The following is a 57,671-nucleotide window of genomic DNA, read 5'->3' as shown; positions in this document are numbered from 1 at the left end:
ATCTCGGCACTCCTGTTCAACCGCTGGCCGACAGTTCTGCGGCTTCTGGTGCCGGGTGGTCTCGCCGTGTTGATCGGGCTGGCCATCCATGACGCCCTGCCTGCCCAGCGCCTGAAGTGGCTCATCGGCCCCAAGCTCGCGCAGCATGCCCTGGCCCGGCGTATCGAACTAGGTGACTCGCATGGCGATGGACAGTGGGCCTATGGTGTCTTGCAGATCGACACCGCTTTCCAAGCCACCTTACTTGAGGCCCAAGGCTTCGAGACGTTCAAGCCGCCTTTTGACGACTATGTCGTCTCAGGCAGTCCCGAAGAGAAGGCTCTTGCCACGAACCGCGACACGTTCTTTAAGAGCAAGCGTCTGGAACTGCGGATGAGCGAGGACGGCAAATGGTGTTTCTTCCACTACAGCGAATTCGTCCCCCGGGTGGCGTCTCCAGCCGAGCGCTGAGGATTTCCTGCTCGCCAACCATCTTCTGGTCTTTGGCGTCGAACGAGGGCCATGCTGAAAACCTCAAACCTGCCACGTTGACGCGAAGGTGGGCGACTTTTAAGTGATGGCCCGCTTCAACAGATTCGCCGTGATGCGCTGCACGCGCTCGTCCGTGCCATGCGGACGTGAGTAGTGACTCCACACCGGCATGTGACCGGGCGGCTTGCTCAGGCCCTGCGCCCACCAGATGGTGGAGGCGTTGAAGATGAAGTTTCCCTTCGGACCATCGAAGATGACCGCCTGCCACTGCTGCGGATTCTGCCCCCCCTGCCAGCACGTGCCTCCGCCCAGAATCTCAAGCCCCGGCAGATCCTTGGGTGCATCGCCGTGATACTCCCAACCGATCATGCCGGGGATGATGTCACCTTTTTTCATGCCGGTGCCTGCAAAGACCCAGTGTTCGGGTTTCGTGCAAATCCAATCACCGCCGCCGTTCACGGGATCGATGTTGCGCACGCCCATGAGATAGCCTTCATCCGGGCCCCGATGCGGATACGGGCCGTGCTCTTTCTCGCGATCCACGGCATACGTGTAGTCACCGCCATACGGACCGCCGCGGAAGATGCGGCGGTTCGGCACGCCATCCGCGTTTTGAGAGAACGGTGTCACCCAGCACACGGAATTGCCGGAAAGGAAGAGCAGATTGACGCCTGCATCTCGCATCTTTGCCACGCTGTCGTGCTGACGGATGTCCCAATACTCGTCGTGGCCGATGCTGATGAAGGCCTTGCACTTCAAACCGTGATCTGGCGTGATCATGTCGGCGTTCGAGCAGTAGGTGACGTCGTAGCCCTCCTTCTCCAGCCAGTAGGCGGCGGGAAACTCGAAGCACAGCCACTCGCCACTGCCCACGGACTGCGGGTTCGTGTAGATCTGCGCATAGTTGGCGTAGGGCCGGTCGAAGCTGACATCCGACCACGGCCCCTGATTGCCCTTCGGATCGGTGTAGAGCGAGTAGTTGTCCGGCCACCTGTTGTAAGCCTGCCAGGTGTTGTCGCTGCACTGGAAGAGAATGTCCGCCTTCCGATCATCTGTGACGATGAAAACGATGTAGCTCTGCCAATACGGCTCGTCCTTCGAGGCGGGCAAAGTCGTCAGCCGTCCGAGATACACGCCGCTCAACCAATCGCCCGGGATCGTGAGCGAGGTCGATTTCTCCCAGCGGCATTCGCGCAGGCGTTTCTCGCCGATGTCCGGCACTGGCTGCTCTTTTCCACCGAAGGGGCCGAGCTCGGTCATCAAGCGAGCGCCTTTGCCGCCGTAGTAACCCGTGCGGAAGATCTCGATCTTGAAACGGGATGAAGGCTTCGTGCTGACGAAGATGTCGAGCGTCTCACCAGCTTTCACGGACTGCCGCGAGCAGTAGCCTTCGATCAGCGGCGAGCGAAAGCCGCTGCCATCGAGGCGTAGGCGAGTGAGCTGCCAGTCGTTCAAGCCAGGCTTGGCGTTTTCTTCGGTGATCAGGGACATGCGCAGAATACGCGCACGTTGGCTGAAACTGATCAGTAGGTCGCTCTGCCGCCGGACAAATCGAACACCGCACCCGTGGTGAACGAGCAGTCCTCAGAGCTGAGCCACGCAACGAGTGCGGCAGCTTCTTCCTTCTTGCCAAAGCGGTTCATCGGGATCTTCGACAGCATGTAGTCGATGTGCTGCTGAGTGAGCTGCTTCAGGATGTCCGTCTCGATGACGGCAGGCGTCACCGCGTTCACGATGATGTTGCTGGTGGCGAGTTCCTTGCCGAGCGACTTGGTCAACGCGACCACACCTGCCTTCGAGGCGCTGTAGTGCGCGGCGTTCGGATTGCCTTCCTTGCCGGCGATGGAGGCGATGTTGACGATCCGGCCGTAGCCGTTCTTCAGCATCTGCGGCACCACTGCGCGGCAGCAGTGGAAGGGGCCGTTCAAATTGATCGCCATCACACGCTGCCACTCGGCGGGATCAGTTTCCCACGTCTTCGCGTTCGTGCCGGCGATGCCTGCGTTGTTGACGAGGATGTCGATTTTTCCAAAGGCACCGAGTGTCGTCGCCACGGCAGAGTCCACGGATGCAGGATTGGTGACATCGACCGTCGCCGTGTGTACTTTCCCAACGATCGAAAGCCCGACCTTCGCGGTCTCCAGAGCCGCTGCGTCGAGATCCCACAGGCAAACACTGGCACCAGAGGCCAGCAGTCGTTCAGCGATGGCGTGTCCGATGCCGCGTGCGCCACCGGTGACGATGGCAACTCTGTCTTTGAGATCGATTTGATTCATGGGCCGGAACAATCGCGCCTAGTCCTCCCAGACTTTCAGCAACTCCACCTCAAAGATGAGGGTTTCGTTCGGTCCGATGTCGATTCCAGAGCCGCGTTTGCCGTAGGCGAGTTCTGACGGGATGAAGAAGCGGAACTTCGCGCCCTCCTTCATGAGTTGGACGCCTTCCTGCCAGCCTTTGATCACGCGCTTGAGCGGAAACTCCGCCGGTTCGCGGCCGGCGAGGTAGGAACTGTCGAATTCAACGCCATTGAGCAAGGTGCCGCGATAGTTCACGACCACGGTGTCCTTCAGCTTGGGGCTTGGACCGGCGCCTTCGCGAAGCACCTCATACTGCAGGCCGCTGGCCGTTGTGGTGATGCCAGGTTTGCTGGCGTTTTCTTGCAGGAAGGCTTTGCCGGTTTCGAGGGCGGTTTTGGACATGGCGGGAAGTTTTTGGGCGGCTGTTTTCAGCGCAGGATCTGTCAGACGCAACCGCAATTCACGCATTGGTTTCAGCGAAATCCAAGGCATGTTCCAGACGTAGTAACCGCACCCCCAAACTCCACTTTTCATGCTCCGCCGCCTAACCTTCGCGTGCATCGCCCTGCCCTGCCTGCTTTCCGCCGCCGAACGCGGCCAGGACGCCTATCATCAGCGCATCCTGCCGCTGCTGCAAAAATTCTGCTACGACTGCCACGGCGACGGCACGGACAAGGGGGACTTCGCCCTGGACGAGTATGCGGAGTACTCCAAAATGATCGCGGACAAGGTCATGTGGGACCATGTCCGGCAACAGATGGTCACCCACGTGATGCCGCCGCAGAAGAAGGACCAGCCCAGCCTGCCGGAACGTGATGAGATGGTCGCCTGGATCGACAACACGGTGTTCTGGTTTGATCCGGCCAAGGTCGATCCCGGCCACGTGACCTATCGCCGCCTGAATCGCACGGAGTATAACAACTCGATCCGCGACCTGCTGATGGTCGATCTGCGTCCGGCGAGCCAGTTCCCGCCCGACGACACCGGCTATGGCTACGACAACATCGGTGACGTGCTCAGCGTCTCCCCGCTGCTGATGGAGAAGTACATCCGGGCGGCCAAAACCGTGGCCGAGAAAGCCATGGACACCTCCACCATCGACCGCCTCGATCTGGAGCTGGGAGCGAAGAAGTTCTGGAACCAGAAGGGCGAGACCAAGGAATGGGAGGGCATCCGGTGGTTTCACAGCAACGCAGACGCGGCGACCAAGTTCACCGCACCGGCCGAAGGTACTTATGAACTGAAGTTTCGAGTCTCCGCCACCCAGGCAGGCCCCGATGCCGCCAAAGTGGCCATCCGTGTGGACGAAACGGAGTTGGGAACCTTTGACGTCACCGCCCGCTATCACGGCGACAAAGGCCCCTGGCAGACGATCCGGCAGCAAATCCCTCTCAAAGGTGGTGAACACAAGATCGTGGTGCGCTTCCTCAATGATTTCAGCGATCCCCAAAATCCTGATCCCGAGAAGCGCGACCGCAATCTGGCGCTGGACAAGATCGAGATCGACGGCCCGAACGGCCTACTGCCGCCACGCGGCACCCGTCTGGTGCAGTGGCTCCTGGATGGCAAGCCCGCCGGACTTCCCGCCATGAAGCTCAGCGGCGAGGACTTTGAAAACGGCGAAGGCACCGCCAGTCGCGACACCGGCACGATCGAACTGGCCACCAGCGGGTACGTGAAGCATGCGGTCGAGCTGGAGAAGCCGGGCAAGTATCGCTTCATCGTCAAAGCGGGCGCCCAGCAGGCAGGCGCAGAGCCGGCCAAGTTCGACGTGCGCATCGGTGGCAAAAACGCCGGATCGTTCGCCATCACCGCCAAGAATCAGACGCCGCAGTGGTTCAAGGCCGAGGCAGACCTGCCTGCGGGCAAACACGAGCTGCAAGTCTGGTTTCTGAACGACTTCTACGACGAAAAAACCCGTCAGGACCGCAATTTCTGGCTGCACCAGTTCACCGTCGAAGGTCCCCTCGACCAACCCGCCGGCATCGATAACGCGGCACTCCCTGCACTCGTGGAGAAACTCGGCACACGACTTTTCCGTCGTCCCATGACCGGCGGCGAGAAAAGCAAATGGACCGGCGTGGCCAGTCTCGGCATCAAGGAGGGCCTTCAGCCGCTCGACACGCTTAGCTACGTGCTGCGTGGCATGCTGGTGTCGCCCGCGTTCCTCTTCCGCAGCGCTCCACAGCCCGTGGGTGAGGTGAGGTCAGGCATCGCCTTGATCGACGAGCACAGCCTCGCCTCACGCCTGTCTTACTTCCTCTGGGCAGCTCCGCCGGATGACCGGCTGCTGCAACTGGCCGCCAAAGGCGAGTTGCGGAAGAACCTCGCAGCCGAATTCAAGCGCATGATCGGCGACTGGCGCTCCTACAGCCTCACCGAGGACTTCGCCGGCCAGTGGCTGCAGCTTCGCGACATGGACATCGTGGGGCCCGACACACGCCGGTTCCCGGATTGGAAGGGCGGCATCGCATCGCTGATGAAAAAGGAGTCGCAGACCTTCTTTGGACACATTTTGAACGACAACCTCAGTGTCATCGAGTTCCTCAACGCCGACTACACCTACCTCAACGACAAGCTGGCCCGCTTCTATGACATCAAGGGCGTGAAGGGGGACAAGTTCCAGAAAGTGTCCCTGCAAGGCACCCCACGCGGCGGCATCCTCACGCACGGCAGCATTCTCACGCTCACCTCGACGCCGACGCGCACTTCCCCGGTGAAACGCGGCAAGTATCTGCTGGAAAACATCCTCGGCACACCGCCACCACCCGCGCCAGGAGGTGTCGCTCCGCTGGACGAAAAGAAAGCCGCCTTTGGCAAGCTCACGCTGCGTCAGCAGCTCGAAGAGCACCGCAGCAATGCGTCTTGCGCCGGTTGCCATGCCTTCCTCGACCCAATGGGGCTCGCGTTTGAAAACTACGACGCCATCGGCCGCTGGCGTGATCAGGACAAGAAACTGCCCATCGACGCTTCTGGCAGTCTCGTCCGCGGCCAGGCCTTCCAGAACCTGGTCGAGCTGCGTGCCCTGCTCGTGCGCGAGATGAGCGATCAGTTCGTGAAAAACCTCGCGGAGAACCTCCTCATCTACGCCTTGGGCCGTGGTTTGGAATACTCGGACAAACCGACCGTCGATGAGATCGTCCGCCGCGCCAAGGCCTCCGGCAATCGCTTCCAGGACATCATCTTCGCTGTCTGCGAGAGTGTGCCGTTTCAAAAGATGCGTGTGACGCAGGCCCAGGCCTCGGAGTGATGTCCGGTTTTGGTTATTTGAGCAGACCAGCGTTTTGACCTTTGAAGCGCTGAAGCCTCCGCGTTTACTCGGCCCACATGCATTCCATTCTGATCATTGGCTGCGGCAGCATCGGCGAACGCCACCTGCGCTGCTTCCAAAAAACCGGCCGCTGCGAAGTCAGCGTGTGTGATGCCAATGCGACGCTGCTGGCGGATGTCGCCGCCCGCTACGCCGTCCGCTCCTTCGCCAGCCTGCGTGAGGCGCTCGACGCTCAAAAGTTCGACGCGCTTGTCATCTGCACGCCCGCCCACACGCATCTCGCCATCGCTCGGGAAGGTGCGGCGCACGGCGCTGCCCTGCTTATCGAGAAACCCCTGTCGGTGACACTCGATGGCATTGAGGAAACACGGGCGGCGATCACCCAAAGCGGCCGTTTCGCCGCTGTGGCCTACGTTTATCACTGCTTCCCCTGGGTTGCGGCCGCACGGGAGTTTTTGCAGGCCGGAACGCTGGGCCATCCGCTGCATGCAAGCGTCGTCGCGGGCCAGCACTTCCCCACTTTTCGTCCAGCTTACCGCGAGATCTATTACACGCGCCACGAAACCGGCGGCGGAGCCATTCAGGATGCTCTGACGCATCTGGTAAACGCCATGGAGTGGATGATCGGCCCGATGACACGCGTGTTTTGCGATGCCGCGCACCAGCATCTGGAAGGCGTGACCGTGGAGGACACCGTGAACGTCACCGCGCGTCATGGGCAGGCCATGGTCAGCTACGCCATGACGCAGTTTCAGGCCTCGAATGAAGCCGTCCTCCAGATCCACTGCGAAAACGGCAGCGTGAAGATCGAATCGCACCTCCAGCGCTGGGGACACATCAACCGTGGGGACAAGGACTGGACCTGGCACACCACGCCGCCGCTGGAACGTGATGACCTCTTCATCGCCCAGGCAAATGCGTTTCTCGACGGCATGGAAAGCAATGCCTGCCCTCTGAGCACCTTTGACGAGGCCGTGCAGACGCTGCGTTTCAACCGGGCCGCGCTTCAATCCGCCGCCACAGGCCTCCCCATCGACCTTCCATGAGCACGACTGCCAAAGAGCTGCGTCTGGCGATGCTCGGCATGATCGAGGGGAACGGGCATCCGTATTCCTGGTCGGCCATCGTCAATGGCTTCAATCCTGCAGCCATGGCGGCTTGCCCGTATCCGGCCATTCTCGATTATCTCGGCAAACAGCCCGTCGAAAACGTCCGTGTGCCAGGCGCACGCGTGACACACCTCTGGACTGACGATCCCGCCGATGCGCCCAAAGTGGCCGCCGCCAGCCTGATCGAGAACATCGTCGCCCAGCCCGAAGATGTGATCGGTCATGTCGATGCCGCCATCATTTCGACCGACGATGGTGACGACCACATCCGCCGGGTGAAGCCTTTCATCGAGGCCGGACTCCCGGTCTTCGTGGACAAACCGATGGCCACGAACGTTCCTGATCTGCGCCGGTTTGTGCAGTGGCACAAGGCAGGTGCCATCATCCTTTCCACCAGCGGCATGCGCTACGCGCCGGAGATGCGTTTGAGCGACGAACAGCGCACCCAGCTCGGCGATCTGCGCTGGGTCACCAGTTTCACCTGCAAAACGTGGGAACGTTACGGCATTCACGCCCTCGAAGCCGTCGAACCGCTGCTTGGCACCGGGTTTGTCACCGTCCAGGCTCACAGCGACGCCGGTGGCGACGTCATGCACCTCACCCATCGCAGCGGCGTGCGCGTCACCATCGGGGCGATTCACGACGCCTACGGCAGCTTTGGCGCTGTCCATCTCTACGGCACCAAAGGCCAGCTCCCGCTCCGCCTCACCGACACCTACAATGCCTTCCGCGGCCAGCTTGTCGCCTTCATCGACATGCTCAAGACGGGCACACGTCCCCTGCCCTTCGACGAGACCGTCGAGCTCATGGCCGTGATCATCGCCGGACGCCGCAGCCGTGAACAAAACGGCGCCATCATCCACATCGCTGACATCCTTTCCGAAGCCAACTCATGAAACTCCGCCCCTCCCGCATCCTCCGTGAACTCCGCGCCGGTCAAAACAGCACCGTCTTGAAGCTGAACATGAATGACCCGCGCATCGTCGAGCTGGCGGGCCTTTCAGGAGCCAGCGCGGTCTGGCTTTGCAACGAGCATGTGCCGAATGACTGGACCAACGTCGAGCATCAGGTCCGTGCGGCCAAGCTTTACGACATGGACACCATCGTCCGCGTCAACAAAGGCGGCTACAGCGACTACATCAAACCCTTCGAGTGCGACGCAACCGGCATCATGGTGCCACACGTCACCAGCGCCGATGAGGCACGCAACGTCGTGGACATGGTTCGCTGCCGTCCGCTCGGCAGCAAGGCGCTCGACGCCGGCAACATGGACGGCCTCTTCTGCCAGGTGCCGCTGGCAGACTACGCCCATCACTGCAACACCGAGAAGTTCGTCATCCTCCAGATCGAAAGCCCTGAAGCGCTCGAAGTCGTCGAAGAGATCGCCGCCGTGCCGGGATTCGACATGCTGCTCTTCGGCGCGGGCGATTTCAGTCACCGCATCGGCAAGCTCGGCCAGGCCACGCATCCTGAAGTCGTCGCCGCACGCAAGAGAGTCGCCGCCGCCGCCGTCAAACACGGCAAATATCCCGCAGTCGCCTCGCTGTTTGGTCAAAAAGACCAACTCATGGAGGAAGGCACCCGCGTCTTCACACTCGGTGCCGATGTGCTCGAACTCGGCAGTGCCTTCAAAAGGCTCATCAGCGACTTCGGCGGCGCTTCCTCCGCGAGTTCGAGCGATTCCATCTACAAATCCAAGTAAGCCGTCATGTCCGCCGATCTCTTCTCCCTCAAAGGCAAAACCATCCTCCTCACTGGTGGCGCTGGGTTGTATGGCCGTGGTTTGGCCGCCATGCTGGCACAAACCGGCGCGAATTTGATCCTCGCTGCCCGCGATGTGGGCAAGCTTCAGATCGTCGCCGATGAAGAGCAGGCGAAGGGACATCGGGTGACCGCGGAATCACTCGATCAAGGTGACGAAGCTTCAGTCCTCGCGCTCGCAGAACGTGTGCATGCGCGTTTCGGTGCTCTCGACGGCCTCGTGAACAACGCCGTGCTCCGGCCGATGAAGGGCGCGAATGGCGCTGCGGAGCAGTTCGCCGAATCCATGCGCGTGAACGCCACGGGCGTCATGCTCATGCACCGTCACTTTGGCCAGAAGATGGCCGGAGCAGGCCGCGGCAGCATCGTGAACATCGGCAGCATCCAGGGCATGATCGGCCCCAGCTACGAGCTCTACACCGGCACGAACATGGGTGACATGCCGCCCGACTACTTCTTCCACAAAGGTGGCATGGAGAACCTCACGCGCTTCTACGCCGCGCTCTACGGCCCGAAGAATGTCCGCGTGAACAACCTTGCTCCGGGCGGCTTCTTCAACCACCAGCCGGAGCCCTTCCTGCAACGCTACTGCGACCACACCATGCTCGGCCGCATGGCCGACGACACCGATCTCGGCGGCGCAGTCATTTTCCTGCTGAGTGATGCTTCCAGATACATCACCGGCGTGAACCTGCCGGTCGATGGCGGTTACACGGCCAAGTGATCACTTCAAAAGCTCCGCCACGGGGATGCGGAAGAACTTGTCCGTGCGCGACTGCTTCTTGTCCTCGCCACCGAGGCAATAGACAAAGCCGTCGAGCTTCACCAAGGCCACCATCGCCGCATAGGGCAGTGGCTTCGCCGGCTTGTAGCTGTCCCTTCTCACATCGTAGATGAACGCATCCGTCGTGAATTCCTCCGCGAATCCGCCCGCGATGTAAATCAGGCTCTCATCAAGCGCCACAGCAGCCATGCCACGTCGTGCGACCGCCAACGGCTTGAGTTTCCGCCAAACGTTTTTCGCAGGCGAGAAAGCATACGACTCGATCGTGTTCATGATCTGCTGCGCAGCATGGTCATAGTTCATGCCGCCAAAGACAAACAATTCATCTCCAACAACGGCGGACGCAGCCACGGCGAAAGGTTTTCCAGGATAATCGGCCACCTTGCTCACCTCCCAGTTTCCCGACACCCACTCGACCATGTGCGTCGCACTCTGCACGCCAGCTACGTTCAAGGCATCGTCAGTGCCGCCCGCAATGACATACCGGCTTCCCACCGCTCCTCCTGCCGTCAAAACCGTCGAAGCGGGCAGTTCCGACAACCGGATGGTTGAAAGCTCTTTCACAGGCTGCTTGCCATCACTTCCTCCGAGATAAACGAAGCCATCGCCGATTTGCATCCCTGCTCCATAGGCCACCGGATTCTCCAGTTCCGTCACCTTCGTCCAAGCCTTCGTTGCAAGATCATAGGCATGAATTGCCTTGAGCCAGTTCTTCTTCCCACCTTCCCAATTTGTGCCGCCAACAACCACAATCTTGCCGTTGGAGACCCCGCACATAAAACCACCGTTCGGCTCCGGCATGGATGGCAGCGCCTCCCACTCGGCGTGAGCCGTGGAAAGCATCACGCAGCTAAGAAACAGCCGTTTTGTCATCAGGATCAGTCGCTCGTTCATAGTGGTCAGTGTGGTCAGAGTTCCAATCGGGGCGCAATCGCACATCGCCTCTACCGCTCAACGCAGCCGGAGCACTGGCCGGCGTGGCATCGCTCTTGCGGCGCATTTCCCACCAGCACTGACCGCAGTGGTTGTGCTCGTGATCAATGACGAACCCCGCCGTCTTCATCAACGGACCGATCCATCCCATGCAGTGGTCACAGTAGTCACGATATTGCTCCAGACCGTTGTGGATGAGAAAACCCTTCGAGGGGCACTCGTGCATGTCGATGCGGAAGACATCCTCCGTCACTGTGCGCTCATAGACTGCACCTTCATCAGCCAATGTCGGCCCCCAGTATTCTTTCATGCCCTCGATCCCCTTCCCCATGATCAAATAGACCGCATGGGTCTGCGAATCGCGATGGATCGCCTCGTCCCAGTAGGCTTTGACCAAATCATGACCGCCGAGCTGGCGCAGCCACTCAAACGTCCACTCGTAGTGCCCGCAGAAGTCGTAGCAGCCGATCATGACGCCGTGGCGATGTCCTCCAGGTTTTGCGGCGGCACTTCCGCCGTTTGCTTGATGAAGCGTTGAGTGCAGCTGCCATTGCCACCGCACACGCGCACCGTCATGCCCGCAGGTTCCGCGATGGCTTCGTTCACAAAGTAACAGTGCTGGCAGAACTCCGGCACGATCTCACGTCCATGTTCGCGCAGATGCCGGATCGCCGGACAAGTCCTGACTTGAAGTCGCACTTCATCCTCGGATTCGGTCACTTCCACCTCCGCGCCCGGCTCCGCTTTGAAGAAAGTCCGCCAATACTCCGCCACTCCAGCCATCCCACGTTCCCGCCAGCGCCCGGAGACCGGGTTGTAATAGCTGCTGCCGATGTCCCGCCAGTACTTCCGCAGCGTCTCCTCGCCGTGATGCCGAAGAATGAAGCGGAATGTCGCGTTCACCGCCATGTAGAAATCCGCGTGTCCCACCGGCTTCGTGTCGGTGTATGGCATGGCGGAAGGGATGGACACGGTGTCTGGCATGGCCTCGGATCACTCAGGAAGTCGGACTCAATACGCGCCAACTTTCCATCGTCGCGCGGGATTGACTGGCATGCTAAACAAACCAGGAAACACATCGCCCACCGTCCGTTAACACGCCTTCGCAACATGTCCGCAACCTTCTCCTGGCTCGATTACACGATCTTCGGCGTTTACCTCGCCGCCTCGGTCAGCGTCGGCCTGCTCTCCGCCCGTGGCTCGAAATCGCTGGGCGACTACTTTCTCGCGGGTCGCGGGATGAGCAGCATCCTCGTGGCGATGTCGATCCTCGCGGCGCTGTTCTCCGGCATCAGCTACCTCGCGGGTCCGGCAGATGTGTACAAGAATGGTTTCGCGTTCGCCTACATCGTGCTGGCGTTTTTCATCGCCACGCCCTTCACGACGCTCTGGATGCTGCCGAAGTTTTATCAATCACGCTACTTCACGGCCTATCAGTTCCTCGAAGAGCGCTTCTCACTGTCCACGCGACTGCTCGCGTCCGGTCTATTCATCTTCCGCGTGGCTTTGTGGCTCGCGGCGGCCACTTACGCGCCCGCTTTGGCACTGGAAAAGGTCACCGGCCTGCCGCTGTGGCTCACCATCCTAGCTTCCGGCACGCTCACCACGCTCTACACCGCGCTCGGCGGCATGCGGGCCGTCATCTGGACGGATGTGATGCAGCTCATCGTGCTCTTTGGCGGCCAGCTCATGATTGTCGTCGTGGCATTGGGAAAAATCCCCGGCGGCCTCGGTGGCATGTGGGACACGGTGGTGGCTGATGGCCGCATGAATTTGAGTCTCTCCTTCAATCCCGCCGAACGCGTGAACCTCGGCGCGATCCTCATCGCCGGCGCCTTCCTGCACCTCGTGCAAATGGCCACCGATCAGGTCAGCGTGCAGCGCTACCTCAGCGCCGGCAGCTTGAAGGAATCGCAGCGCTCGCTGTGGATCAAACTGTGGTTCGTGCTGCCGGTGCTGGTGCTCTTTTACGGCACCGGGCTCGTGCTCTACGCGTTCTACAAAACGCACGGCGATCCTCTCGCGGCCGGGTTGATTCAAAAGGAAGATCAGATCCTGCCTTACTTTGTCGTCACGCAATTGCCCGCCGGTCTTCCCGGCCTGCTCATCGCGGCGATCTATGCCGCCAGCATGTCCACCATCAGCGCCGGCTTGAACTCGCTTGCCTCCGCCACGGTGATCGACTTCCAACAGCGCATCTCCGGTGTCGCCGATGGCGCGGCTTCAACAAAGGTAAGCAACGCCCGCTGGATCACCGTCGGCTACGGCGTGCTCGTCATGGCGCTCGCCTTTGCCGTGTCGGCGATGCCGGGCAATCTCGTCGAGTCCGTGAACACCGTCATCGGTCTCGTCGGCGGGCCACTGCTCGGATTGTTCTTCCTCGGCATGTTCACAAAACGTGTCACCGCACGCGGCGCCCTTACAGGCTGTTTCACAGGATTTGCCGTCCTGCTCGGGGTCTTTCTATATCAAAATGGATGGTTCACGGCGGAAAAACCTGTGCAGCTCGTCTCTTTCGTCTGGTTTAGCCTGCTTGGTTGCCTCACGGCATGCGGTGTAGGCCTGGCCGCCTCACGTCGCTAAGTGAGATGTTGGATTGAGCGACTGCGCCTGTGCAATTGTGGTCCTGTTCAGATCACAAATGGCTCATCTCCGGAGATTGAAGCTGGTTCGTTTCCTGCTACTGGCTCGCCTGCCATTTTTCATGAGACTCTCCATATCCCTTCGTTCGTTGCTTGGTTTTGTTGTTTCAATTCTGATGCCAGTGACTGGATGGGCGACTGACCCGACTCTGGACCCGGCTTTCACGACGACGATCAGCCCGGGGATCACTCCGGATTCGTATCCATCCTTCAGCGGAGGCACAGGCGCGGTGAATGCGGTCGCGCTGCAGTCGGATGGCAAAATCATCGTGGGCGGGAATGTCTCGCGTTATCAGGCTCCGCCGGCGGGTTCGGCGATGACTTCGCTGAAGCGGTTGAATGCGGACGGCACGTTTGATTCGGGTTTCAATGCGTTCGCCTCGACGCTGGCGGACACGCAGGGCCAGACGGAGGTGAACAAGATCCTCGTGGTCGCTGGCGACAAAATGTACGTCGGCGGCGTGTTCCAAAGCTACCAGAGCACCTCGCGCAGCGGCATCATGCGGCTGAATGCGGATGGATCGCTCGACTCGGGCTTCGATTTCGGCGGCGTGTCGAACAGCGTCGCCTTTGGCGTGCGATACGTGCTGGCGATCGCGGAGCAGGCGGACGGCAAAGTGCTTGTCGGCGGTGCTTTCAATCGAATGACCTCCGGCAGCGTCTTCGCGGCGGCGAATCTCGTGCGCGTTGACAGCCTCGGGGCGCGGGACACGACCTTCTGCAACAACGTGAACGTGTCGCTGGCAAATAGCAACGCGGTGCAGGATCTCGCGGTGCTGCCGGATGGCAAAATCCTCGTGGCGGGGGCGCTGACCAAGCCGGGTGGTGGTGGAACGCCGTTGTTGGTGCGTCTGAACGCGGACGGCACGCTCGATCAGTCCTTCACCGCAAACTGGGCGCTGGAGTTTGGCGACATCGACGAGCTGCTGGTGCTGCCGGACGGCCGCATTTTGATCGGCGGTGATTTCACCTTTCCCGGGACGACGGCGAACCTGAATTTCGCGTGCTTGAACGCGAGCGGCAGCGTGAACACGGCCTTCATGGCGAATGTGGGCAGCGGGCCAAATGGCTGGACCGGTGGCGAGCTCGCGCTGCAGCCGGACGGCACGATTTTGGTCGGTGGTATCTTCAATCGCTGGAACAACCAGCCGCGGGCCTCGATCGCGCGGCTGAATGCGGATGGCACGTTGGACGCGGCGCTGGCGGTGCCGCCCTACACGCTGGTGCAGGGTCAGTATCTCACGCACACCTATTCCTTCGCGGTGCAGCCGGATGGCAAGCTCGTGATCGGCGGCTGGTTTGACCACATCATCGACACGGCGGTGGAAAGCTACAATCTGGCGCGCATCACGAATGAATACGCGCCGGGACAGCCGGGCACGTTGCGCATGGTTTCCGCGACACGATTGACGGCGGAGAATGCGGGCACCGTGGAGCTCTCGGTTTCGCGTTTCACCGGGCTGACGGGCGCAGTGGGCGTTTCTTATTCGATCACCGCGGGCTCCGCGGTGGAAGGCACGGACTACACGGCGGTGAGCGGCACGCTGAATTGGGCGGATGGCGATGGCAGCCTGAAAACGATCACGGTGCCGATTTTGCAGGACGCGGCGCAGGATGGCGCGCGCACGTTCACCGTGACGCTGAGTTCGCCGACGGGCGGTGCCTTCCTGCCGGGTGCGGGCACGTCCACGCTGGTCACGATCCTCGATGACGATGCCTTGCCATTCATCACGCTGAATCCGCAGGCGGTCAGTTTGGAGCAAGGGGCCAGCTTCACGCTGAGCACGGCCTTTGACAGCGTGCTGAGCGCCACGGTGAAGTGGCAGATCGACACCGGCTCCGGCTTCACGGACATCCCCGGGGCCACGAGCACCACTTACACCGTCACCAATGCCAGCGCGGCGACGCATGCGGGCACCTACCGCGCGGTGGTGACGAATGCGAACGGCTTCACGAACAGCGGCACCGCGGTGGTGTCGATCTCGATCCCCGCAGGCTCCATCGTGAATGCGTTCGCGCCGGGCTCGGGCACACCCATCGTGACCACTGCGCATGGCGTGAGCATCGACAGTGCCGGGCGCTACTTGATGCTCTCCACAACGGCGCTGCGTCGCCTGGGCACGGATGGTGTTTTGGAGCCCACCACGAGCTTCGGCATCAATGTCAGCGGCGGCACGTCGGTGCTGGCCATGCCGGACGGACGGGCGATCGTCGCGGGCAATCTTTCCATCCCCTACACACACCTGCCGAGCAACACGACGTCGAATCTCAGCACCCGAATTTTCCGCGTCAACAATGACGCCACCGGCACCATCGACTCCACGTGGTCGGTGTTTGTGAACGGGCCGGTCACCGCGCTGGCGCTCGGTAACTCGGCTAAATTCTACGTTGGCACCTCCGCCGCGGCGACCTCCACGAACGGCATCCAGCGTTTCAACGCCGATGGCACGACCGACGCGACCTGGGTGCCCACGGTGAACACGATCGCCGCAGGCACGGGAGCCACGGTGGTGCTCATTCGCGAGCTCGCGGATGGAAAGGTGCTCATCAGTCATCGCCACGGCAGCACTTCCAGCGGAACCTACCGACTGACGCGCTTGAACTCCAACGGGACCATCGACACGACGTTTGGCACGAATGGCAGCATCGACTTTGGCACCAGCAACTGGGTGAACGGCCTCGATGTGCTGCCGGATGGCCGCCTCGCGGTCTCGGCGCGGTTTAACACGGACTTCTTCACGCCGGGGCAGCGTTACCTGGCCATCCTGAATGCGGACGGCACCCGCGACACCACGTTTCAATTCGCCACGGGCGTGCTGAATGGGAATCCGAACGGCGTGATCTATCGCGATGGCCGTTTGTTTGTGTTTGGTGCTTTCACCACGGTGAATGGCAACACGCAGGCCGGGGTGATGCGTGTGAATCTCGATGGCTCCATCGACAGCAGCTTCTCCGCTGGCACAGGCATCGCTGGTGGCGCGGTTTCGGTGAATGCAGCGCGTTACACCACCACGGGCGAGATTTTCATCGCGGGCGGATTCACCTCTTATAAAGGCGTGGCGCGGAATTCCGCCGCGCTGATCGTGGGGAACCCGCAAATCGGCACGCTGGGCTTTGCGCCGCCGCGTGTGACCACGCTGGAAGAGGCTGCGACGCTCACGCTGACGCTGAAACGCTACGGCGACAGCACGCAGGCCGCATCCATCGACTGGGCGACGGTGGATGGCACCGCGACCGCCGGTGTGGACTATGTTGCCGCGAATGGCACCGCCACCTGGGCCGCGGGCGACGCCGCTGACAAAACGATCACCATCACGAAGCTCAACAATGCCTCCATTCACGCGAATCGTGTCTTCACCATCGCGCTGAGCAATCCAAGCGGCCCTGCGGGCGCTGGAGCACCGGCGACGGTCACTTTGATCGACGACGACACGCCCGTGACGATCAACACGCAGCCTGTGGCCTCCACCGCGCTGTATGAATCGCAGGCGCTAACGCTTAGCGTGGCCGCCACGAGTCCCTCCGCGCTGTCTTATCAATGGTATCTCAATGGCGTGGCCATCAGCGGAGCCACTTCGGCGACTTACAGCGTGCCTGCGGCTCTGTTGGCGAATGGCGGCGTGTATCATGTGCGCGTGACGAATGCCTCCGGCACGTATTTGAGCACGCCGTCGCTCGTCTCGGTGCGTCCGCAGCCCGGCAGGCCCGCGGCAGGGCAGGCGACGCTCGGACGTCCGGCCTTCGGTTCCGCGCCAACTGGCATCGTCGTCGGAAATGATGGTCACGCCTACATCGGTGGTTCATTCACCGCGAATGCGGTCGCGAATGTGCCGCAGTCCTACCTCATCCGCGTGAAACCGGACGGTAGCACGGACACCAGCTACACCTACGCGCCCGGCGCGAACATCACCGCGATGGCGAAGCAGTCCGATGGCAAAATTTTGATCGCAGGTTCCTTCACCGGCCGCGTGCGCCGTCTGAATGCCGACGGCACCGTCGATACCGCCTTCACCACGGCGCTTGGCAGCTCCATCCCGGCTGTGGTGATCAATGATTTCGCCTTCGACTCGCTCGGACGCATTTATTTGGGCGGAGCGTCCTATATCGCACGCCTGAGCTCCACTGGAGCGATCGATTCCGGCTACGCACCGGCCGTGAACAACACGGTGCTCGCCCTCGCCGTGCAGCCGGATGACAAACTCATCGTCGCCGGCTTTTTCAGCTCGCTGGCTGGCTCGGCTGCCTCGCGCCTCGGCCGCTTGAACACGGATGGCACGCGTGATGCCGCCTACACCGGCTCGCTTGGCGGCACCACGACGCCGAATGACCTGCTCGTGCTCGCGGATGGACGTGTGCTGCTCGCCATGGGCGGCACCACCACGCTCATCGAGCTCTCCAACACCGGCTCGCAGATCTCCAACATCGCGGGCACCGATCAGGTCTTCCAGATCGCGCAGGCGCCCGGCGGCAAAATTCTCGCCACACGCACCGGCACCTCGGGCACGGGCCGTGTCTTCCGTTTGCTCGGCACGAATCCGTTCCCGACTCCCGGCTCCAGCGATGGTGACAGCACCTTCTCCATCGGCACCGGGCCGGATGCGGATGCGCGTGTGCTCACGGTGGCACCCGATGGATCGGTTTGGATCGCGGGGCTGTTTTCCTCCTTCAACAGCGTCGCCACCTCCGGTGTAGTGCGTCTGAATGGAGATCCACTCACGCCGGGCATCGTCACGCAACCCGCCACCACCGGCGTCGCGCCTGGAGACACGGCGTATCTCGGTGTCGGCACCTTTGGCAGCGGCTTGACCTTCCAGTGGTTCAAAAACGGATCGCTGCTGAGCGATGGCGGAAACGTCTCCGGAGCCACCACGGCCGTTTTGACGCTCAGCAACGCCACCACGGCCGATGACGCCGACTACACCGTGCAAGTCACCGGCGCGACCACGCTCACCTCCGCCGTGGCGCATGTTTACGTGCTCGGAGCGCCCGTGGTGCATGCGCCGCCGGTCGCGACGACGATCTACGCGGGCCAAAACACCTCGCTCAGCGCTCAAGTGTATGCGCAGGCACCCGCGACGTATGTTTGGAGGCGCGATGGCGTCATCGTGACCGATGGCGGCCGCATCAGCGGTGCCACGACGGCCACGCTGACCTTCACCGGTGCTCTCGCGACCGATACTGGCAGCTACACGCTCACCGTGACGAACGGACTCGGCACTGCGACGACCACGCCGGTCTTCCTCCTCGTCAAACCGGTGCCGTATGAACGCGTGCCCGCTCTCGCCAGCATCACCGCGAGCAGTTTTGTTACCGCGCTCTACTCGCTGCCGGACGGACGCGTGCTCGTCGGCGGGTCCAGTGTGATGAATTTCACTGGCGGCGCAGGCAGCACGAGCAACAACAACACCTCGCTGGCCCTCGTGAGGCCGGATGGAGCCTACGACACGAATCCGAACGTGAACGCCAATAGTGCCATCAACGCCATCGCGCGGCAAAACGACGGCAAGTGGCTCATCGGCGGCCAGTTCACCACCGTGAATGGATTCACGCGCAACCGTCTCGCCCGCCTGAACGCCGATTTCACGCTCGACACGACTTTTGACCCAGGAACCGGCCCTGGCGGCCAGGTCACGTCGTTTGGGATCGACAGTGCCACCGGCAAAATTTACGTCGGAGGTGCCTTCACCAACTGGAACGGCCTCACCGGCGCTGGAAGGCAGTATCTCACCCGCGTGAACAGCGATGGCACGCTCGACACCGCCTTCACTCTTTCCATGACAAGCACTGTCTTCCGCATCCAGCCGCTCGCGGGAGGAGATTTCCTCATCTCCGGCAGCAACTTCAGCGTCCAGCGCATCACGGCGGCCGGAACAGCGGCGGCGGGCTTCTCCGGGCCGTTTGGCATCGGGAATGATCTCGCGCTCACGCCGGATGGCAGCCAGTTTTACATGGGCTGGCAGGGCTCGCCCTACCTGCGCCGCTACTCCACCGCCACCGGCACAGAGGACACCAGCTTCACACCTTCGCTGAATGGCGCGGTGAACAAGGTCAATGTGCAGGCTGATGGCAAACTGGTGCTCAACGGCACCTTTACGCTGCCCACGGCTTCCCCTGGACGCCTGCTGCTAAACGGCACGGCAGACCTTACGTTCAGCGCGTCGGCAGCGCTCGGCAGCACCGTCACCGCCTGCCTGGTGCAGCCCTCCGGCCGCATCTGGCTCGGCGGCAGCTTCAGCCAGACCTATGGCAGCAGCACCGCCAGCCGGCTGCTCATTCTGAATGGCGATCTTCCTGCGCTGGCGTTTGAAAGCCATCCCGTCACCGCGCAGGTCGAAGGCGGCCAGACTGCCACCTTCACCGCGAGTGTCGCAGCTTCCTCGCCTGTGACGTGGCAGTGGTTCAAAGGCACCACACCGTTGAGCAATGTCGGACGCGTCAGCGGAGCCACCTCACCTACGCTGAGCATCGCCAACGTCATCCCCGGCGATGAAGGCCTGTATCATGTCGAGGCCACGAGCACCGTCTCCGGCACGATTGTCTCGGTGGATGCCGAACTGATCTACCTCGGTGCTCCCGAGGTGCTCACCGCGCCTCTCGGCGGCGTTTCCGAGGCCGGATTCAGCCGCACACTCACCGTGCAGGCCCGTGGCGCAGCGACTTTGACGTATCAGTGGTTCAAAGGTACTGCCAGCAGCCCCATCGCCGACATCCCCGGAGCCACCGGCCCCAGCCTCACGCTATCCACGCCCACGCTCGCCGATACGGCCTACTACGGCGTGCGCATCACGAACGGCCTCGGCATGGTCACGACCACGCCGGTGCTTGTGACCTTCGCCGCTTACGCCGCCAGTCCCGCCGGCCTCACGCTGCCGTCATTTAACAACAACCAGGTCCTGGATGTGATCCCGCTTGCAGACGGCGGCTTCATCACGGTGGGCAGCTTCACCAGTCTCATACCCGTGGGCAGCACATCCGTGACGCGGCGTGGTCTGGCGCGTTTCAATAGCGCCGGCGCCTTGGACACCAATTTCCCGCACAGCACCGCCTCGGTGACCATCACCGACATCGTGCGCGACTCACAGGGCCGTTTTATCTTCGTCGGGAACTATGTGCAGCTCGCCACCACCGGAGGCAACGTCTCGCGCTTTAGCATCGCCCGCATCGACTCCAGTGGAGTGCTGGATACCGGCTTCAACAGCCAGCTCAGCGCGGCGCTGACCAATCTGAGCGTGGTCACCGTCGATGCCTCCGACAACGTGCTCGTCGGCGGTGGCTTCACCAATTTCGCAGGCGCGACCGGGGCCAACTACCTCGTGCGCCTGAACGCGGCCGATGGCACCCGCGACACGGGCTTCACCGCCGCCGTCACCAGCAGTGTGAACTGTGTGCAGGTGCTAACCGATGGGAAATTGCTCGTCGGCACTAGCATTGGCCTCGTGCGCCTGAATGCGAACGGCACCGCAGACGGCACCTTCACCTACAGCGGCGGCCTCGCGGTGACCGCCATCGCCGCGGTGCCTTCCTCGACCGATCTGATCCTCACCGGCAGCAGCGGCGCGGTGCAGCGCATCACGGCGAACGGCACGCTCGTCACGCCGTGGCCCGCCAGTGGCACGATGGCGAATGCCACCGTCACAGATTCGCTTGCCGTGAATGGCGGCTACTTCATCGCCGGTGCCTTCAGCAGCTACAACAGCACCACCGCGAACTCCTTGGCACTGCTCAACAGCAACGGCACGCTCAACACCGCCTATGCCAGCGCGGCGGGGAGCGGCTTTAGCAACTCCGTGAGCTGCCTCGCACAGGACAGCCTCGGCCGCCTGTGGGTCGGCGGTGCCTTCACCACCTATCGCGGCGTCACCGCCAACCGCCTCATCGTTCTCAATGGTGTGGACACCATCCCCGCCGATCCCGGTGCTCCCGTGGACAACTTTGTGACCTTCCTCAACAACGCTGCCGTGCCCGTCGGACAGCAGGGCTATCTTGACGATCCGGATGGAGATGGCCTCAGCAACCTCCTCGAATATGCCCTCGATCTCTCCCCGATGATCAGCAGTCCTCAAATCCAAGGCGTGGCTGCATCGCCCCTGTTCACCTACACGTATCGCCGCGTCAGGCCCGAGGTCACCTACGTCGTCGAAGCCTCCTACGATCTCATCAACTGGAGTCCCTTGGGAGTGGATCAAGGCACCCCGCTGCCTGACGGCACCACCACAGCCAGCATTCCGTTTTCAGGGCCGCCCCGTTTCCTTCATTTAAAGGTCACTCGCTGACCTCCTCGCCAGATCGGCTCACATCCGGCCGATCTGGCAGCTCGTCAGCCCGCCATCGATGACGATGATCTCGCCCGTGATGTAACTCGCCGCCGCCGAGCAAAGGAATGTCACTGCGCCAGCGACATCCTCCGGCGCACCGACGCGGCGCAGCAGGATTTTTTTCTCGTAGTGATCGAGCAGCGATCGGTCCTTCGACTCCATCCACTGCGCCGTCAGCGGCGTCTTGATCAACCCGGGGGCGACGCCGTTCACGCGGATGCCATGATCCGCGAGCGACACCGCGAGCGACTTCGTCAGCATCACGAGCGCCCCTTTGCTCGCGTCATAGGCGCAGGAGTCCATCTCGCCCTGAAAGCCGTTCGTCGAAGACGTGATCACGATGCTGCCGCCACGGTTTTCGGCCACGAGCCGCTTCGCAAAGGCCTGCGCCGTGAAAAAGGCCGACGCGAGATTGAGCTGTATCGTCTTGTCAAAACGCTCGCGAGTCATTTCCAGAAACGGGAGGTCAAAGAAGCTGCCTGCATTGCAAACGAGCGTGTCGAGGCCGGGTTCGAGGGCGAAGGCGGCCTCGACCAGCCGTTGGGGGCCGTCGTTCTGCATCAGGTCGGCCGAAACATAGCTGGCGATGCCTTCGACCGAGGGCTGGAGCCCGTGGAACACCACACTGGCTCCCGCTTCCTGCAAAGTGTTGCCCATTGCGAGGCCGATGCCTTGCGACGAGCCGGTCACGAGGGCGGCGTGGCCATCAAGAGAGAATGCTTTCATCGGGGTGTGGGGTGTTAACGGCGTGCCTGGAAATCAACGATGCGGACTTCATGGACTGGAGCGTCATACCAGAACCAGATCGTCCATGCATTAAACTCGCGTCGCATGATCCATCGGCCCGCCGTGTCCTGAAAATCCTCATCGCCTGGAAGCGGCGCTTCATCAGCAATACGCTGGAAGTGGCGAAATACCTGCTCCCGCCGGCGGGCAGGCAGACGCATGAAGGCGTCGAGCACTTCATCCTCGATGACGAAGCGGTAGCGCATGGGTCACTTTCCCACTGCTTTGAGCGCCTGATGCACCGCCATGAGATGTTCCGCGGTGTATTTTCTCCCGCGATCCATCGCCTTCATCCGCCGGTCAATGCGAGCACGGCGTGCCGTCTGGCTGCCACGTTCTTTACGGGCAAGGAAGTCCGCCAGTTCGATGCGTTCGGCCAAAGTCAGGCGCGAGACTTCTTTTTTGAGAGCGGTGAGCGACATGCGGAAAAGTATGGCGAGTTCAAAAAGGGTCAAGAATCGAAGTTTCAGGCCAGTTGGCTCAAATCGGCCTCTGTCAGCTTCAGGTACTTCAGCGTGTTCGTGCAGGTGATGCGCTGGACGGCTTCGTCACCGGCGGCGCGGAGGGCTTTCATCTCGGCCTCGTAGGTGCTGATAAGTTTCACCACCTTGCCGCTGATCTCGGCGGCGTAGCTGTAGAAAGGTGAGTCACTGCCCCAGATGAACTTGTCTGGATACGCGGCGGCCAGATCCGCGGTCACGCGACCGGGATCGGTGTAGTCGCTGTCAAAGCGGCGCTCGCGTGGGGCGATGTAGGGCAGGTCATCCACCGCGCCGACGCAGTGGATGCAATGTGCGGAGTTGTCGAACCACGCGTTCGGCAGTGCCTGGATGCGGTCGAGGCATTCTTTGTCGTAGCGGCAGGAGTGCGCCGCGCAAAAGCGGATGTCGGGATTCGCCTCGGCGATGTCGATGATGTCATGCGCCTGGGCCCAAGGATCATCTTTGGCCACGCTGCTGTGGATGATGAAAGGCACATCCCACTCGCGAGCGAGATCAAGGAAGACTTTGCCCTCATGCGCGAGGCATTTGATGAAGGACTGGATGATGGTGCTCTGGATCTTGATGCCGTGGAAGCGGTATTCGCCGCGCAGCTTCACCAACTCCTTGGCCTGCGCGTCCGTGTTCCGCATCGGATCAACCATGACGAAGGGCAGGATGCGTTTCCCCTCTTCGGGAAAGAGCTTCTGGCACTCATCAAGCAGGCGCTTGTTTTCAAAAGCATACGGCACCGTTTCGAGGCCGCCTTGACCGAAGCCGATCCCGCCGCTGCGGAACTTCGTCACGTCCATCGCCGCGTAGCTGACGAACGGAAACGCGATCCAGTGCGTGATGCCGAGCGCTCCGCCCTCATGCTGCATCTGCACGAGCTGCTGCGAGTAAGGAAAGTCGCCGTGCAGGTAAAACAGCAGGTCGGCGCCGAGGTGGTTGTGGCAGTCAATGAGCATGAGGGGAGTGAGGGTTATGGATCACGGATGGGCTGGTGGCATCTGGAGGTTCAAGGATTCACCTGCATCCACTTCACGGCCTTCATGCCCGAGGCGAGTTCGCGCACACGAATTTCCCAGGCGCCAGGCGTCTCATTTCGGGCAAGGTCCAGCCGGAGAGTGAGTTCGCCGTTTTCCACCACATGATGTCCGTCAAACTCGGCCGGAGCTCCATCCGCGTCCCGTATTGTGACCGCCACCGGAATGGCCGCTGGCATGGGCCTGCCACCAGAGGTCATGAGACGAACCCGCACTTCGGCGGAATAGCCGCGTTTGGCCGTCTCCGGCACCTCAACCTGCATTTCCAGCAGGGGCACAGGCGAAAGCAACAGCACACGGCCTTCCGAGGGCCCCAGTTCCAGTGGAACGACCAGCCCGGCGTCTTCACGTTTGGGCAGCAGAAAGCTGGCCTCTGTCAGGTCATAGATGTTTACCTTGTCCTGGCCGAAATTCAGCTTTGTGGCCACTGGCAGGCCTCTTTCTTTGACCAGACCGTGCTGGCCCACATAGGTGCCGGCCTCACGCCGGTCGTTGATGACAAAAAGCACCGTCGCCTCCCCGCTCCGACTCGCATGGAGCACCACATCCGGGTGGTCGCAGGTGGCCCGTGGTTTCCAGCCCTGGTCTTTGCACAAAACCGCGAGCCGCTCAGACAACGGGAGCGGCACAGCAGCCTCCACAGGCGGAGACACCGCCTCAGGAGAAACGCCTTCCGCAGGCGCAACTGCTGGCACGGGAGCCTTCGCAATCCATGAGCCATCGGCTTTGAGGCCGGGGCAGAGGTGGTCGTCTGCCAGCACTTTACCGCCGTCTTTCTGCCAGTTGCGAATCTTCTCCACAACGCTGGCGGGCAGCACATCGCAGTCTGGCATGATCAGTATCTGTCTGCCGTCCAGACCACCCTCCAGCAGGCTCTCCTCATAGAGCATCTCCGTCTGAATGTGCGCGCGCTGCAATGCCAGCCAGACTTCCAGTGAGCTGGAGGCACCACCACGATACAGCCCCCGTCCGGCCATGACCTGCGACGTAAAACTTTCCAGCAGGACAACGGGTGAGTGCCAGGTCTGACGCCTGCCCAGCATGGGCCCCAGAGGCTTCAGCAGCCGATCGGCCACATCCCGCATGGCCTCCAGGGCCTGGGGATGTGTGGTGCCGGATGGCGCCCGCTCAAGTCCCGTAGCAGGGCATAACAGTGCTCCATCATTGATGACCAGCCCCTTCAAGGGACGGGACAGCATGGTCCATAGATTCGCTTTCAAAAGCGCCGGAGCCATTGTGAGGCGGGAAGCCGGCAGCACCCGATCCATCTGTGCAATCGAACCCGCCGTGCCCTCCGCACTCACCGGAGAAGCAAGCGCACGCTCCCAGCCCACCGGAAGAATGCCAAAGACACCGATCTCACGCTTGTGGGCCGCCGCCATGGCCAGTTGCTGGTCCATGCAAAGCCCGGCCATGAGCGGATCGCGTGTGTCCCCGCTCTGATCGCCGATATGAGCCGCCACGCCGAAAGAACCGGCCTTCGATGGCTGGTGAACCGACGGATGGTGCATGAACCACGTCTCCACATGCTCCTGCTTCCGCCTTTCATAGGCCTTGTACCATGCATCGCTCATCGCGTTGATGCCGTTTCCCTCCGTCCAATACCAGCGATAGTACTTCAGGACTGGATGATCATCCGGAACGACCCGGTCCTGCGGAAATCCGGGCAGTTGCTGGTAAGAAACGGCATCCCCTTTCACATCAGCCGGGATGTCCTGTCCGCTGAATTTTTGATAAGCCTCCCTTTCCTGTTTGCTGAAACCTGGCTGCAGACCAAAGCTCGTTGCGCCCATCATCACACCGCTCCAGGCACCGCAGGTGCGGTAATAAATCGTGAACATGTTCCCGCATGCAGCAAGAAGGCCGGCGGCATTGGGAGAGCCTGTGCTCGCCGCAGTCGGCACGTATTCCTTGCCATCCCGGTCCACTTTGCGCAGTCCCCGCGAAAGCATGATCCCATCGTGCTGCAAAGCCGCGACCGTTCGCATGCCGTTCAGCAATCCAGCCTCCAGCCTGGGACGCACTGTCGCAGGCCGCGTTTTGTTCGCGGTGCCAAGGTAGGGCGCGTCATCATTGCGGATTCCGGTCCAAAAAGTGAACCCCAGGTCATTGAGCTGGGGCAGATGTTCCACATTCGCCCCATCAAGAACGACCGGCAGCATGTGATGACGCCTGCCGACAATGTGAAACTCCTGGGTGCGGCTGACGCGATGGCGTCCTTTGCCAATGGCCACCTCCAGGATGTAGCGTCCTGGCTTCAGAGAGGTGTCGGGACCGAATTCACTCACATTCGTGGCACCCGGCTCCAGGTCTGGGAAAATAAAGGTCTGGGCCTCCCCGTCCACACTATAGGTCATGTCGGCGGCCCTCAGTGCCTCGCGGCGGAGGTTCGTGCAGATGATCTTCATCGGAAGCGGGCGCTCCATCCGCTCCCACACGTGTGACGCGCCATCGATCACCAGCGCGAAAGCCGCAAAGCCTCGCGCGCCGGAGCAAAGACGCACCTCGTCGATCACTCCCTGGAAACCCGCCGTGCCCATGCATGTGATCCCGAGATGCAATGGCTGCATGCCGGGCGTCAGCGCGCCACATCGTTCCGCGAAGGCCTCGCCAGCCATCTGGCCGTCGGCGTGGAAGACGATCTTCCCCTCCCCGTCATAACTGAAGGCCAGATGCTTCCACTCCTCCGCCTTCAGCAGCACTGGCTCAGAGACAAACTCCTTCACAAACGTGCCAAAGCCGAGCTTCACCATCATCGGCCGCATGCCACGCTCATCGGGTGGCAGCAGACTCCAGGAGTAGTCCGTGGTGCCTGCGCCCAGTTTATCCAGGAGACAGGCAGATGCCGTCGGGATGGCAGCAGCAGACGCTTTCACCCACATCTCGGCGGTAAACGCCCCCCGGGGCGAATGATGAGGATGCGCCACCGTCAGGCGTGCAAGTGCGCCGCTTTTGAATCCGCTGCCAAAACGTCCGGCGGGCACCAGGTCCGCGGCGTTCAACATCAACTGCCCACCACGCCCGGTGGCGTCTGTGAGCGGCAGTTCGTCAAACTTCCAACAGCCGAGCACATGGGAACCTGTCGCATCCAGATTGGCATAGCTTTCATCCCATGGCTCTTGGAGTGGCGGCTTGGGAGCCGCGGGAGGCGTAGCACCGAAGCAATTCCTGCCAACAATGGCGAGGAGCAGGATGGCTAAACGCAGAGGCATGACAGATAAGAGGCTCGGTTACCAGGCTCCGATGTTGCGGCGGGTCTCAGCAGGCATTTTTACGATTTGCTGGTGTCGCTCGTAACGCAGTTCCACGGGTGGCAGACCGGCGGGCAGGTCAGCCGCCGCTCCCAGGCATGGCGACATGGCCCCCAGACTGAAATCCTGTTCGTTGAATGCTACGAATCCCGGCTCCTTCCCCAGTTCGGAAGAAGCCAGCGTTTCAATCCTTCCCTTGAAGTCGTCCACGCTCGGCACCCATCCTTCATTCAGCCAGTTTTTGCCAAGTTTGAGCACACCGAGCTTGCACATCAGGGAGAGATTCTTCCCCTTGGAGTCCACAAACAGGATGTTGTTGTGGCATTCCACCGTTTCATCCGGCGATGAAACCCTGAACACCGCGATCGAACTCTTCCGCGTGGAGATCACGGTGTTGTGATAAAAGTGCAGCACCCCTTTCCGATATCCTGCCTCCTTGCCGGAATCCCCCCCGTAGTGGACGAACTGGTTGTTGCCATCGCCCTCGCGCTCGATCAGCACATTGCCATAAACGTGGGTATGCCGGTATTCGGGGGAAGCATTGAGAGCCGGGTTTCCTGTGGCATCCACGAGGTCAAGCTGACGATTCCCTCCCTCGATCCAGTTGTGGCGCACCACCAGCCCGGCGGAACGATCCTTGAGATTGTTGCCGGCACATCCTTCACGCAGCGGACCGAAGTGGTTCCCTTCAAACACCATCCCTGCGCACTCCGTGTAGGCATTGTGTTCGGTGATGCTCGCTGGATTTCCATTGCCATGCAGGTGACAGCGCTCCACACGCACATCCCTTGACTGCGCGCTCACCATCAATCCGTTTCCGCTGTCATGCAGGACGAGGTTTCTCAACACCAGATGCTCGGCCTTTTCGACAATGATGGCCGCCGCGTCCTTGGCGTAGGCGGTCATCCCCTTCCGCCCATTAAAAACATGCGGCGGGCGGCCGCCTGAGATGTCGAGGTTCTCCACCACAATGTATGCAGGCATCGTGTCAGCCGGAACATTGGCTCCTCCGATTTTCACAACACCCCGCTCCTGGCCCCAGTAGTTCAAACCCGGCCGCGTGGTGGCGTTCTGCCCCTCAATCACCGGCAACTGGCCATCCGTTCCAGCAACGCCTGTGACGGTGATCGGCTTGTCCTTGGTGCCACGACAGCACAGCACCCACTTCTCGCGATACGGCTCCGTCCTCCAGTGAATACGCACAGTGTCCCCCGCCTTCAACGCCTCCCACGGCACGGAGCCAATGCTGGCATGCTTTTGGCCAGGCCCAACCTCATAAACGGCGGCCCCAACCGGCACACTGAAGAAAAGGAGGCCCAGACTGAACCAAAGTCCGCACAGGCCTGAAGTTTTGTGTGTTGTCATGTTCATGAGTGACAAAAAGCGGGCGCATCCTTCTGTCTGACCTGGGTTTTTCCAACTCTAAATTCCGATTTGTTTCAGACCAGACGCGCAAAGCCTTGTTGCGGTCCTTGAGCCGCGTCGAGTGGTGTTTGCGCCACGATGGCGAGTGCTTCATCCAGCGCCGCAAGCATGCCGGCGACTTTTTCGTCATCGTGGCACCAAGTCACATAAAGCTGGCTCGACATCAAAAAGCCGCGCTGGAGCATGTGACGGATCATGAGCGGTTTCGCGGCTGGATTGGCAAACACGAGCGATGGAGCACAGGGCATGCCGCCGACCTTCAAACCGAGCGCGGGATGCCGCGAGGCCACTTCGCGCAAACCAGCCTGCAAACGCTCGCCGAGGCTCCAGACGTGCTTTTGCACGCCTTCACGCCTCATTTTGCCGATGCAGGCCAGCGAGGCTGCGGTGCCGACGCCATCGGTCCAGTAACTGCTGGAGATGAAACTGTTGTTTGAGGCGTCCATGACCTCGTTTTTGCCGATGATAGCTCCGGCGGGATAGCCGTTGCTCATCGCCTTCGCATATACGGCGAGGTCCGGCTCGATGCCGAGCACCGGCGCGGCACCGGGAAAGCCAAAGCGCCAGCCGCTGGTGACTTCATCGAGCACAAACACGGCACCAGCCGCATGGCAGGCATCAATGACGTTTTGCAGGAAGCCATCGCGCGGGAACTCGCTGCGCATCGGCTCCATCACGACGGCGGCGAGTTTGCCATCAAGCTTCTGCAACGCGGCTTGGAAGGACGCGGGATCGTTGTAGCGAAACGGCACCGCCGTGCCCGCCAGCTCGCGTGGCACACCAAGCGGTTGCAAACCGGGCAGCAAGTGACCATCGAGCGCGGCGTCATCGCCGAGATTCGCGGCGAGATACCAATCGCTCCAACCATGGTAACCGCAGAACGCGATACCGCTTTTGCCCGTCGCGGCACGTGCGATGCGCACCGCGAGACCGAGCGCCTCACCACCGCCGCGGGCGTAGCGCACTTTGCCGGCCCAGGGGTGCAGATCGAGCAACTCATCCGCGAGCTTCACCTCATCCGGCGAGGCGAGCGTGGCATAGCTGCCGAGATTCACGCGACGCTTCACCGCTGCGTTCACTTCATCGTCCGCGTGACCGAGCAAAATAGCTCCGACACCGCCGGTGAAGTCGGTGTAGCGTTTGCCATCGAGATCCCAGATACTGGAGCCTTTCGCGCGGCTGAAGTAGGACGGCCAGGTTTGAGGATCGAAGAGGTGGGCGCGTTTCGAAAGCAGGCCGGTGCCGCAGGAGATTTTGGTTTTGGCTTCTTCCCAGAGTGCGGGGCCAAGTATTCGGGGCATTCCTGCCCCGTCAGAGGGGCCAGGAATGGCCCCATTACTTTGCTTCACTAGCCGCAGCGCATTCTCGCGGAAGATGTCCTCCAGGTCGCCCTGCGTCATACCGGTGTCTTCGCAGGCTTCGCGGAGGCAGAGGAGCGATTCGATGCCGACGGTCGTGTATTGGCCGAAGATGGTCAGTTTATCGCCAGTGATCTCCGGGTGAATCCAGGTGAAGCCATCGCCCTGCGTGATGCAGGAGCCGCGGAGTTCGCTGACCATGTAATCGCTGCCCCAGAGCACGCGTTTGGGCCCGAGGATCTCAATCGCGGCTCGAAAGGCACCGGCTTGCGTCACGGCGGAAGTATCCACGACCACGTTGTCGAGGTCGATGAGGTGATGCAGGCCTTCGCGGGCATGGCGGTAGTTAAAACTGCGGGCGATGTGCGCGAGGATGAGTTGGCAGCGCGGGTATTTGCGGCAGAGACGGCTGATGGCCTCGATGTTACGCGGATCGGTGATGCCATCGGCGAGCATGATGTGCAGGACCATGATGCCGTTGTGATCGTGACAGGCCTCCCACATCCACTCCGGCGCGAAGGATTCGATTTCCGCCTCCTTCGTGTCCGGCACATCGGCATAGAGGCGATATGGCTTGATGCCGATGAACACGCCGGTGCTCATGAGGCGACGCACTTCGGCGGGATCATCGGTCGGAGCCGCGAGCACGAGTGCACGCGAGTTCGTGTTCATGTCGATCTGCGATTGCAGCCATGCGTTTTCGCCGACGCGATCGTTTCCAGCGCTCGGATAGCCAAAGAACAATCCTTCGACCTCGCGGCCCGGCATCCAGAGCTGCATCGCGGCCTGAAAATCGGCCATTCCGTAGCCACGATCCGCATCGAGAAACACAGGACGCTTTCCCTCCGCGAAATGGCGGCTGTGAAACAGGTGCGTGTGCGCATCGAAGACTTTTTGCGGCACAAAGCCGTCGATGGCGCGATGGAGCAGCTTGCGGTCGGTGTCGGTCAGTTCGGTGACGAGATGGAGAGACATGAAAATCAGTCGTTGAGATACACAGCGTAAATTTTTGCGGAGCTGTTCGCCGGATAGTTCACGCGCAGGGCGATTTTGTGAGCCGGGAGAGGTTTGGGCCAGTTCAGAGGCACGTGGAGGCCGTTGGTGGTCAGAGTGATTTCAAAATCGTCAAGGGGATGGTCAAGGTGGTCAAGAAGTTGCACGCAGAGCGGATTTTCCGCGCTAAGACCGTCCACGTTGAGGGCGATTTGCTTTGCGGTGAAGGCGCTGGTGATGAAGTGAGCATCGTTTTCGGTCACTTTGGGCGAGAGAGAGCCGAAACCATCGCGACGCAGCGTGGCTAGGCCGATGTCCATGTTTTCGAGCACGCCGCCGGTGTCCCAGTGCGAATACCAGATCATCGTTTGGTCGCCTTCGTTCACAAACGCATGGCCTTGCAGGATAGCGACGTCATCCCACTCGCCCTCCTTGCCACGCGGAATGACCTGAAAACCCGGCACGGGCTCGCGAAAGTGCACGCCGTCGTTGCTGATCATGAGGCCGAGATCGACACGCACGCCGAGGTTCCAGCTTTTGCCTGCGGGCGGTTTTTCGGCGGCGTCCTGCCACATGCCGTGCAGGCCGACCATGACGTTGCCACAATTCCACAAACCGGCGCCCATGTGCATCTGCTGGCCTTTGACAGGCGGATTCGAAAGCTGGCCGGGGCGTGCATACGAGAGCGCTTTGGCCTTCGACCACGTCACAAAGTCCGGCGAGCGATACGCCAGCATGTCGCGGCCGATTTCGCTGCCATCGGGCCGCCACGACCATGGGCTCAGCAATTGACCGGTGGCGTAGTAGAAATCGCCAAAGCGATACAGGCCGCTGACCTCGAAGCGCTCGCCTTCGGCATTCGCAGGGCGATCGCCAACGCATTTCCAGGTGAGGCCATCGGCGCTCGTCGCGGTGACGAAGGAGCCCCAGCGCTTCTCATTCGGCCCGATCTTGCTGCGACCACCCTTCACATCCTCAATCGGCATATGCGCGATGTAGGCGCACTTGTAGCGCTTCGACGGATCAGGCTCCTCGGGTTCGAAAAGCACGCTGAGGAAATCATTCACGCGGGTCATCGAGTGTGGCTCGCCCTCAATGAGGCAGATGTTGTTCTTTTTGCTGCCGTTGAAGTCCACGAGGCCGAGTTCGGGCTTCGTCCACGTGATGCCGTCCTTGCTTTCGGCGTAGCACATCGGCCGCCACCAGCCGGGGGCCTGTCCTTTGACGATCTCCGCCTCGTGCATGCCGAGATACCACATGCGGAAGGTGTCGCCCTGCTTCAAAACGGTGCCGTAAAGGATGGCGTGGCCCGCATCGGGCGATCCGGGAGGGCCATTGCGCAAAACGGGGTTCGCAGGGTGCTTTTGGGCCGTTTCGAGGGTCAGCTTCAGATTGTGCTGCCAGGCGATGTTGTGGTCGTCGAAGGCGAAGAAGGTCGATTCGGCGGCGTGTGCTGAAAACGCGGCGACTAGAAGGCTGAGGCAAAGCTTCATGAGGCGATTGTGAGGCATCGCCTCCACACAGCCATCCCAAACTCGTGGTTCAACCGGCGGACCAGCCATTATCACCGCATATAAATCGCACTCAGCCTCACCTCCGAGCGTTTCGCGCCTTCAAAGACCACACGCAGCCGCACCTTCTCCGGCAGCGCTTCCTTCGAAGGAAACATCACCGGCATCTCAACCTGCCGCCTGCCTTTGTGCCTAATCACCCGAACGCAGCCGCCGACAGGTCAATCGCGTGCCTTCAACACGCCGACGAGATCCAGCTTGTTCAACATCCGTCCGACCACAAAGAACGAGGCGCAGGACGCGGCCAGGACCACGAGCACGGCCATGACGTAGGTGTGCAGGCTGATGGTCAGCGGCAGCCGCACGGTCTCGGTGCGCACCTTTTCCATGATGAAGGTGGCCAGCCCGCGGCCAAACAGCAGTCCCAGCGGCAAGGCGGCGGCGATGAGCAGCATCAACTCCCCCAGCAGCACGCCCGCGACCTCGCGTCGTGTGAAACCGACAACGCGCAGGGTGGCGAGATCACGGCTGCGCTCCGAGAGGGCGATGCGGGCGCTGTTGTAAACGACGCCGAAGGCCACCACGATGGCGAGCACGAGGTAGAGCTTCCGGATGATGCCGATGCTCTGCCCGGTGGTGCTGCGAAACGATTCCAACTGGTCCTTCTTCACCAGCGTCACCGCCACGCGCGGCGTGTCCTTCACCTCCCGCATGAAATCGGACCAGCGCGAGTCATCCACCGCGAGGTAGGCGCCATTCACCGTGCCGCCCTCCTGCATGAGGCGACGCAGCGCGTCGATGTCCATGAAGGCGGAAACACCGGCGAAATCCTCCATGAAGCCGCGAATCGCGACGTTCAGCGTGTCGCGCCGGCCTTCCAGCGCCTCGACCTGCACGACATCGCCGATGCGGGCGCCGAGGATCTTGCCAAGCTGGGCGGACATGACGATGCCCTCCTCCGGCAGCAGGATGCGGCGGCGTTCGGCATCCATCAGACGGTTCAAATCGGCATCACGCGGCAAGCCGTTGACCGCCAGCTTGCGTGAGTGATGACCGAAGCGGACGCGGGCCTGCACCGCCCGCAGAGGCTCGGCCCGTTGCACACCAGGAAGCCGCTCCAGATTGTGCAGCGCCTCGCCGGAGCCGGGTTCGAGGAAAAACACGACCACATCCTGCCGCTGCACGTCATTCCATTGATAAGTCAGCAGGTAATCGATGCTGTCCGCCATCGACCCCGGCAAGACCATGAGCCCCGTGGCCAGAGCGAGGCCGAAGACGGTGAACGCCGCCTGCACGGGCCGGCGTTCGATGTTGCGCAAGGCCATGCGAAAGCCCGGACCACTGCCACGGGTGACACCCATGCGCTCCAGCAGCGAGGGTTTGAAATCGGCGGGCGGTTCCGGCCGCATGGCCTCGGCAGGTGGCAGTTTGACCGCCATCCACACCACGCTGATGACGCCAAGAATCGACGCCCCGGCGCTGACGACGAGCGCGATGCCGAGCGCGCTGTAATCCATGCGGAAATTCAGCTCCGGGAAGCGGAAGAACAGCGTGTAGATGCTGACCAGCCCGCCACCCATCCAGCGTCCGGCGATCCCGCCGATCAAGGTGCCCAGCACGACGATGACGAGCGCGTAATTGAGGTAATGCCGGCCGACCTGCCAGGAGGAATAGCCCAGCGCCTTGAGCTGCGCGATCTGCTCCCGCTGCAGGCGCACCAGCCTTGCCAGCACCGCGTTGACCATGAACGCGGCCACGCTGAGAAAGACGACCGGATAGGCCACCGAAAGCGCCCGCACCACTCGGAGTTCGTCATCCAGGCGTTTGGCGCTGTTGTGATCCTCGCGAGTGTATGCGCCTTGGGCCCCGTAGTCGGCCAGCAGCCTGTCGATTTCCGCCATGACCGGTCCGGCGAGCGCTCCCGGCGCGAGATCGACGCTCACATCATTGAAGGCACCGTCCAGGTTGTAAGGCACGGCGACGGCTTCGTAGTTCACCCAAAAGACGCCGTAGCGGCGGTTGTCAGGCAAAGTCTGGCCGGGACGCGCCTCAAACACAAACTCCGGCGACAAACCGATGCCGCAGACGATGAAGGAATCGCGATGGCCGTTCACGATGGCAATGATGCTGTCGCCGATGCGCAGCTTGTTCGCGAGCGCGAAGGATTCGCTCACCACCGCGCTGCGTCGCTCGTCTGGCAGCGGCAGGCGGCCTTCGCGGACGAAGACCTGGTTCAAGGTCTGCGGCTTTCCCTGCGGCAGCGACACGAGACGTGCCGTGGCGGGCTCCGTCATGCCCACCAGATCCAGCGTGGCCTCCACCACGACCCGCGCCTCCACCGCCGCAACGCCTGGAATCGTCGCGATGCGATCCGCCAGCGAAAGGGGCGCCCGTTTGAGGGAGCCAAACACATCCGCCAGCCGGTAGCGCTGATAGTAGGCATCGCGCGTGCTTTCCAGCGTGAGGATGATGCTGCGCGTCATGATCATCATGGCCAGACCGCAGGCCATCACGAGGCTCACCGCCACGATCTGGCCCTTCATGCGACCGAGGTCGCGGAAGAGCTTCAAGTCGAGGGGCGTGAGCATGAGGGAGGGTGTCCGGAAGGTCAGTCGCGGGCTTTGAGCACGGCGACAAGGTCGAGTTTGCTGAGGAGACGCGTCACCAGCGCAAAAGACGCGCCAGTGGCAGCCAGAACAATGAGAACCGAGCTGGCATAGGTGGCCGGGTGGATCACGGCTGGCAGCCGCACTGTCTCCGTGCTCACAGCGGCGATGACATATCGGGCCACCAGATGGCCGAAGAACAGCCCCAGGGGCAGCGCCACGAGCACCAGCAATGAAAGCTCTCCCAGCAGGATGCCGGTGATCTCCCGCTTGGTCATTCCCACCACGCGCAAGGTCGCCAGATCACGCCCGCGCTCGGACAGGGCGATGCGGGCGCTGTTGTAAACGACGCCGAAGGCCACGATCACGGCCATCCAGCGGAACAATTCACGCAGCATCCCGATGCTCTGCCCGGTCGAGGCCCGGAACGCCTGCAACTGGTCCTTCTTCACACTGACACCATCGATTTCGGGCTGCTGCTTGACCTCATCCATGAACTCGTCCCACCGCCGCGTGTCCAGATTGATCAAGGCGCCGGTCATCGTGTCTGTCTCGCGCAAATGCCGCTGCGCGGTGCCGATGTTCATGTAAACGGCGAGTCCGTAGAAGTCCGCCATGAAGCCGCGCACGCCGATCTCCCGCGACTCGCAGTGTCCCTCCAGGGCCTGCATCTGGATTTTGTCTCCCACTTTCACTCCAAGCACTTCACCCAGCTTTTGCGACATGATCAGGCCCTCCGGCGGCATCTCCATGGGACGGCCGGCGAGGTCGCGTGGCTGGATCAGCCCGCAGTTCTCATCAAAGCTCATCACATAAGTGATCCGCATGTGGTGGCCATGCCGCACCCGGGCCATGAAGCCGCGAAACGGCTCCACATCCAGGGCTCCCGGCAGGTGGCGCAGGTCGTAACGGGCGCGGTTGGTGGCCGAATCACGCGTGAAGAGCATCACGTGCTGCCGGTAATGGTCATTCCATTGGTAGGTCAGCAGGTAATCGACGCTGTCCGCCAGACCGCCGGGCAGCACAAGCAATCCCGTGGCCAGCGCCAGCCCCACCACGGCGAAACTGGCCTGCGCGGGGCGGCGTTCGATGTTCCGCAATGCCATGCGAAACACCAGGCCGGAGCCTTTGGTCACGCCGAGCCGCTCCAGCCACGAGGGCTTGAAATCCGTCGGTGGTTCCGGCCGCATCGCCTCCGCAGGCGACAGTCGTGCCGCCATCCAGACCGCCCCGGCCACGCCGAGCATGGCCGCCAGGGTGCTGGTGAGCAAACCACCGACCAGCGCGGCCTGATCCACCTGAAAAGTCAGTGAGGGGAAGTGAAACAGCGTCGTGTAAACGCCCAGCATCGCCCCGCCGAGGTGCTGTCCTGAATAGATGCCGATGAGGCCGCCGAACACGACGATGACGAGGGCATAGTTCAAGTAATGCCGCCCCACCTGGCGCGAGGAATACCCCAGCGCCTTGAGCTGCGCGATCTGCTCCCGCTGCAGCCTCACCAGCCGCATCAGCACCGCATTGACCATGAACGCGGCCACGCAGAGGAAGATGAACGGGTAAGCCACTGCCAGAGCGCGGACGATGCGCAGCTCGTCATCGAGCCGCCGTGAGCTGGCGTGATCCTTCCGCTCATAAGCTCCCGTCGTTCCATACGGCGCCAGCATCAGATCCAGCTCCTCGATCACCTGCTTCGGCGAAGCTCCAGGTGAGAGATCCATGCAGTAGTCGTTGAACGCGCCTTCCAGATCGTAGGCGATGGCCAGCGCATCGTAGTGCATCCAGAACACCCCGTAGTGCCTGCTGTCCGGCAGTGTCTGCCCGGGAGCTGCCTCAAACACAAACTCAGGCGACAGGCCGACGCCGCAGATGTCCAGGTGGTCACGCCGTCCGTTGATGATCGCGGCGACGCGGTCTCCGGGGCGCAAATGATGCGCCAGCGCGAAGGCCTCGCTCACCACCACGGCGCGTTGCTCGCCTGACTCCGGCAGGCGGCCGCTGCGCAGAAAGATCTGGTTCAGATGCGGCACGTCGGCATCTGGCAGCGAGACAAGTTTCGCCCGCACGGGCTCCTTCATGCCTTCCATGTCCAGCACCGCGCCGCTCACCACCCTGAGATCGACCGAGGCCACGCCCGGGATCCGGCTCATGCGTTCCGCCATCGACAGCGGGGCGCTTTCCACGTGACCGAACAGATCCGGCATGCGGTGCCGTGCGTAGTAAGCGTCCCGCGTGTTTTCCAGGCTCAGAATGATGCCGTGCGCGGCGATCATCATGCCGACACCGCAGGCCATCACCAGGCTCACCGCGAGGATCTGCCCCTTCATCCCGACGATGTCACGCAGAAGCTTGCGGTCGAGTGTGGAGATCATTCAAAAAAACGGATGGAGGACAACGAAACAAGACACGCATCTGGATGCATGATTGCAATCACAGCGCACGTGAATGCGCTACTTATTTCCATGCCCCTTTCTTGACAAGCCGCACGGCGAAGAAGTATGCAGAACATTGCCATAGCATGCCAACCCCTCCTGCTCTTGAACCCATCGCAATCATTGGAATCGGATGCCGTCTGCCAGGAGGTGCAAACAGCGCGGATTCCTTCTGGCGGATGCTGGTCGATGGCGTGGATGCCATCAGCGAGGTGCCGCAGTCACGCTGGGATGTGAGAGGCTTCTACGACCCTGAGCAAGGCAAGCCGGGAAAGACTTACTCGAAGTGGGCCGGATTGATTGATGAGATCGACACCTTCGATCCCGGTTTCTTCGGCATCACGCAGCGTGAGGCCATGTTCATCGATCCGCAGCAGCGCCTGCTGCTGGAGGCCACGTGGGATGCGTTGATGGATGGCGGCCAGCAGGTGGACATCGTCAAAGGCGAGGACACCGGCGTCTTCGTGGGCATCTCCACGCACGATTACGGCGACCTGCAGATGATGGACCCGGGACGTTCCATCGCGGACGCCTACTCCGCCACCGGCGTGGCTTCCAGCATCGCCGCGAACCGCATCTCGTATGCGCTCAACTTCCAGGGTCCCAGCTTTGTGGTGGACACGGCCTGTTCATCGTCGCTCGTGGCCGTGCATCTGGCCTGCACGGCGCTTTGGAACAAGGAATGCCATCGCGCGATCGCCGCCGGCGTGAATTGCATCATCGGCTCCTATCCCTTCATCGCCTTCTCCAGCATGGGCATGCTGTCGCCCGACGGGCGTTGCAAGGCCTTCGATGCGCGCGCGAACGGCTTCGTTCGTGGCGAAGGTGTCGGCGCCGTGTGTTTGAAGCCGCTGTCAGCCGCGCTGGCCGAGGGTGACTCGATCTACGCCGTGATCCGCAGCACGGCGGTGAATCAGGACGGGCGAACCTCCGGCATGACGGTGCCCAGCCGTGGCTCCCAGCAGGAGATCATCGCGCGCGCCTGCCAGCTTGCCGGTGTTTCGCCGCATGAGATCCAGTATGCGGAGGCTCACGGCACCGGCACCGCCATTGGCGATCTCGTGGAAGGCAGCGCCCTGGGAACCATCCTCGGTGTGGGACGTGATCCGTCGAAACCCTGCCTCGTCGGCTCGGTGAAGACGAACATCGGCCACCTGGAGGCCGGCTCCGGCATCGCGGGCCTCATCAAGACCGCGCTCTGCCTGAAGCACGGCCTGATTCCGCCGAACCTTCACTTCAACACGCCCAATCCATCGCTCAATTTCGACCGGCTGTGCCTGAAGGTGGCGGTGGAGCCCACGCCTTTGCAGCGTGACGCGGATCATCGACTCCTCGCCTGCATCAATTCCTTCGGCTTTGGCGGCACCAATGCGCACGCCGTGCTCGAAGCCGCGCCCGCCGTCGATTCCGCCGCAAAACCGGCCGCCACGCCGGACGGCAGTCGGGAGTGGCTGCTGCCGCTCTCCGCACGCGGAGGCGATGCCGCTTTGCAGGCCGTGGCCCGCAATTACGTGTCGTTTCTCGAAACGGCCGATGAATCGCTGTCACTGGAGGCGATCTGCGCCGCTGCCAGCCGCCGCCGCACGCATCACGAACTTCGTCTCGCGGCCATCGGTAGCACTCGCGAGGAGATCGCCGCATCGCTGTCGGCTTTTGTGGCAGGCGAAACCACGCCTGACCTCCACGTCGGCCAGGTGGTGAAGAATCCGCGTCTGGCCTTTGTTTTCAGCGGCCAGGGTCCGCAGTGGTGGGGCATGGGACGCGAGTTGATGGAGCGTGAGCCGGTGTTCCGGCAGGCGATCCAGGCCTGTCACGACGAATTGCTGAAACTGGGCGGCTGGTCGCTTCTCGATGAACTTGCCCGTGATGCGGAGAGCACACGCCTCAATGAGACGCACATCGCGCAAGTGGCCTTGTTTGCCATCCAGGTGTCGCTCGCGGCGTTGTGGCGCTCCTGGGGCATCGTGCCGCAGGCTGTGGTCGGTCACAGCATGGGCGAAGTGGCCGCCGCGCATGTGGCGGGCGTGTTTGATCTCGCCACCGCCGTGCGTGTGATCTACGAACGCGGCCGCTGCATGGAGCAGACTCCCTTGCGTGGCAAAATGATCGCCGCAGGCATCTCCAGCCTGGAGGCGGAGGAGTATATCGCGAAACATCCCGGCAAAGCCGGCATCGCGGCCGTCAACGGCCTCAAATCGGTCACCATCTCCGGCGATGCCGATGCGGTGGACGCCATCTTCACGGAACTGGAGGCCGCAGGAGCCTTCGTGCGGCATGTGCCGGTCAGCTACGCCTTCCACAGCGCCCACATGGAGCCTGTGCGCGACGCACTCATCACGGCGCTGGCCGGATTGAAGCCGCAGGACGCGCAGGTGAAGCTGTTTTCCACCGTCACGGGACGGCTGGCCAACGGCACCGACTGCGACGCGGACTACTGGTGGCGGAACGTGCGTCAGAGCGTGCTGTTCGCACCCGCGATCCAGTCCATCATCGACGCGGGGTTCACGCACTTCCTGGAGATCAGCCCGCATCCGGTGCTGTCGAACTCGATGAGCGAATGCCTCGCCGGCACCGAGCAAAGCGGTCTCGTGCTGCCGACACTGCGCCGTCAGAAGCCGGAACGGCTGGCCTTGCTGAACTCGCTCGGCTCGCTGCATGTCCACGGTCATCCCGTCGATTGGGCGGCCTGGCATCCGCGGACAGGCCACGATCTGCCGCTGCCCTCCTATCCCTGGCAAAAGGATCACTACTGGAACGAACCGGCCTACGCCATGCGCCTGCGCATGCGGCCGGAGCTGAATGCGCTTCTCGACCAGCGCCTGCAATCGGTGCATCCCACTTGGGAGACTGCCTTGAACAAAGGCGTGCTCACCTGGCTGCGGGACCATCGCGTGGGCCAGCACCTGATCTTCCCGGGCGCGGGTTATGTGTCGATGGCCCTTGGCGCGGCACGGGCGCTTCATCCGGAGCATGCCGTCGTCGTCGAGGAGCTGGAGATTCACCGCGGCTGCATCCTGCCCTCCGGCGATGAGTCGCCTTACCTGCAAATCGCCTGCCTGCCGGAGGAGAACAGCTTCTCCATTCAAAGCACACCGCCCGGCGATCCGCCGGTGTGGATGCAGCATGTGACCGGGCGGTTCCGCGCAGAAGCCGCTCCGCCGCAGCCAGATCGTTTCGATCTCGATGCGATCAAGCAACGTTGCCCGCAGCAGATGGAAGGCGCGCCGTTTTATCAGGCCGCGGCCACGGCGGAGCTGCACTACGGTCCGCAGTTCCGCTGCCTGACACATGTATGGGCAGGAAAGAACGAGGCGCTGGGCCGCATTGAGGTTCCGGCAGCCGTGGCGGCCGATTTGAGCCGCCATGAGGTTCATCCGGCGCTGCTGGATGCCTGCATTCATCCGACCATCGCCATTCCGGCCGATGGCCTGTATCTCCCCTCACGCATGGAGCGCGTCCGCTGCTACTCGCAGCCCGGAGCCAAGGTGTGGTCCTATGTGCGGCGCACAAAGCACGTGGAGAAGAAGGTCATCGTCATCGACCTGTTCATCCTCGACGATGAAGGCCGCGTGCTGCTGGAGATCACCGACTTCCTTTGCAAACACACCGCCATGACCAGCGCTCCCGGCTCAGGGGCGCAGGCAGACTGGCTTTACCAGCCTGAATGGCACATCAAACCGCTCGCCGCCTGTGCAAAGACAGAAGGCCCCGGCGATTACCTCCCGGACATCAGCCGTCTCGCCGCCGAGCTACGTGTGACCGCTGCGGCGAACGACGCCGCACTCGTCCTGAGCGAGCGTCTCGGCCAGTGGCAGTCACGATTGGACACCCTGTGTGTCAGCTACGTCCTCAGCGCCTTCAAGAGGCTCGGCTGGCGTCCGAAGCTGGGTGAAATGGTCACCGTCGAATCGCTGTTCGCACGTCTCAAGGCGAAGCCTGGCCAGGAACCCCGCCTTCACGGGCTCCTTACCACGCTGGAGGCCGCAGGCATCCTCAATGCCGCCGGTGAGGCGGGGTCATGGAGCGTCGCCACCAAGCCGGCCGCCATCAATGGCAGCAAGCTGTGGCGGCAGATCGTGTTCCACTTCCCGGCGTTTCATCCGGAGATGATCCTGCTGGACCACTGCGGCAGCGGTCTGGCCGATGTGCTGTGCGGCAAAGTCGAAGGCACGAGCCTGCCTTCGACGCACATGATGGAGCACTTCGAGGCGGCCTCGGTGTTCAATCGCGTGAGCCATCAGCTCGTCGCGGAGACCATCGCCACGGTCATGCGACAGCGGCCGGAAGGAAGAGCCGTGCGCATTCTCGAAATCGGCGCCGGCACGGGCGGCGTCACCGCTGAGGTGCTGCCACGTCTGCCACGGGAGACAGTTACCTACGCCTTCACGGATGTTTCGGACCGCCACTTTGAACAGGCGGCGCAAAAATTCGCCGATCACGGCTTCGTCACCTATCAAACGCTCGATCTGAACCAGCCGCTGGACGGCCAGGGCTTCGATCCGGCCTCGCCTTTCGATCTCATCCTGATTTCCAGCGCCCTCGCACTGTCTGGCGAGGTGCCGCAGTCACTCGCATGCGTGGAATCCCTTCTCGCGTCCGGCGGTCTGCTGGTGATGAAGGCCGACAAGCCATCCGCGTGGCATGATCTCGTCCTCGGCACCGATGATCGTTGGTGGAATGTCCAGTCGCAGACCTCGTCAGCGACCGCTTGGCCGGATCTCATCGCGAATGCGGGTTTCAACCACATCGAAGAGATCGCACCTGCGAACGATCGGGTACAGACGATCCTGCTAGCTCGTGGCCCAGCCAAACCGGCGCCGATGGCAAAGGTGGAAGCCGCACCGACAGCCACCCGCTGGATTCTGTTCGCCGATGCCGGTGGAGTGGCGGACCAACTGGCCGCATCGCTTCGTGAACGCGGTCAAACCTGCCTCATCGCACGCCCTGGTGACCGCTTTGAGCGCATCGCTGAAGATGAGGCGGTCATGCGGCACGACGTCGCTGAAGATTACGCCGCCCTGCTCGCTGGCGAGAACCCCGGCAGCTCCTCACGCGGACTGGTGCACCTGTGGAGCCTGGACGCGGAGGCCGCGCTTTCCAGCCAGTCCATCGCGGAAGCGCAGACGCTGGTCTGCCACAGTGCGCTGCTGCTGATGCAGGCGCTGCGCAGTTCCGGTGTCGCCGCGGCTTCCGGCGTGATGTTTGTCACTCGTGGTGCCCAACTGGCCGGCCCCACGCAGCAAACCGTCTCGCTGGCGCAATCTCCGCTGCATGGCATGACCCGTGTCATCATGAACGAGTTCTCCGACCTGCGCTGCCGCACGGTCGATCTCGATCCCGCCTCGCCCGCGACCGCCAGCATCCTGCTCACCGGTGAACTCCTCGCCGGTGACGACGAAAACGAAATCGCCTGGCGTGGCGAGGCACGTTACGCGCTGCGCCTCTCCCGGACCTCGCTCGATGAACCTCCGGCGAAACCCCTGTCCTCCCTTCCGGAAGACGGCTGCTTCCGACTGGAGTCCGCCAAGCCCGGCTCGCTCGACAAACTGGTGTTCCGACCACAAACACGCCGTGCTCCCGGCCCGAATGAGGTGGAGATCGAAGTACATGCCGCCGCGTTGAACTTCCGCGATGTCATGAAGGCGCTCGGCATCTATCCCGCCGATGCGGAGGACGCCATGCTACTCGGCGACGAATGCGCGGGCGTCATCACACGCGTTGGAGACGGCGTGAAGGATCTCAAGGCCGGTGATGAAGTCATGGCGCTGGCTCCCGGCTCGTTCGGCAGCCACGTGACCACCGTCGCGCATGCCGTGATGCTTAAACCATCTCACATCACGATGGAGGAAGCCGCCACCATGATGGTGACCTACCTGACCGCCTCCTATGCCCTGCAACTCCAGGGCCGCATGAGCAAAGGCGAGCGCGTCCTGATCCATGCAGGCACCGGTGGCGTCGGACAGGCCGCCATCCGCCTCTCCCAGGCCCTCGGTGCGGAGATCTTCGCCACCGCTGGCAGTGAGGAGAAACGCGGCTTCCTGCGCAAGATCGGCGTGCCTCACGTGCATGACTCCCGCACCCTCTCCTTCGCGGAGGAGATCCTGGAGGTCACGAAAGGCGAAGGCATCGACCTCGTGCTCAACTCGCTCGCGGGCGAGGCCATTCATCAAAGCCTCTCCATTCTGCGCCAATACGGCCGCTTCCTCGAAATCGGCAAACGCGACATCTACGGCAACACCAAGGTCGGCCTCTTCCCCTTCCGCAAGAACCTGTCGTATCACGCCATCGATCTCGGCCACGCCCTCGATCCAAAGAACGCGAAGCCGCTCATGCGCAGCCTGCGCCAGCTCATCGCGGCGAAAAAGCTGCCGCCCCTGCCCTTCCGCACCTTTGCGCTGTCCGACGCCGTCCGCGCCTTCCGTTACATCACGCAAGCGCGGCAGATCGGCAAAGTGGTGCTCGCGGTCAAAGGCGCCCGCGTCTCGCTCACAGAGGCTCCGCCTGCCGTCGGCATTCAGTTCAATGCTGAGGGCACTTACCTCGTCGCAGGCGGTCTCGGTGGCTTCGGCATGGCCTTGTCCCAATGGCTGGTGCAGAACGGCGTGCGCCATCTCGTCCTCACCAGCCGCAGCGGCGCCTCCACCGACGAAGCCCGTGCAGGCGTGGCCGCCATGGAAGCCGCTGGGGCCAAGGTGACCGTCATGCAGTCAGACGTCAGCGACTCCGAATCCGTGGCGGCTCTGATCCGTGACATCCAGGCCTCCCATCCGCCTCTGCGCGGCGTGTTTCACGTCGCCATGGTGCTCGATGATGCCTTCATTCCGCAGCTCAACGTCGAACGCTTCACCAAAGTCACCGGCCCGAAGGTCCAGGGTGCCTGGAACCTGCATGAGCAGACGCAAGACCTGCCGCTCGACCACTTTGTCATGTTCTCATCGGTCGCTTCCTTGATCGGCAGCCCCGGGCAGGCGAACTACGCCGCCGCCAATGCCTTCCTTGATGCGCTGGCCCGCCACCGTCATCAGCAGGGACTGCCCGCGCTCTCCGTGAACTGGGGCGTCATGGCCGGTGTCGGCTACGTGGCACGTCATAAGAAGCTGGAGGAGCACTTCGAGCGCATCGGCTGGGCCGGCCTGAAGCCGGGTGAGTCCCTGCCCGTGCTCGCCCGACTGCTCCGGCAGAAAAACGTCAGCCAGATGATGGTCTCGCGCATCGACTGGGGCAAGTGGGCCGCCGTCACCCCCACGCTCATCACCACCCCGCGTTACGCCCTGCTCACCACGGAGGACGCCCTGCGTCAAAACCAGTCCGAAGACGCCAACTGGCTGCGCAACGCCGTGCTCAAAGCCCCGCCCGAGGAGCAGCTCGGCATCCTCACCACCTTCATGAGTGAACAGGTGGCCAAGGTCCTGCGCACCTCCGCCGCCAAGATCGACCGCAAACGCCCCCTCAACGAGATCGGCGTCGATTCCCTCATGGCCGTCGAGCTCATCCACCAGATCGAAGGCCAGTCCGGCATCGCCATTCCCACCGCCCAGCTCATGAACGGCGCCCCCACCGTGGACAAGCTCGCCGAAATGCTCCTCGCCAACCTCACCGGTGCCCCAGAGTCAGTGAGTCCGTGAACGGCGGACGCAAGAGTGCTCATTGCCCGCCTTTCCAGCCAGTTGATCCGTCCGTTTTCACCAATCGTGATGCGTCGTAGTCGAGCACGGCCTTCCGCTGCCGAGCCATTCCCGGCCGAAGTCAATGCCGCTTGGCAACGACCAGTCACCTCCCAACGGCGACTGACCGGCCACCGTCCAGCATCCAGCTTCAAACAAACTTCGTGATACCAGGGCGTGGCAGCGGGCCGGGGTCGAAGGTGTCGCTGAACTTGAGGTTGTCGGGGGCGAGGTCCTGCTTCGAGGACATCATCGCCAGCGAGGCACGCTCCGGCGCCTTGTCCTTCTTGCCGTCCTTGCCCTTGCCTCCCTGCGCAGGCAGCGGAGCTGCGGGCGCGTCGTCTTTCCACACGAGCTTCTGGCCGGTGTAGGCGGCCTCGCGGCCCATGATGGCAATGAGCGTGCTGCTCATCATGCGGTCGCCGTCGTTGATGACCTCGCCTTTGCGGATGGCGTTGAAGAGCGCCATGTGCTCGAGGTCGTACATGTTCTTCTCCTCGCCACGCCAGCGCCAGCGCTTCTCGCCGTCGATGTAGGGGGCCGGACCTTTGCCGATGACGAGGCGGCCCTTGGTGCCCTGGATGTTGTCGAAGACCTCGTTGTGGCAGCCAGTGACCTGGCGGTTGGTCAGGTGGCAGATGATGCCGCCGTCCCATTCAAAGGCCGCGTGGAAGTGGTCGAAGATATTTCCCGCCTCCGCCGGACGCTGGCGGCCGCCGGTGGCGATGACGCTGACCGGTGGCTGGTCCTTCATCGCCCAGCAGATCTTGTCGAGGCTGTGAACCGCCTGCTCCACGATGCTGTCACCGCTGAGCCAGGAGAAATTGTACCAGTTGCGCACCTGCCACTCCACATCGCCCATGCCAGCGGGGCGGCCTTCCGCCGGAGGCATGGGTTTCACTGGGCCGGCATAGTAAGTCGCCAGGATGCCGGTGATGTCGCCGATCTGCCCGTCGTGCAGGCGCTTGTAGCATTCGATGCGGCTGGTGGAATAGCGCCAGCAGAAGCCGGCCACGAGATTGAGCTTCTTCTGTTTCGCCTTCTCCACGGCGGCCTGGGCCACACGATAACCGGCGGCGTCCACGGCCATCGGTTTCTCGCAGAAGATGTGTTTTCCGGCCTCCACGGCCGCGGTGAGATGCTGCGGGCGGAATCCGGGAGGGCTGGCGAGCAGGACGACATCGACGCCGCTGTCGATCAGCTTCTGATAAGCATCCAGTCCGGTGAACTTCTTGTCCGGCTTCACATCGACGCGATCCGGGAACTGCGTGGAGAGGTTCTTGATGCTGTTTTCGATCTGCGTGTCGAACGCATCGGCCATCGCGACGATCTTCGCGTTGTAATCCGCCCCAAGCGCCTGCGCGGCCGCCCCGGTGCCACGTCCTCCGCAGCCGATGAGGCCGATCTTCAGCGTCTCATTCGAATCGGCCTTCTGCTGGGCACGCAACGTGGTCACGGTGGTGAGAACAGCGGGGGCGAGCAGCGCTCCGCCGCTCGCATTGATGAAACGGCGGCGTGAGAAGGCGGAAACAGCTTGGTCGGACATGGAGGTGGGAGGTTGGGGAATGAAAACGAGCAGAGATTTCGCCGCAGCCGCGGCAAACCTTTCAGTCAAAAGCTCAGGCGGGCCAATCAGCGCCAGCGTGCGCCGCTCAGGCCTTGCGCGGGATCACTTTCGTCGGGCCGCTGCCTTCCGGAGGCAGGCCATCGGAGCCCACTTGTCCCAGCGGCTGCGTCTCCTCGCGGCTGATCTCGTCGTCCGGCGACGGTTGCAGCAGCGTCTGCACCAGAAGCTGAGTGTCATCCAGGAAGGTCAGCCCCGCACGGCGCAGGAAATCCACCTCCGACGCGTGCGTGTGCAGCGTCACCAGCAGACACTCACCGTGGAACAGCGCCAGGATGAAGACGCCCTCGTAGCCGAACCAGAAGGTCGTCACATCACGGTCGCCACCACTGGCGAAGTGCGCCCGCGCATCATGGATGACCTGAAGAAGCCGCTCGGCGCGGAATTCCTCGAACGGCAGCAGATTGATGAGAATCTGCCGACGCCAGCACAGCAGCAGCCCGTTCACCGAGCCGGCGTGTTTCAGGCGTTCAAGAGCGGAGCGGAGGGAAGGTGTGATCGATGCGGCCATGGGTCATGCCTCCAGCGAGTTTGCACGGGTAAGGAGTTCGAACATCGGCATGCGTTCGCCGATGAGGGCGCCAGCGCCGGGGTCCTGCGGATCAGTCCCGGAGTCGAAGTAGGCGAAGTTCAGCGTGAAGTCCTCCTCCTGCAGCGATCCCATCCACGGAGCGCCCAGATCCAGACAGTCACCGATCTTCAGACCGAAGTGGCGCAGCCCCTGGAAATCGGCGGCGTAGTGGTCCACGGCATCCTGGCCGCAATCACTGGCCACGAGGCCGTCTTTGAGGGTGAAGAGTTGCAAAGGCAGCGGCGGGGGCGCGGTTTCGCTCATGGAGTTGAATGGATTGCCCTTTTCGTCTCAAAAATCAGCGTTGCAGGCAAGCACAATCCACGACGCGGCCAAAAAACACGGCCGGGCGTTTCATCACGGTTGTTCCATGTTCAAATCACGCTTTTCGTGTTATCCCTCCTCATGACCGCCGCAGCTCCCAGCTTCAAGATTGGCAACGAAAAACTCATCAAGGTGCTGCCCAACGCCGCCGACCGCCTCCTCGGCCTGCTGAAGAAGCAGGGCCGGGCGGAAAACGGCGCCTTGCGCGTCGCCGTCGTCGGCGGCGGCTGCTCCGGCCTGCAATACAAGATGGACCTGGTCGATGGCCCGGCCAACCGCGACATCATGGTCACCTCCAGCGAGGTGCGCGTCGTCATCGACCCGAAAAGCGCCCTGTTCGTCTCCGGCTCCGAACTCGATTACAGCGACGATCTGCAAAGCGGCGGCTTCAAAGTCAAAAACCCAAACGCCGTCGTCACCTGCTCCTGCGGCGAGAGCTTCTCCGCCTGACCCGCGATGCCCAACGCCTTCGCCCTCCTCGGTCTGCCGCGTGTGGCGGCGCTCAGTGAAGCCGCTTTGCAGCAGGCGTGGCTGGAAGCCAGCCGCGCCGCGCATCCCGACCGTCCGGGTGGCGATGCCGCGCAAGCCGCCGAGATCAATGCCGCCTACGAAACGCTGCAAACACCGGAAAAGCGCCTCAAGCACCTGCTGGAGCTGCATGAGGTGCCCTGGCGTGCCATTCCGATCGATGAGGCGATGATGCGGCTCTTCAGCCAGCTCGGCCCGGTGCTGCAAAACGTCACCACCTTCCTCAAACGCCGCCAAAACGCCGCCTCCGCCCTCGCCAAAGCCCTGCTGGCCCCGGAGGAGATGCGCCTCCGCGAGCAGCTCGAAGCCCTCGGCACCACGCTGGATGCCGAACGCGAAGCTCTGCTGGAAAAACTCCCCGCTCTCGACACCCGCCTCACCTCCGGCGACACCGCGACCCTCAACGACCTCCAAATCCTCCAGGCCCGCCTCGCCTACCTCGGCAAATGGCAGGCCCAGGTCCGCGAGGCGCTGCTGAGTTTGATGTGAGACTGAAGGTGGAGCGGTGGGATTGGTATCTATTCGCGGTTCGGCCCAAACTGATCGGAAAAGGCCCCAGGGGGGCAAGACTCCACTTTCACGGATGCGGCTTCCGTGGTTAAGCAGCGCAAGATGACACCAGTGCAGCATTTTGAGCAGCTTTTGGCCAGGCGGGAGCCGCTGCTGGCGCTGGCACCGATGCAGGATGTCACGGATCTGGGCTTCTGGCGGCTGATGACGCGTTATGGCGGGGCGGATGTGTATTACACGGAGTATTTCCGGGTCCATCCGGACTCGCATCTGGAGAAGGACATCCTGACCTCGATCACGCACAACCCGACAGACAGGCCGGTGGTGGCGCAGATGATTGGAAATGACATTCCTTCGCTGATTCGTGGGGCGAGGGAGCTACAAGAGCATGCGGTGGCGGCGATTGATCTGAATCTCGGCTGCCCGGCACCGGTGGTTTACAAGAAGTGCGCTGGCGGTGGCCTGTTGCGTGATGTGCCGCGTGTCGAGGGCATCCTGGGAGCGTTGCGGGAGGCGGTTTCGATCAAGTTCACGGTGAAGACGCGACTGGGCTTCGATGACACGGAGACGATCGATGTGCTGGTGCCGCTGTTTGCGAAGCACGGCGTTGACCTGGTCACGATTCACGGTCGCACGGTGACGCAGATGTATCGAGACGGGGTGCGCTACGATTTGATCGCGAAGGCGAAGGCCTCCCTCCCCTGCCCTGTGCTGGCGAATGGCAATGTGGGCTCCCATGGTGAGGCGGAGGCTGTGGTCCGGCAAACCGGCGTGCATGGTCTCATGATCGGACGCGGTGCGATCCGCAATCCGTGGATGTTTGAGCAGATCCGGCAGCATCTCAGCGGTCAGGCGGTGTTCCAGCCGACTGCGGCGGACAAGCTGGCCTACATCGAAGCTTTGTATGAAACGGTGACGACGCCGCAGACGCGTGAGCTCGACCAGGTAAACCGCATCAAGAAGCACCTGAACTTCTTCGGGCCGGATCTGGATGATTCCACCGCCTTCCTGCACGAGATGCGCAGGTGCACGACGCGGAGCGGGCTGATGGAGGTTTGCACCCGCCATCTGAAGGCCTGATGCGGTCGTAATGTACAGGTGGTTTTCCCGTATTGGACATCCCCACAAGCCTATGCTATCCGCACGACCCATGTCATTCGCCCGAACCTTTGTTTCCACCCTAGCCCTGGCTCCCGCGCTGCTCGGCGCCGCGGAGAAGATTGATTTCAACAAGCAGATCAAGCCGCTGCTGGAAGGCGCGTGCACGCACTGCCATGGCGCGAAGGAGGACAAGGGTGACTTCCGCATGCACACGCTGGAGGACATCAAAAAGGGCAACGAAAACGGCCCCGGACTGACCCCAGGCGACGTGAAGAAGAGCGCAATCTACACAACGCTGATCCTGGATGCCGAGGATGACATGGTGATGCCGCCGAAGAAGGAAGGCATGCTGGAAAAAAGCCAGATCGAGGTGATCAAGGCCTGGATCGAGCAAGGGGCCGACTGGCCTGCCGGCGTGGTGCTGGAGCAGACGCCGCGCATCAAGTTCGAGAAGCACATCCAGCCGATCCTGGAGCAAAACTGCGTGTCCTGCCACAATGCGGACAAAGCAAAGGGCGATTGGATCATCACCACCAAGAAGGAAGCCTTCGAAAGTGGTGAGAACGCCCCGAACATCGTGCCCTTCGACCTGAAGCAGAGCGCGATTTATCATCTGACCACCCTGGCAGCCGATGAGGACGACCTCATGCCGCCGAAGAAGAGCGGCGGTCCCTTGAGCAAGGAGGACATCAACTACCTGAAACTTTGGATCGAGCAGGGCGCTCCCTGGCCGGATGACGTGAAACTGACCGCGAAGGAGAAGAAGGGTCCGGCCACCAACAATCCGGACAACCTGGAACTGGTGAAGAAGATCCACGCCTTCATCGTGAAGACGTCCCAGGAGAAAAAGGAGGCAGACATGAAGCCTTACGAGGCCAAAGTACCCAAAACAGGCGCACCGTACAGCATGGTGGTGATCAAGAGCGGTGAATTCACCATGGGCAGCCCTGAGAATGAGGAAGGCCGCAGTGATGACGAAGGGCCGCAGGTGAACAAGGCGATCAAACCGTTCTGGATGGGACAGTATGAGATCACCTGGGACGAGTATGAGCCCTTCCAACTGACCAGCGTCGGCCGCAACAAGGATGGCTCCCGCCAGGTCTGGAGTCCGACCGACAAGCCTGAAGAGCTGATCTCACAGCCGACGCCGCCGTATCAACCGATGGACTTCGGCATGGGACGTGAACGTTTCCCGGCGATCTGCATGACGCAGCATGCGGCGAACAAGTACTGCCAGTGGCTGAGCGCCCAGACCGGCCACTTCTATCGTCTGCCGACGGAAGCGGAGTGGGAATACGCCGCCCGCGCCGGCACGAAGACCGCCTACTTCTTCGGCGATGACGCTGCGCAGCTCAAAGATTACGCGTGGTATTTCGACAATGCGCCGAACTTTCAGTATTCGAAGGTCGGCGCCAAGAAGCCCAACCCATGGGGCCTTTACGACATCTATGGGAACGTTTGCGAGTGGTGCCTGGACCAATACACGCCAACCACCCCTGCGGCGTCCATCCTGGGCAACGACTGGGTGCGCTCCAAGACGCCGTATCCGCATGTGGCCCGGGGCGGCACCTACGACGACGATCCGGAACTGTGCCGCAGCGCCGCCCGCAAGGCCTCCGATCCGCTCTGGAAGCAGCAGGATCCGCAGCTCCCGAAAAGCATCTGGTATCTGACCGACGCGACCTGGCTCGGTTTCCGAATTGTGCGTCCGCTCGAAATTCCGACCGCGGAGGAAATGTTCGCCGCATGGAACAACGGTGTGGCGAAAGAGTAAACGCAAGCACAACACAGTTTGACTGCCACGGGCCGCTGAGTTTCAGCGGCCCGTTTTTTTGCTCGCCTCTGGTGTAGAACTGCGCTCAAGCTGCCGTTTGCTCCGACCTTCCCGAACCATGACTCAATCCAAATCCTCCTCCCGTGGCGCCGTGGCCGCCCTGATCGCTGCATTCCTTGGCTGGCTGTTCGACGGTTTTGAAATGGGCTTGTTTCCGCTGATCGGCAAACCAGCGCTGCAGGATCTGCTGCCGGGCGCTCCTGCGAAGGAGCACGTGGACTGGTTCACTGTGATCATCGCTGTTTTCCTGGTGGGTGCGGCCACGGGCGGCGTGCTGTTTGGCTGGCTGGGGGACAAACTGGGCCGGGTGAAGGCCATGACACTGGCAATATTCACCTATGCCATCTTCAGCGGCCTGTGCGCCTTCGTGACGGAGGCCTGGCACTTCGCCGGCTTGCGCTTTGTCGCCTCGCTCGGCATGGGTGGCGAGTGGGCGCTCGGCGTGGCCTTGGTGAACGAGATTTGGGGCGGCAAAAACCGTGCGTGGATCGCAGGAATGATCGGAGCGGCCTCGAACATCGGCTTTCTGCTCACCGGCCTGATCAGCTGGCAGTTGAACGCGAGTCTTGAAGTGGTGACTGGCTGGATTCATGCGATGGGACTTTCGCCGGAGAACACGGAATACCTGCTGCACAACCGTGCCTGGCGATTCATCGCCGTCAGCAGCGCCCTGCCCGCCCTGATCAACTTCTTCATCCTGGTTTTCGTCCCGGAATCGCATAAATGGGAGGAAGAGAAAAAGTCCGGTGGAACGTCTCATTGGGCGACGATGGACCTCGTCGGCGTGCTGATTGCCTGCCTGTCTGCGCTGATGATCATCTATGTTTGGTCACCCATGTGCGCCTGGGGCGGCTGGATCGCCACCATCGTCACCGTGGCGGGCCTCGCGGTGGCCTTGTGGGGCTACTTGCACCCGGTGCGCCAATACATGAGCCGTTCGATGGCGGCCGGCAGCACGGATGCGGCCGAGCATGGATCGATCATGCGCAATCTGCTCGTCGGGGCCAGTTTGGCGGCTGTGGCGTTGCTGGGAACCTGGGGATCGGCGCAGCAAGCAGCCCGTTGGGCATCCGATCTGGCACCGAAGGGCAGTTCCCTTCCCATAATCGACTATGTCGTGATCGCAACGGCCCTTGGAGCCATCCTGGTGACGCTGATCACACCGCTCGTGGCCGACAAACTGGGCCGCCGCGTCACCTACACCTTGCTTTGCGTGACAAGTCTTGCTGCATCCCTCGCCTTCTTCCGGGTCAATGTTCCGTTCACAGGCGAAAGCATTCCGACCTCGCTGCTGCTCAGCGCCTTCTTGCTGGGGGGCATCACGGCATCGTTCTACGGCTTCTTCCCGCTCTACTTCCCCGAGTTGTTCCCGACCAGTGTGAGAGCGACTGGTCAGGGCTTCTGCTTCAACTTCGGCCGCCTCATTGCAGCGATCGGCGCGTTGCAACTGGGGAACTTGATGGGCCTTTTCACCAAGGACGCCATCACGCCGGTGCAAGCCGCCGCCAACGCGTATTCGATCCTCACGTGCGTCTATTTGGTCGGCATGGTCGTGATCTGGTTCGCCCCGGAAACGAAGGGCAAGGCGCTACAGTGACCTGCCTGCGGCCGTGGTGCCGGACCCCTGTGAGATTTCTTTCCTTGCCAGGAATCATTTCGCGGATAATAATTCACCCATATTAACCTCTCAGAAATAAGAAGCTCTTTAGCCTGAATGAGTATAAATTTATGGATTCTATGATTTTATCTTGATCCTACCTTCGATAGTTGTTACATTACCTATAATTCGAGATTTTCTCGGAACCCATAGCTCCCAGGACCCAATGTCTATGATTACCGGCCCCAAACCACCAGCCAAAGACCACGCCAAGCTGGCAGACTTCATTCTGTTCAGTCAGCGCGAGTTCTTGCTGAACCTCTCCCGAGAGCTCAACCGGGACAATATCTCCTTCGCCCAGTTCTTCCTCCTCAGCTACTTGGCCACCTCCAAGGAGCTGACCATGACCGACATCGCTCGGAAGATGGGGCACTCCACCGCTGCCGCCACCGGTCTGGTGGACCGTCTTGAAAAGCTTGGCTACATGGAACGCACGCACGCCATCGACGACCGTCGCAAAGTGCTCGTACGCATCACCTCCCGAGGCATCGAACTCGTCAGCCGCCTGCGTGACGAGCTGCAGAACCAGATCGCCGACGCGATGAGTGAAACCTCCTCCGAGGATGCCGCAAGTTTCATGAGTTCGTATCGTGCGCTGGACACCGCCGCCGTGCGTTGACCTGAAGCACTCCTTTTTTAAAGAGGCGCCCCGGTTTTTGTCCGTGCGCCTCTTTTGTTTTCGTGGCAAACAGCGCGATGACCGACGCACCCTGGATGTCCTTTCCCGCCCTGGAGATGCTCCCTGGATTTGCCCACCGATTCACGCTTCGTCACCCCGCCATCGCCGTGAATGACGAGCGGGACGTGGTCGTGGAGCGCCTCCTGGCCTGGCACCGGCAGCAGGCGGAGGAACTTGGATTCAAAGGCAACTCACTGTGCATCGCCGAGCAGGTGCATGGATGCGAAGTGGCTGCGCTGAACGCTCCTCCCGATCAAATCGTCCCCGGCGCGGACGGCATGGTGAGCGATTCCCCCGGACTCGTGATTGGCGTCTATGTGGCTGACTGCTGCGCTGTTTATCTGGCAGATCCACGCACGGGGGCCTTCGGTGTGGTGCATTCAGGCAAGAAAGGATCCGAACTCGGCATCACAACCCGAGCCATTGAGAAAATGAGGCAGCATTACGGCACAGACCCGGCCGATCTGCACGTCCAGCTCAGCCCGTGCATCCGTCCACCAGCTTACGAGCTCGATTTTGCCGCGATGATCCGCCAGCAGGCGCGGGATGCGGGAGTGCCAGGAAGTCAAATCCATGACACGGGCATCTGCACATCTTCCGATTTGCATCGCTTTTACTCCTACCGGATGGAAAAAGGCCGCACGGGCCGCATGCTGGCTCTACTCGGCCGCCTTGTTTGATCATCATGACCTGCTTTTCCCCTGCCAAAATCAATCTCTGGCTTCGCATCCTCGGAAAGCGCGAAGACGGCTTCCACGAGGTTCAGACGCGCCTTTGCCGACTCACGCTGGGCGACACTGTGGAGATCACCCATGAAGGCACCGGCGACCAGGTGGCGCTCACGTGTTCCGATCCCACCGTGCCACTGGATGAATCCAATCTCGCGATCAAAGCTCTGCGCGCCTTCGAATCGCGCACCGGCAGGCGATCATCCTGGCGCATTCATTTGGAAAAAAAGATCCCCGCAGGAGCCGGGCTCGGCGGAGGCAGCAGCAATGCGGCCACAGTGCTGGAGGCCTGCAATGAATTGACCGGGACACCGCTGACCCGGGAGCAACTGATTCAAATCGGCGCCCAGATCGGCTCGGACGTCCCTTGCTTCCTGCTGGACACCCCCGCTGCGGATGGTTCGGGACGTGGTGAACAGGTGGCTCCGGCTGAGTTCTCGTGGGAATTGCCACTGGTCTTGATCAAACCGCCCTTCCCGATTCCCACTCCATGGGCCTATAAACGGTGGGCGGAATCAAAGGAAGTTCCCAGCGTGCTTTACGCTCCGCAACTTTGCCCCTGGGGAACGATGGTGAATGACCTCGAGCGTCCCGTGTTCGAGAAATTCCTGCTTCTTCCCACGCTCAAAAACTGGCTGCTGGAGCACGGTGAAGTGAGTGCGGCGCTCATGTCGGGTTCAGGAAGCACCATGTTCGCTGTCACAGAAAGTCCGGCAGCGGCCGCCGATCTGGCGGAGAAGGCCCGCGAGTATTGTGGCGGCACATCCTGGATTCAGGTGACTTCCACAGCGGTTTGATCCAGCGGCCCACCAGTTGATCACTCATAAAAATTTGGGGCCGGACGGCTCCCGATTCCGTCCGGCCCCTGGTTTGATCAACCTCAACTTAGTCCTGCTTGTTGAAGGCAGGGTTTCAGTTAACAACCAATCACTCTCAAGACCCAGTCTATGGAGGGGTTTGACGCCCTGCATGAACTGTTGAAGACGTTAGTGATGGTGCGTGGACAAGTGTTGAAAAATGTTGGAGAAAAGTTTTCGCTTCAAGGTTCCATGCCTGCCACCCGTTCTCATCTCGCTGTCAAATCCATGCCCGACCTGCCCCTGCTGACCGAAGAAGAACGCTCTGTTTATGAATGGCAGATGTGGGTGCCCGGAGTCGGGGAGGAAGGCCAGCGCAAACTCAAGGCGGCTTCGGTCTTTGTTTCACGCGTGGGTGGCCTTGGCGGTGTGGTGGCGCTGGAACTGGCTGCCGCTGGTGTCGGCAGGCTGGTGCTCGCTCACGCCGGCTGTTTGAAGCCTGGGGACCTGAACCGCCAGCTCCTGCAAACGCACGAACACATCGGCCTGCCGCGCATGGAGTCGATTGTCCGTCGCTTGCGCGAGTTGAACCCGCGTTGCGAGGTCATTGGCATCGCCGAAAACGTCAACGATGAAAATGCGGAGCGGCTGGTTGGCGAGGCAGATGTGATCATGAGCGCCGCCCCCATGTTTCAAGAGCGTCTGGCGCTGAATGCCGCCGCATTCCGGGCGCGGAAGCCGATGGTCGAATGCGCCATGCACACGCTGGAGGCTACTGTGACCACGTTTGTGCCCGGACACACGGGATGCCTCGCCTGTTATGTCCCCGAGGTGCCGCCCACATGGAAACGCCAGTTTCCGGTGTTTGGAGCTGTTTCCGGCACAGCGGCGTGCATCGGAGCCATGGAGGTGATCAAACTGATCACCGGTGTCGGCGAACCCCTTGCAGGCACACTGTTGTCGATGGACTTGGGTTCCATGCGCTTCCGGCATGTGCGGCTGCCGAAACGCCCTGGCTGTCCCGTTTGCGGCTGAACTTACTTCGCGACGTAGTCCACCACGCAGACCTTGTCGAGCAGCGGCTTCAGCTTCGCCACGAAGGCCTGGTGCTCCGCGTGTGGCAGATAAACTTCGAGGCCGGCCTTGTCAGAGAACGTGACAAAGAAGCAGTGCGTGAAGCCGTCGTTGAGTCCTTCCGGGCTCACATTGGTGCCCCACTCATAGCCCTTCACCGTGTCGATCTTCTTTGCCAGTTCGCCGAACGCCTTTTCGATGCCTTGGACCTGCTCAGGCGTGGCGCTGTCCTTGAATTTGAACAGTACGACATGGCGGTAGGGAGCTTCGGCGGCGGCGAGGGAGGAAGTCATGATGAATGCGATGGCGAAAAATGCGATGGCGAGAGATTTCATGGCCGTCGAGGGTGTCGCAGACAGCGCCTCACGTCAACGTCGGGCAAAGTGGTTGCAGCACGGCATGGGAAGTGCTTTTTGACGCCTCAAACGTGCCCAGCCGCAACACGCCCGACACCACCCACTCAAACCTCCATCATCACTGCTCATGAGCCACTGGGATCGCTTTCAGAAGTATTTCGTCCGTTATTCAAGCATCGGATTCTCCATCGACATCAGTCGCATGGCATTCGAGGACAGCCTTTTCACCCGGATGGCCGGAAAGATCGATCACGCGTTCAAAGCGATGAAGGATCTCGAAGCCGGAGCCATCGCCAACCCGGACGAAAACCGCATGGTCGGCCACTACTGGCTGCGCGACTCGAAACTCGCCCCTGAAGCGGTCCTGAAGAAGGAAATCGACGAGACCCTCGACGCGGCGCTGAAATTCGCTGCCGATGTGCATGCTGGTGCGATCAAGGCCGCCAATGGCACAAAGTTCAGCCGCGTGCTGGTCGTCGGCATCGGTGGTTCGGCGCTGGGGCCGCAGTTGGTGGCGCAGGCCATCACGCCCGCCAATCCGCCCATGTCCATTTCGTTTTTCGACAACACTGATCCCGATGGCATGGATCGCGTGCTGGCAGAAATAGGCTCCGGGCTGGCCACAACTCTCACGCTGGTCATTTCCAAGTCCGGAGGCACCAAGGAAACACGCAATGGCATGCTCGAGGCCGAGGCTGCGTACAAGAGAGCAGGCCTGGAATTCTCAAAACATGCCGTGGCGGTCACCGGTGTCGGC

The 57,671-nt window shown here is 61.8% G+C and carries 37 protein-coding genes and 2 pseudogenes (1 of these 39 running past the window's edge); 19 read left to right on the top strand and 20 right to left on the bottom strand.

Annotated elements, in window-relative coordinates; all coding sequences use genetic code 11:
* On the top strand, positions 1-450 hold the 3' portion of the coding sequence (locus tag IAE77_RS17055; protein WP_294228869.1) for a hypothetical protein. 216 nt of this gene lie to the left of the window's left edge; 450 of the gene's 666 nt are visible here — the last part of the coding sequence; the start codon falls outside the window, past its left edge; the stop codon is at positions 448-450.
* 99 nt (positions 451-549) lie between these two features.
* Here the strand turns inward: IAE77_RS17055 and IAE77_RS17050 are convergent, their stop codons facing one another.
* The 3 genes and pseudogenes from IAE77_RS17050 to IAE77_RS17040 all read right to left on the bottom strand — a co-directional run.
* Positions 550-1,962 carry a N,N-dimethylformamidase beta subunit family domain-containing protein gene (locus IAE77_RS17050; protein WP_294228863.1) on the bottom strand — a complete coding sequence of 471 codons (1,413 nt, stop codon included), beginning with the start codon at positions 1,960-1,962 and terminating at the stop codon, positions 550-552.
* A 32-nt stretch (positions 1,963-1,994) separates the two neighbouring features.
* The gene (locus tag IAE77_RS17045; RefSeq protein ID WP_294228859.1) at positions 1,995-2,747 is read right to left on the bottom strand and encodes an SDR family NAD(P)-dependent oxidoreductase; all 753 of its coding nucleotides are present in this window, start codon (positions 2,745-2,747) and stop codon (positions 1,995-1,997) included.
* Between the two features lie 18 nt (positions 2,748-2,765).
* Positions 2,766-3,227: pseudogene (locus IAE77_RS17040) on the bottom strand (FKBP-type peptidyl-prolyl cis-trans isomerase); the annotation flags it as partial.
* A 73-nt stretch (positions 3,228-3,300) separates the two neighbouring features.
* On the opposite strand from IAE77_RS17040, the gene IAE77_RS17035 reads away from it, so the two are divergent.
* From IAE77_RS17035 to IAE77_RS17015, 5 genes are all read left to right on the top strand, one after another.
* Complete coding sequence (locus tag IAE77_RS17035) at positions 3,301-6,018, top strand: DUF1592 domain-containing protein (RefSeq protein WP_294228853.1); 2,718 nt, start codon at positions 3,301-3,303, stop codon at positions 6,016-6,018.
* Positions 6,019-6,095: 77 nt separating this feature from the next.
* The gene (locus IAE77_RS17030; RefSeq protein WP_294228851.1) at positions 6,096-7,085 is read left to right on the top strand and encodes a Gfo/Idh/MocA family oxidoreductase; all 990 of its coding nucleotides are present in this window, start codon (positions 6,096-6,098) and stop codon (positions 7,083-7,085) included.
* Positions 7,082-8,044 (top strand): Gfo/Idh/MocA family oxidoreductase, encoded by a 963-nt coding sequence (locus IAE77_RS17025; protein ID WP_294228848.1) that lies wholly within the window; start codon positions 7,082-7,084, stop codon positions 8,042-8,044. The genes IAE77_RS17030 and IAE77_RS17025 overlap by 4 nt, the downstream gene beginning before the upstream one ends.
* Complete coding sequence (locus IAE77_RS17020) at positions 8,041-8,850, top strand: aldolase/citrate lyase family protein (RefSeq protein ID WP_294228845.1); 810 nt, start codon at positions 8,041-8,043, stop codon at positions 8,848-8,850. Before IAE77_RS17025 ends, IAE77_RS17020 begins: the two co-directional genes overlap by 4 nt.
* A 6-nt stretch (positions 8,851-8,856) precedes the next feature.
* Positions 8,857-9,633: an SDR family oxidoreductase gene (locus IAE77_RS17015; protein ID WP_294228843.1), complete on the top strand. Its 777-nt coding sequence runs from the start codon at positions 8,857-8,859 to the stop codon at positions 9,631-9,633.
* Here the strand turns inward: IAE77_RS17015 and IAE77_RS17010 are convergent, their stop codons facing one another.
* Genes IAE77_RS17010 through IAE77_RS17000 form a run of 3 tightly spaced genes read right to left on the bottom strand, consistent with a single transcriptional unit; the run spans position 9,634 to position 11,580 of the window.
* On the bottom strand, positions 9,634-10,536 hold the full coding sequence (locus IAE77_RS17010) for a kelch repeat-containing protein (RefSeq protein WP_294228880.1): 903 nt from the start codon (positions 10,534-10,536) through the stop codon (positions 9,634-9,636).
* Between the two features lie 7 nt (positions 10,537-10,543).
* Positions 10,544-11,098, bottom strand: coding sequence for a hypothetical protein (locus tag IAE77_RS17005; RefSeq protein WP_294228840.1), 555 nt, complete (start codon positions 11,096-11,098; stop codon positions 10,544-10,546).
* The gene (locus IAE77_RS17000; protein WP_294228838.1) at positions 11,095-11,580 is read right to left on the bottom strand and encodes a hypothetical protein; all 486 of its coding nucleotides are present in this window, start codon (positions 11,578-11,580) and stop codon (positions 11,095-11,097) included. The genes IAE77_RS17005 and IAE77_RS17000 overlap by 4 nt, the downstream gene beginning before the upstream one ends.
* Before the next feature lie 156 nt (positions 11,581-11,736).
* Here IAE77_RS17000 and IAE77_RS16995 point away from each other — a divergent pair, with 156 nt between their 5' ends.
* Both IAE77_RS16995 and IAE77_RS16990 read left to right on the top strand, forming a co-directional pair.
* The gene (locus tag IAE77_RS16995; protein ID WP_294228835.1) at positions 11,737-13,209 is read left to right on the top strand and encodes a sodium/solute symporter; all 1,473 of its coding nucleotides are present in this window, start codon (positions 11,737-11,739) and stop codon (positions 13,207-13,209) included.
* Between the two features lie 175 nt (positions 13,210-13,384).
* Positions 13,385-21,541, top strand: a complete 8,157-nt coding sequence (locus IAE77_RS16990) for an immunoglobulin domain-containing protein (protein ID WP_294228831.1) — start codon at positions 13,385-13,387, stop codon at positions 21,539-21,541.
* Between the two features lie 18 nt (positions 21,542-21,559).
* Here IAE77_RS16990 and IAE77_RS16985 read toward each other — a convergent pair whose 3' ends face one another.
* The 10 genes from IAE77_RS16985 to IAE77_RS16940 form a co-directional block, all read right to left on the bottom strand.
* Positions 21,560-22,309 carry an SDR family oxidoreductase gene (locus IAE77_RS16985; protein WP_294228825.1) on the bottom strand — a complete coding sequence of 250 codons (750 nt, stop codon included), beginning with the start codon at positions 22,307-22,309 and terminating at the stop codon, positions 21,560-21,562.
* A 14-nt stretch (positions 22,310-22,323) separates the two neighbouring features.
* A complete protein-coding gene (locus tag IAE77_RS16980; RefSeq protein WP_294228823.1) occupies positions 22,324-22,575 on the bottom strand; it encodes a hypothetical protein in 252 nt (83 codons plus the stop codon).
* Between the two features lie 3 nt (positions 22,576-22,578).
* Positions 22,579-22,791: a hypothetical protein gene (locus IAE77_RS16975; protein ID WP_294228821.1), complete on the bottom strand. Its 213-nt coding sequence runs from the start codon at positions 22,789-22,791 to the stop codon at positions 22,579-22,581.
* Between the two features lie 44 nt (positions 22,792-22,835).
* Positions 22,836-23,816 carry an amidohydrolase family protein gene (locus tag IAE77_RS16970; RefSeq protein ID WP_294228818.1) on the bottom strand — a complete coding sequence of 327 codons (981 nt, stop codon included), beginning with the start codon at positions 23,814-23,816 and terminating at the stop codon, positions 22,836-22,838.
* Between the two features lie 50 nt (positions 23,817-23,866).
* A complete protein-coding gene (locus tag IAE77_RS16965; RefSeq protein WP_294228815.1) occupies positions 23,867-27,106 on the bottom strand; it encodes a LamG-like jellyroll fold domain-containing protein in 3,240 nt (1,079 codons plus the stop codon).
* An 18-nt stretch (positions 27,107-27,124) separates the two neighbouring features.
* Positions 27,125-28,516, bottom strand: coding sequence for a hypothetical protein (locus IAE77_RS16960; protein ID WP_294228812.1), 1,392 nt, complete (start codon positions 28,514-28,516; stop codon positions 27,125-27,127).
* Positions 28,517-28,584: 68 nt separating this feature from the next.
* Complete coding sequence (locus IAE77_RS16955; RefSeq protein WP_294228810.1) at positions 28,585-30,903, bottom strand: aminotransferase class III-fold pyridoxal phosphate-dependent enzyme; 2,319 nt, start codon at positions 30,901-30,903, stop codon at positions 28,585-28,587.
* 5 nt (positions 30,904-30,908) lie between these two features.
* On the bottom strand, positions 30,909-32,414 hold the full coding sequence (locus IAE77_RS16950) for a hypothetical protein (protein WP_294228808.1): 1,506 nt from the start codon (positions 32,412-32,414) through the stop codon (positions 30,909-30,911).
* A gap of 239 nt (positions 32,415-32,653) precedes the next feature.
* On the bottom strand, positions 32,654-35,020 hold the full coding sequence (locus IAE77_RS16945; protein WP_294228805.1) for an ABC transporter permease: 2,367 nt from the start codon (positions 35,018-35,020) through the stop codon (positions 32,654-32,656).
* A 20-nt stretch (positions 35,021-35,040) separates the two neighbouring features.
* Positions 35,041-37,407, bottom strand: coding sequence for an ABC transporter permease (locus IAE77_RS16940; protein ID WP_294228802.1), 2,367 nt, complete (start codon positions 37,405-37,407; stop codon positions 35,041-35,043).
* A gap of 146 nt (positions 37,408-37,553) precedes the next feature.
* Here IAE77_RS16940 and IAE77_RS16935 point away from each other — a divergent pair, with 146 nt between their 5' ends.
* Entirely contained in the window at positions 37,554-45,092 is a 7,539-nt protein-coding gene (locus tag IAE77_RS16935; protein ID WP_294228797.1) for a type I polyketide synthase, read from the top strand.
* Positions 45,093-45,282: 190 nt separating this feature from the next.
* Here IAE77_RS16935 and IAE77_RS16930 read toward each other — a convergent pair whose 3' ends face one another.
* The 3 genes from IAE77_RS16930 to IAE77_RS16920 form a co-directional block, all read right to left on the bottom strand.
* Entirely contained in the window at positions 45,283-46,677 is a 1,395-nt protein-coding gene (locus IAE77_RS16930; protein WP_294228794.1) for a Gfo/Idh/MocA family oxidoreductase, read from the bottom strand.
* Between the two features lie 106 nt (positions 46,678-46,783).
* Positions 46,784-47,266: a hypothetical protein gene (locus tag IAE77_RS16925; RefSeq protein ID WP_294228792.1), complete on the bottom strand. Its 483-nt coding sequence runs from the start codon at positions 47,264-47,266 to the stop codon at positions 46,784-46,786.
* Between the two features lie 3 nt (positions 47,267-47,269).
* A complete protein-coding gene (locus tag IAE77_RS16920; RefSeq protein ID WP_294228789.1) occupies positions 47,270-47,590 on the bottom strand; it encodes a hypothetical protein in 321 nt (106 codons plus the stop codon).
* 141 nt (positions 47,591-47,731) lie between these two features.
* On the opposite strand from IAE77_RS16920, the gene IAE77_RS16915 reads away from it, so the two are divergent.
* From IAE77_RS16915 to IAE77_RS16875, 9 genes are all read left to right on the top strand, one after another.
* A complete protein-coding gene (locus tag IAE77_RS16915) occupies positions 47,732-48,100 on the top strand; it encodes an iron-sulfur cluster assembly accessory protein (protein WP_294228786.1) in 369 nt (122 codons plus the stop codon).
* A 6-nt stretch (positions 48,101-48,106) separates the two neighbouring features.
* Positions 48,107-48,667, top strand: a complete 561-nt coding sequence (locus tag IAE77_RS16910; RefSeq protein WP_294228785.1) for a DnaJ domain-containing protein — start codon at positions 48,107-48,109, stop codon at positions 48,665-48,667.
* Between the two features lie 105 nt (positions 48,668-48,772).
* A complete protein-coding gene (locus IAE77_RS16905; protein WP_294228782.1) occupies positions 48,773-49,768 on the top strand; it encodes a tRNA-dihydrouridine synthase family protein in 996 nt (331 codons plus the stop codon).
* Positions 49,769-49,838: 70 nt separating this feature from the next.
* Positions 49,839-51,563 carry an SUMF1/EgtB/PvdO family nonheme iron enzyme gene (locus tag IAE77_RS16900; RefSeq protein ID WP_294228780.1) on the top strand — a complete coding sequence of 575 codons (1,725 nt, stop codon included), beginning with the start codon at positions 49,839-49,841 and terminating at the stop codon, positions 51,561-51,563.
* Between the two features lie 118 nt (positions 51,564-51,681).
* Entirely contained in the window at positions 51,682-53,220 is a 1,539-nt protein-coding gene (locus IAE77_RS16895; protein ID WP_294228777.1) for an MFS transporter, read from the top strand.
* Positions 53,221-53,452: 232 nt separating this feature from the next.
* Positions 53,453-53,899, top strand: a complete 447-nt coding sequence (locus tag IAE77_RS16890; protein WP_294228774.1) for a MarR family transcriptional regulator — start codon at positions 53,453-53,455, stop codon at positions 53,897-53,899.
* A 77-nt stretch (positions 53,900-53,976) separates the two neighbouring features.
* Positions 53,977-54,639, top strand: a complete 663-nt coding sequence (locus IAE77_RS16885; RefSeq protein WP_294228770.1) for a polyphenol oxidase family protein — start codon at positions 53,977-53,979, stop codon at positions 54,637-54,639.
* Between the two features lie 5 nt (positions 54,640-54,644).
* On the top strand, positions 54,645-55,484 hold the full coding sequence (ispE, locus tag IAE77_RS16880; protein WP_294228768.1) for a 4-(cytidine 5'-diphospho)-2-C-methyl-D-erythritol kinase: 840 nt from the start codon (positions 54,645-54,647) through the stop codon (positions 55,482-55,484).
* 288 nt (positions 55,485-55,772) lie between these two features.
* Positions 55,773-56,519 (top strand): HesA/MoeB/ThiF family protein, encoded by a 747-nt coding sequence (locus IAE77_RS16875; RefSeq protein ID WP_294228765.1) that lies wholly within the window; start codon positions 55,773-55,775, stop codon positions 56,517-56,519.
* Positions 56,520-56,521: 2 nt separating this feature from the next.
* On the opposite strand, the gene IAE77_RS16870 is transcribed toward IAE77_RS16875, so the two are convergent.
* Positions 56,522-56,851 (bottom strand): Dabb family protein, encoded by a 330-nt coding sequence (locus IAE77_RS16870; protein ID WP_345780992.1) that lies wholly within the window; start codon positions 56,849-56,851, stop codon positions 56,522-56,524.
* Between the two features lie 190 nt (positions 56,852-57,041).
* Between IAE77_RS16870 and pgi the strand changes: the two are divergent.
* A pseudogene (gene pgi / locus IAE77_RS16865) lies at positions 57,042-57,671 on the top strand (glucose-6-phosphate isomerase); the annotation flags it as partial.

The organism is Prosthecobacter sp. (assembly GCF_014879935.1).
GTDB lineage: Bacteria > Verrucomicrobiota > Verrucomicrobiia > Verrucomicrobiales > Verrucomicrobiaceae > Prosthecobacter.
The sequence above is the reverse complement of the archived record's forward strand: the minus strand, read 5'-3'. Positions and strand labels throughout refer to the sequence as shown.

Excerpts from the sequence above, each read along its gene's own strand:
- IAE77_RS16895 (WP_294228777.1), top strand. The coding sequence starts at position 51,682 with ATGACTCAATCCAAATCCTCCTCCCGTGGCGCCGTGGCCGCCCTGATC.
- IAE77_RS16885 (WP_294228770.1), top strand. The coding sequence starts at position 53,977 with ATGACCGACGCACCCTGGATGTCCTTTCCCGCCCTGGAGATGCTCCCT.
- IAE77_RS16945 (WP_294228805.1), bottom strand. The coding sequence starts at position 35,020 with ATGCTCACGCCCCTCGACTTGAAGCTCTTCCGCGACCTCGGTCGCATG.
- IAE77_RS17045 (WP_294228859.1), bottom strand. The coding sequence starts at position 2,747 with ATGAATCAAATCGATCTCAAAGACAGAGTTGCCATCGTCACCGGTGGC.
- IAE77_RS16910 (WP_294228785.1), top strand. The coding sequence starts at position 48,107 with ATGCCCAACGCCTTCGCCCTCCTCGGTCTGCCGCGTGTGGCGGCGCTC.
- IAE77_RS17050 (WP_294228863.1), bottom strand. The coding sequence starts at position 1,962 with ATGTCCCTGATCACCGAAGAAAACGCCAAGCCTGGCTTGAACGACTGG.
- IAE77_RS17010 (WP_294228880.1), bottom strand. The coding sequence starts at position 10,536 with ATGCTTTCCACGGCTCACGCCGAGTGGGAGGCGCTGCCATCCATGCCG.
- IAE77_RS17015 (WP_294228843.1), top strand. The coding sequence starts at position 8,857 with ATGTCCGCCGATCTCTTCTCCCTCAAAGGCAAAACCATCCTCCTCACT.
- IAE77_RS17020 (WP_294228845.1), top strand. The coding sequence starts at position 8,041 with ATGAAACTCCGCCCCTCCCGCATCCTCCGTGAACTCCGCGCCGGTCAA.
- IAE77_RS16985 (WP_294228825.1), bottom strand. The coding sequence starts at position 22,309 with ATGAAAGCATTCTCTCTTGATGGCCACGCCGCCCTCGTGACCGGCTCG.
- IAE77_RS16930 (WP_294228794.1), bottom strand. The coding sequence starts at position 46,677 with ATGTCCGACCAAGCTGTTTCCGCCTTCTCACGCCGCCGTTTCATCAAT.
- IAE77_RS16915 (WP_294228786.1), top strand. The coding sequence starts at position 47,732 with ATGACCGCCGCAGCTCCCAGCTTCAAGATTGGCAACGAAAAACTCATC.
- IAE77_RS16875 (WP_294228765.1), top strand. The coding sequence starts at position 55,773 with ATGCCCGACCTGCCCCTGCTGACCGAAGAAGAACGCTCTGTTTATGAA.
- IAE77_RS16990 (WP_294228831.1), top strand. The coding sequence starts at position 13,385 with ATGCCAGTGACTGGATGGGCGACTGACCCGACTCTGGACCCGGCTTTC.
- IAE77_RS16975 (WP_294228821.1), bottom strand. The coding sequence starts at position 22,791 with ATGTCGCTCACCGCTCTCAAAAAAGAAGTCTCGCGCCTGACTTTGGCC.
- IAE77_RS16900 (WP_294228780.1), top strand. The coding sequence starts at position 49,839 with ATGTCATTCGCCCGAACCTTTGTTTCCACCCTAGCCCTGGCTCCCGCG.
- IAE77_RS17030 (WP_294228851.1), top strand. The coding sequence starts at position 6,096 with ATGCATTCCATTCTGATCATTGGCTGCGGCAGCATCGGCGAACGCCAC.
- IAE77_RS17005 (WP_294228840.1), bottom strand. The coding sequence starts at position 11,098 with ATGATCGGCTGCTACGACTTCTGCGGGCACTACGAGTGGACGTTTGAG.
- IAE77_RS17000 (WP_294228838.1), bottom strand. The coding sequence starts at position 11,580 with ATGCCATACACCGACACGAAGCCGGTGGGACACGCGGATTTCTACATG.
- IAE77_RS16965 (WP_294228815.1), bottom strand. The coding sequence starts at position 27,106 with ATGCCTCTGCGTTTAGCCATCCTGCTCCTCGCCATTGTTGGCAGGAAT.
- IAE77_RS16890 (WP_294228774.1), top strand. The coding sequence starts at position 53,453 with ATGATTACCGGCCCCAAACCACCAGCCAAAGACCACGCCAAGCTGGCA.
- IAE77_RS16950 (WP_294228808.1), bottom strand. The coding sequence starts at position 32,414 with ATGAAGCTTTGCCTCAGCCTTCTAGTCGCCGCGTTTTCAGCACACGCC.
- IAE77_RS16980 (WP_294228823.1), bottom strand. The coding sequence starts at position 22,575 with ATGCGCTACCGCTTCGTCATCGAGGATGAAGTGCTCGACGCCTTCATG.
- IAE77_RS17025 (WP_294228848.1), top strand. The coding sequence starts at position 7,082 with ATGAGCACGACTGCCAAAGAGCTGCGTCTGGCGATGCTCGGCATGATC.
- IAE77_RS16870 (WP_345780992.1), bottom strand. The coding sequence starts at position 56,851 with ATGACTTCCTCCCTCGCCGCCGCCGAAGCTCCCTACCGCCATGTCGTA.
- IAE77_RS16960 (WP_294228812.1), bottom strand. The coding sequence starts at position 28,516 with ATGAACATGACAACACACAAAACTTCAGGCCTGTGCGGACTTTGGTTC.
- IAE77_RS17035 (WP_294228853.1), top strand. The coding sequence starts at position 3,301 with ATGCTCCGCCGCCTAACCTTCGCGTGCATCGCCCTGCCCTGCCTGCTT.
- IAE77_RS16935 (WP_294228797.1), top strand. The coding sequence starts at position 37,554 with ATGCCAACCCCTCCTGCTCTTGAACCCATCGCAATCATTGGAATCGGA.
- IAE77_RS16940 (WP_294228802.1), bottom strand. The coding sequence starts at position 37,407 with ATGATCTCCACACTCGACCGCAAGCTTCTGCGTGACATCGTCGGGATG.
- IAE77_RS16920 (WP_294228789.1), bottom strand. The coding sequence starts at position 47,590 with ATGAGCGAAACCGCGCCCCCGCCGCTGCCTTTGCAACTCTTCACCCTC.
- IAE77_RS16995 (WP_294228835.1), top strand. The coding sequence starts at position 11,737 with ATGTCCGCAACCTTCTCCTGGCTCGATTACACGATCTTCGGCGTTTAC.
- IAE77_RS16955 (WP_294228810.1), bottom strand. The coding sequence starts at position 30,903 with ATGTCTCTCCATCTCGTCACCGAACTGACCGACACCGACCGCAAGCTG.
- ispE (WP_294228768.1), top strand. The coding sequence starts at position 54,645 with ATGACCTGCTTTTCCCCTGCCAAAATCAATCTCTGGCTTCGCATCCTC.
- IAE77_RS16970 (WP_294228818.1), bottom strand. The coding sequence starts at position 23,816 with ATGCTCATTGACTGCCACAACCACCTCGGCGCCGACCTGCTGTTTTAC.
- IAE77_RS16925 (WP_294228792.1), bottom strand. The coding sequence starts at position 47,266 with ATGGCCGCATCGATCACACCTTCCCTCCGCTCCGCTCTTGAACGCCTG.